This window comes from Streptomyces sp. NPDC102451 (assembly GCF_044765485.1).
Taxonomy (GTDB): Bacteria; Actinomycetota; Actinomycetes; order Streptomycetales; family Streptomycetaceae; genus Streptomyces.
In genome coordinates this window covers 110628-166926 of record NZ_JBIWKD010000015.1, presented here as the reverse complement: position 1 = coordinate 166926, position 56299 = coordinate 110628, and the positions used below count along the sequence as shown (strand labels likewise).

Genomic DNA, 56299 nt, shown 5'->3' with positions numbered 1-56299 from the left:
CCGGCCCGGCGGGAGGCGCGGTGGTCACGAAGGGTCTCCGGAATGGTGCTCGGCGGACAGCGGTCTCGGCTGTCGGCGGCACGGCAGGCGGCCGCCGACGGGATTCAGCCGCTACAGAGGCCGTCGTCGACGCACCAGGCCGAGTGCGCGAAGAGCGCGAGGCACAGGGGCAGGGCCGATACAGACATGCGTACGAATATACGGACGGCTCTCCTCCGGATGCATGGCCGTCTCGCCATGCGGAAGGCCGGGACCACCGTCGCCCGGGGCAGCCCGCTCGCGGCCTGCCGTGACGCTCGCACCGCATGGACGCGGGAGCGCGGAGCGCCCGGGAGGCCCGCCACTGGAGGTGCGCGGTTCCCTTGCGCGGACAGCGGGCCTCCCGGCCGCACAGTGCCTCTGCCCCGCACGGGGCGAGGTCCGCTCCCCCATGACCGCTTTTTCACACAAGGGGCACACAAAAGGCGCGACGCGCGTACGGCGTTGTCCTCGTGGCCCGATCGGACCAATCCGCGGCGCGTACAGGTCCGAATTCCTCGGGGAAGTCCGGCGGGGAGGCCTCGCCGGTGCGGGGCCGGCAGGCCCGTACAGAGGGAGAGACGCACATGGGCACAGGCGGCGCGACAGTGAGCGACGTACGCGACGCACCGGAGGCCGGAGCTGTCGCACCGCACGCCCGGCCGGTGTTCGTCGACACCACCGGGAGGCGCAGCCGAACGTGGCGCCGCGCGGGGGCCGTTACGGCGCTGTGCTGCGTCTGCTATGCCACGACGGTGGCTGCCGCGCTGGTCGGAGGCGATTCCAGCGCGCCCTTTCTGCAACTGCCCAGGGCGATGGGGCTGGAGCGCGGGACGGGAGAGCCGTCGGCTCCCGCCCAGGACGAGGACCGTTCGGCCTCGGCCACCGGAACCGAACCTGTGCTCGACATACCCGGCCCGTTGACACTCGGTCCGTTGACGCCCGGTCCGGCACAACCGTCGGCTGCCGCCCGGGCCCCCGTTCCGCTGCCCGTCGAGTTGTCCCCCGGCCTCACGCACCCGCCCACCGCCTCTCCCTCCGCGTCCCGGACCACCGGTCCCGCCCCCGAGCCGACCACGCAGAACGGCGAAGAAGGTGCAGACGGCGGGGAATCGGCGCCCGGGCCCGTGACCGAGCCCTCCGCACCCGTCGAGGAACCGGAACCGGAGGCCAAGGAAACCACCGCGCCCGGCGGGCCGCTCGGCGACCTGCTGGGAGGAGTGCTCGGAGGTCTTCTGGGAGGGGCCTGACGGCCTGGGCCGTGCACAGGGGACAGGCCCGAACAGGTCGAGGTGTAGGTCAAAATCGGTGGAACGGCCGGAGCGTGTGTCCGTACCGACGCAGCACTACGACGCCCCGGGCAACCAGATGATCGACATCGAGCAGCCCGTCGTCCGGCGCATCCTGGACGGCCTGCCCGTCGGCACGGCGCTGGACGCGGCCTGCGGCACCGGCCGTCACACCGCCTATCTGCGGGAACTCGGCCACGAGGTGATCGGTGTCGATGCCTCGCCTGACATGCTCGCCCAGGCCCGCAAGCGCCTGCCGGATGTCGACTTCCACGAGGCCGACCTGCACCGGCTGCCGCTTCCCGACCGCTCGGTCGACACCGTGGTCTGCGCGCTCGCCCTGACGCACGTGCCCGATCTGGTCCCCGTATTGGCGGAGTTCGCGCGTGTCCTGCGCCCCGGCGGGAGCCTCGTGGTCTCGGACGCACACCTGCTGGCGTCCTACCTCCGGCCGGCCCTGGCCCGCCGTCCCGGACCGGACGGCCGCCCGTCCCTCCTTGCCGAGTACCACCGCCCGCTCAGCGCCTACCTCGCCGCAGCCCTTCCCCTGGGCTTCCAGGTCCGGCAGTGCGAGGAACCCCGCCGCCCGCCCCGCTCCCTCGCTCCCGACACCGCCCCGGACCCGCTACCGGCCGATATGTCCTGGGAGTTATTGCACTGGTGCCCGGAAGCGTCGGCCGCGGCCCTGGACGATTCCCCGGTCGCGGTCATCTGGCACTTCCAGCTCGACGGCGTACGGAACGGCTGAGCGACCGGAGCAGGTCAGCCGGGACAGCGCCCGGCCTCCGCCGGGTCAGGGCTGAGGGTGGCCGGGCGGCGCCGCCTCCTCGGCGTCGGGGACGGCCAGCAGATGCTCGGCGCCGCCTTCGAGCTGCCGGGCCAGGTCGGCCGAGCGCGGGAGCATCGTCTCCTCATAGCCGCGCACCGCGTCGCCGACGGTGGACGCGCCGACGAGTGCGAGCGCCAGTTCGCAGGCGTCGAGCATGGCGAGGTTGACGCCGACGCCGAGCGGCGGCATGAGGTGCGCGGCGTCCCCAAGGAGCGTCACGCCGGGCGTGCGCTCCCAGGTGTGCGGAACCGGCAGGGCGAACAGCGGGCGGTCGACATAGGGGCCGTCGTTGTCGGTGATCATGCGGAGCATCTGCGGTGACCAGCCCGCGTAGGCCTCCAGCAAAAGTGCGCGGATGTCTTCGGTGTCCCCGGGGCGGAGCCCGTTCGCCGCGATCCAGTCCACCGGGACGCGCTGCATGAGGTAGACGCGCATGTGGCCGCCGCTGTTGCGCTGCGCGAAGAGGCCCTGCTCGCCGTCGGCGGCATGGGCGCTGCCCTTTCCGACCAGTGCGGAGAGCTCGGGGTGCGCGGTCTCCATGTCGTCGAACCATGCCTCCAGGAAGCTGACCCCGGTGTACTGCGGTGCCGCTGCCGACACCGCCGCACGGACCCGGGAGAAGGCTCCGTCCGCACCGATCACGAGGTCCGTCTCCACGGCCGTCCCGTCGGTGAACGTCAGGGTGCGCGGCCCGTCGGCCGGTCCGCTCACCGATGCGAGAGCGCGTCCCCAGCGGACGGTCCCCGGCGCGAGTGAGCCCACCAGGAGATCGCGGAGCTGTCCGCGGTCGATCTCGGGGGCGGCCGTCTCGCCCTCGCCCGGCAGGTGGTGGGCGAGGACGCGCCCCGCCGGGTCCAAGCTGCGCATCTCCTGCCCGTCGAACCGGGCGAGCGAGAAGAACTCCTCCAGCAGGCCCGCCTCGCGGAGCGCGAGCTGGCCGTCCTCCTCGTGGAGGTCGAGGGAGCCTCCCTGGTTCCGGGAGCCGGAATCCGTATCCCGGTCGTACACCGTCACCGCGATGCCGTGCCGCTGGAGGATGCGGGCGCAGGTGAGGCCTCCGGGGCCGGCTCCGATGATGCTGATCCGCGCGTTCGGCGGCGTCGGAGAGTTCATGGTGGATCCCTTCGTCGGTGGGGTCCCGGGCGCCGGGGCACGGCGATGACCGGGTGCCGCGACCAGGACGGGCGGCAACCCCTGCGGAACCACCAAAGCAGAAACGAGTCAATAAGTGCAACCGTTCAAGTTTCTGCTTCATTCCAGTCATGGGGTACGGTGACGTCATGCCCGAATCCCCGACCGTCGGCCGCCGTGAGCGCAAGAAGGCCGCGACGAGACAGGCCATCGCCGACGCCGCCCTGGAGCTCTTCCTCGAACACGGTTTCGAACGCGTGAGCGTCCGCGATGTCGCCGAGAGAGCCGACGTATCGACGACCACCCTCTTCGCGCACTTCCCGAGCAAGGAGGCGCTGGTCTTCGACCGTGACGCGGACGTGGAGGCAGAGCTCGGCGCCGCCGTGCGGGACCGGCCCGAGGGCCGAGGTGTGATCGAGGCGCTCCGCGCCCACGCGCTGGCGTCCTGGGTGCCGCTGGCCGCCGATCCCCGCCGGGACCGGTTCACGGCGCTGGTGAACGGGACGCCCGCACTGCGTGAGTACGGGGAACGCATGTGGATGCGGCACGCGGGCGCGCTCAGCTCCGCGATCGCGGAGGAGCTCGGCCGGGACCAGGACGACCTCGCGTGCGCGGCGCTCGCACGGTTCGTCCTGGAGGTCCCGACCCTGGCCAAGGGCCGGCACGATCCCCGCGCGACGGTGGAGACGGTGTTCGACCTGCTGGTCCACGGCTGGGAGTCACAGCTCGGTCCCGAGGGGGACTGACCCCTCGCACGGAACGGGCCCCGGCAGTCATGACTGCCGGGGCCCGTTCCGTGTGCCCGGCCCCGTACGGGACCGCGGCGGGGGGTGTCTTCGGACGGGAGACCTCAGATGGTCGCGGCGTCGATCACGAACCTGTACCGCACATCGCTGCTCAGCACACGCTCGTACGCCTCGTTGATCTCGGACGCGCCGATCAGCTCGATCTCCGCGCCGAATCCGTGCTCGGCACAGAAGTCCAGCATCTCCTGGGTCTCCTGGATACCGCCGATACCGGAGCCCGAGAGCGACTTCCGGCCACCGATCAGCGAGAAGAGGTTGACGGATATGGGCTCCTCCGGGGCGCCGACGTTCACCAGCGCACCGTCCGTCCTGAGGAGCGAGAGGTACGCACCGAAGTCCAGCGGCGCGGACACGGTGGACAGGATGATGTCGAAGGTGCCGCGCAGTTCCTCGAAGGTCTTCGGGTCGCTGGTGGCGTAGTAGTGGTCGGCGCCGAGCTTCAGCCCGTCGTCCTGCTTGCGCAGGGACTGCGAGAGGACGGTCACCTCCGCACCGAGCGCGTGCGCGATCTTGACGCCCATGTGCCCGAGCCCGCCCATGCCGAGGACGGCGACCTTCTTGCCGGGGCCCGCGTTCCAGTGCTTCAGCGGTGAGTACGTGGTGATGCCGGCGCAGAGCAGCGGCGCCGCCTCGTCCAGCGACAGGCCGTCGGGGATGCGGAGGGTGTAGTTCTCGTCCACGACGATGTGCGTGGAGTAGCCGCCGTAGGTGGGGTCGCCGTTCTTGTCCAGGGCGTTGTACGTGCCGATGTTGCCCTTGGCGCAGTACTGCTCCAGGCCGGCCTTGCAGTTGTCGCACTCACGGCAGGAGTCCACCATGCAGCCGACTCCCACGCGGTCACCCACGGCGAACCTGGTGACACCGGAGCCGGTTTCGGTGACGATGCCGGCGATCTCGTGACCGGGCACCATCGGGAAGATGCCCTCACCCCAGCCGTCGCGGGCCTGGTGGATGTCCGAGTGGCAGATGCCGGCGAACTTGATGTCGATCAGGACGTCGAACTCCCCGACCGCGCGTCGCTCGACGGTGGTGCGCTCGAGCGGAGCCTTTGCGGAAGGGGCGGCGTACGCAGCGACAGTGGTCATGCGGAATTCTCCTAAGGAGTGGATCTGCGCCCGGCAGCTTTCGGTCCGGGCACGCCGACCAGCCTCCCCCATCCCACCGTGTTCACCCAGGCCACGGCTCTGCCTACGTCCAGTGGTCCTACTACTGACGGGGTCAGGATGGTGTGCGTACGACCATGGATACTGGAACCCATGGAGGAGCAGCCCGTACCCGAGCGGCGGCCCGCCGGTGACCCAGGTCCCGGTGGTGGCGCGGGGCACGCCCTCGACCGCCGTGCCGAGCTCAGCGAGTTCCTGCGCAGCCGGCGTGCCCGGCTCAAGCCGGAGGATGTGGGTCTGCCCGACTTCGGTCGGCACCGCCGGGTCCCGGGGCTGCGCCGCGAGGAGCTGGCCCAGCTGGCCGGAGTGTCCGTGGCGTACTACACACGTCTCGAACAGGGCAACGGTCAGAACGTCTCCGGAGAGGTGCTGGGCGCGATCGCGTCCGCGCTGCGGCTGACCAACGCCGAGCAGGCGCACCTCACCCACCTCGCGAGGCCGAAGCAGCACAGGAGGAAGCCGTCGGCGCGGCAGCAGCGGGTGCGCGGGACCCTCGGTCAGCTGCTCGACACGATGGACGGCGTTCCCGCCTACGTCATCGGCCGGCGTTCGGAGATCCTGGCCTGGAACCGGATGGCCGCGGCGGTCTTCGGTGACTGGTCGTTGCTGCCGCCCCAGGAGCGGAACTGGGCGCGGCTGACGTTCCTGAAGCCGGAGTACCGCGAGCTGTTCGTGGAGTGGGACCAGAAGGCGTCGGACATCGTGAGCTACCTGCGGATGGACGCGGGCTGCCACCCCGACGACCCTCGTCTCTCCGCGCTCGTCGGTGAGCTGTCGGTGAAGAGCGAGGAGTTCAGGCGGCTGTGGGCCAGGCACGACGTCAAGGAGAAGAGCCATGGCGTCAAGCGGCTGCACCATCCGCTGGTGGGTGAGCTGACCCTCCGCTTCGAGACGTTCGCTCTGCCCGACGACGCGGAACAGTCGGTGATCGCATACCACCCGGAGCCGGGCTCGGCCTCCGCCGACGCGCTGCGCCTGCTCGCGAGCTGGGGCGCGGACGCCACGCGGGCCGGCACCTCCGTTCCGGAAAGCCCGTAGAGCCAGACCTTTCCCCGAGGTCGATCATCGGCCGTGTACCGCCCGGGACCAGCCTGTACGCTGCGGGGATGCAGTCGTCCGCCTCTTCCTCCTCCGCGTGGTCCGGCCAACCCGCGGCCCCCGAACGGCGTGGGCTCCTGACGGAACGGATCGCGCGGGAACTCGAGCACGACATCCGGTCCGGCGCCATCTCCGTCGGGACCAAGCTCCCTTCGGAGCGTGAGCTCGCGGCCCAGTTCGGCGCCAGCAGGAACGTCGTACGCGAGGTGCTGCGGCGGCTGGAGGCGCAGCACCTGATCGAGGTCGCACCGGGGCGCGGTTCCTTCGTGCGTGAGCAGAGTTCGGGGCAGGCCAGGGGGTACGACGCGTTGTACCGGGCCGGCCGCCCCACCGTCCGGCAGCTGATCGAAGCCCGGCTTCCGCTCGAGGTCGAGACGGTGCGGCTGGCGACCGAGCGCGCGACGGACGAGGACATCGAGGCGTTGAGGTCCGCCCGGGACGCGCTCGAATCGGCGAGCGACGTGGTCGTCAAGGCCAGGGCGGACATGGCCTTTCACGACGCGGTCGCCGAGGCGAGCAAGAACCCGGTTCTGAGGATCATGCTCTCGTCGATCAGCGGGATGATGTTCGAGATGATGCTCCGCTCCAACTCCGACCCGTCGATCGGCGAGCCCGGGGTTCCGCACCACCCCGAGATCTTCGAGGCGATCGAGGCCCGTGACGTGGACCTGGCCGGTGAACGGATGCGGGAGCACCTGATGCTCGGTCTGCGCACGTACGGGAAGGATCTGGACATCCAGGTCGACGTCATGGCGCGTAACCACATCGAGGCCCTGTTGGACGGAACCGGGAACCGGTACGGCGCGGTCCGGTAAGGACCACTGCCCGCACGCACGGTGAATCCGGCCCGTGAAAGGGCTGTTCGGGACGCCTCTCCCCTGCTAACGTCCGTCTCTGGTCGAACTGGTCCTACCAGTTGGGCCAGACGAACGGACGCTCCCCGCAGGCGGCACGCCCCAGGGTGAGCAGGACGCACGACAGCGCAGAGAGACGAGGACGACGATGTCCACGAGCAGCCAGCTCCTCAGCCGGCGCTCCTTCGGCAGGCTGGCGGCGGGAGTCGCGGGAGCCGCCGGGTTGGGGGCGCTCGGCGCGTGTACGACCGGGGGCGGACGGCCCTCCGGCGACACCCCGTTGCGGATCATGGCGATCAACCATGTGTGGTCCCAGGCGATCCGGCGCCGTACAAAGGAGTTCGAGGAGCGCATCGGGCGGCGGGTCTCCATGACCCTGCTCACCGCGGACCAACTGGCGAGCAGCTACAACGTGAAGCTCAACGCCTCGGGCACCGACGTGGACGTCATGATGGTCCGCGCGCTCCAGGAGCAGCTGCTCTTCGCCCACAACGGCTGGCTGGCCGACCTGAGCGACCGCGTCGCCCAGGACGAGGACTTCGCCTGGCAGGACTTCCAGAAGGCCCCGCGCGAGGCCTCCGTGACGGCGGGCCAGGTGCTGAGCGTCCCCGTGGTGACCGAGCGTCCGGCGCTGTACTACCGCAAGGACCTCACGGAGGACCTCGGCGGACCGCCGGGCACCCTGGAGGAGCTGATGGCGGCCGCCCAGGAGCTCACCGACAAGAAGAAGGGCTTCTACGGGTTCGTCGGCCGGGGCCAGCGCAGCGGCGCCGTGTCCCAGTGGTCGAGCTTCCTGTACTCCCACGGCGGGGACTTCGTCGTGCGGGGCAGGTCCGGCATCGGCACTCCGGAGGCGCTCGCCGCGTACGAGTACTACGGCGGGCTCCTGGCGAGGACGGGCCCGCCCGGGGCCACCAACATGAGCCTGGAACAGGCCATGCCGATCTTCGCGCAGGGCAAGGCCGCCTTCTACATCGACGCCGACGCGATCTACAGCAGCTTCCTCGACCCGAAGGTGTCGACCGTCCGCGAGACCGTGGGCTTCGCGCCCTTCCCCGCCGGACCGGCGGGCGCCCGGCCGCACAACATCCCGTCCTGGAGCCTCGGCATCAGCAGGTTCTCCCTGCTGCGTGACGACGCCTGGGAGTTCATCAAGTGGGCCGCGGGTGCGGAGATGACCGCCGCCCTCCAGAAGGACGGCATCCCCGGCGCCCGTAGCTCGGTGTGGTCCGACCCGAAGTCCCTGGCCTCCTTCCCGCCCGATCTCGCCGAGGCCATGCGGCTCAACGCGGAGCGGGGCCTGGGCTACGACCGGCCCCGGGTCCTGCAGGTCGGCCGGGCCCGGGACATCGTCGGGCGGCCCCTGGTCGCGGGCATCCTCGGCAACGACGTACGGCCGGTGGCTCGTGACGCCGACGCGGAGTTCGCCGATTTCCTCGTCCGCGACAACCGCCACAAGGAGTCCTGATGTCCACCACCGAGGTCTCCCCCGCCCGCGCGGCAGCCGCGCCGGGCACGGGACCGGCCCCCGCGCGCCGTCCCCGCACCTTCGAACAGGCCAACCGGCGGCTGAAGTGGACGATGCTCGCCCCGGCGCTGCTGTTCGTGGGCCTGATGATCGTCTTTCCGCTGGTGTACACCGTCAACCTCAGCCTGACCGACGCCTTCGGCGCGGTGAACGCGGACAAGGCCCATGTCGGACTGCAGAACTTCGCCGACGCCCTCGTCGACACCCGCAGGTTCTGGCCCGCCGCCCGGCGCACGCTGGTCTTCACGGTCGGGGCGGTGGTCCTGGAGACGGTGCTCGGGCTCGCCCTCGCGATGCTGATGCGCAAGCCGTTCCGGGGCATGCGGTGGGTGCGTACGGTCCTGATCATCCCGTTGCTGACCACTCCGGTGGCGATCGGCATCCTCTGGCTGCTGATCCTCGACCCCACCAACGGCATAGCCAACCACCTGCTCGCCGGAGTCGGCCTGCCCCGGCAGGAGTTCCTCGGCTCGGTCAGCCAGTCGCTGCCGACCCTGATGCTCATCGACGTATGGCAGTGGACGCCCATGATGACGCTGCTGCTGCTCGCCGGGCTGACCACGCTGCCCGAGGAGCCCGAGGAGGCGGCCCGGGTCGACGGGGCGAACGGCTGGCAGCGGTTCCGGCACATCGTGCTCCCCATGCTCGGACCGACGCTCGCCACCGCCCTGGTGCTGCGCGCCGTGGACGCCCTCAAGACCTTCGACATCCTGTACGCCACCAAGGGTGCGGGCGGCGGCTCGGACTTCGAGGTCGAGACCCTGAACGTCTACGCCTACGGGCTGACCTTCGACTACCAGGAGTACGGCCTGGCCGCCGCCGTCCTGGTCCTGTTCACGCTCTTCATCATCGGCGTCGTGGTGCTGCTGCGCCGCCGGGGCGGAAGGAAGACCACATGAGTGCCACCGTCGCCCCTGTCCCCGTACCCGCGCACCTGCGCCGGCGCGCCGTCCGGTCGTGGCTGCGCGGTATCGCCATCGCGGTCGTGACGCTCGTCTTCGCGCTGCCCCTGGTGTGGATGTTCGCCGCCGCCTTCAAGACCAACGTCCAGGTGACCGACCCGTCCGTGGGGCTGTGGTTCAGCCCCACCCTCGAGAACTTCCGCAGCATCGTCGAGGCCGGGCAGATCGTGCGGTCCATGGGCAACTCCCTGCTGGTCGGGGTGGTCTCGACCGTGCTCTCCGCCGTCATCGCGGTGCCCGCGGCCTGGGCGGTCGGACGGTTCAACATGCACCGCACGGGATCGCTGATCCTGGTCGCGCGCATCGTGCCGGCGATCTCCCTGCTCGTCCCCTGGTACTACCTGTTCGCGCAGATGGGCCTCGTCGGCTCGTACACCGTGCTGATCCTCAGCCAGATGTTCGTCTCGGTCCCGCTCATCATGTGGATCATGATCAGCTTCTTCGCCGGCCTGCCGGTCGAACTGGAGGAGGCCGCGCGCACCGACGGGCTGAGCGCCTTCGGAGCCTTCTGGCGCATCGCCCTGCCCCTGGCGGCCCCCGGGACGGCGACCGCGTCGCTGCTCGCCTTCGTCTTCAGCTGGAACAACTTCATGTTCGCGCTGATCTTCGCCGACGACCGGACCCAGACGGTGCCGGTGACCCTCTTCAACTTCATCTCGTACGCGAGCACCGACTGGGGCGGCCTGATGGCCGCGGCGACGCTCATCACCGTCCCCGTCGTCCTCGCCGCCGTCCTCGGACAGAAGTACCTGGTGGCCGGTCTGACCTCCGGCGCCACCAAGGGCTGAACGACCCTCACCACCGCATTCGGAAGAAAGTACCCCCATGAAAATTGTCGACGCGAAGGTCCTCGTCACCAGCCCCGGCCGGAACTTCGTCACCCTCAAGCTGACGACCGACGAGGGACTCACCGGCCTCGGTGACGCCACGCTCAACGGCCGGGAGCTGGCCGTGGTCAGCTACCTCCAGGACCATGTGGCGCCCCTCCTCATCGGTCTCGACCCGCACCGCGTCGAGGACACCTGGCAGTCGCTGTACCGGGGTGCCTACTGGCGGCGCGGGCCGGTGACGATGGCCGCGATCGCCGCCGTCGACGTCGCGCTGTGGGACATCAAGGCGAAGGCCGCGGACCTGCCGCTCTACCAGCTCCTGGGCGGCGCGAGCCGGGACCGGGTGGGCACCTACGGCCACGCCAACGGCCGGGACATCCCCGAGCTCCTCGACTCGGTCCGCGCCCGCCTCGCCGAGGGCTACCCGGCCGTCCGCGTACAGTCCGGCATCCCCGGGCTGAAGGCGGTCTACGGTGTGTCGAGCACGGACGCGAGCGGCTCCCCGGTGCTGCACCAGCAGGCCCGGCCGCTGGTGGAGGACTGGGACACCGACGCCTATCTGCGTCACATGCCGGACGTACTGGAGGCCGTGCGCGCCGAGTTCGGCCCCGAGCTGCCCCTCCTGCACGACGCGCACCACCGCCTCACGCCCGTGCAGGCCGCCCGTCTGGGCAAGGACCTGGAGCCGTACCGCCTCTTCTGGCTGGAGGACTGCACGCCCGCCGAGAACCAGGAGGCGCTGCGGCTGGTCCGCCGCCACACGACCACACCGCTGGCCATCGGTGAGGTCTTCAACACGGTGTACGACTACCAGGCGCTGATCACCGAGCAGTTGATCGACTACGTACGCTCGGCCGTCACGCACTTCGGAGGCGTCACGCCGCTGCGCAAGCTCTTCGACTTCGCCGCCCAGTACCAGATCAAGAGCGCGATCCACGGGCCGGAGGACATCTCCCCGGTCGGCATGGCGGCCGCCGTGCACCTCGACCTCGCCGTGCACAACTTCGGCATCCAGGAGTATTCGGGCCACACCGCGCTCACCGAGGAGGTGTTCACCCACGCCTACACCTTCGAGAACGGTCATCTGCACCCGGGTGAGGCACCGGGCATCGGGGTCGAGCTGAACGAGGAACTGGCGGCCGCGCACCCCTACGAGGCGGCGTACCTCCCGGTCAACCGGCTGCAGGACGGGACGGTCCACGACTGGTGAGCCCATGTGCAGGGCTGTTCCCGGGCGCCGGGAACAGCCCTGCACATCGCCGTGTCAGCCCGGCAGCTCCGTCGAGGTCGGCCGGCGCGACGCCGCCGTCGCGCCGTCGGGGCCGGTCAGCGGGCGCAGCCGGTAGGTGTAGGAGTAGTCCCGGTCGGCGAACAGCTTGTACTCGTCGTGCGTGGGCGCACCCCAGCTGTCGTCACCGCCCACCCCCATCTGCCGGTGGTTCAGCCGCAGTACGACCTCGTCGCGGGGTGTGAGCTGGTAGTCGTGCCGGATGCCGGCCGACAGGTCCTCCGGGGTGAAGTGCGAGGCGTTGAACTCGATCAGCGGCTCACCGGAGGCGAGCAGCCCCCTGCCGCCGGCGTCCGTCAGCGCCACCCACCGCACGTCCGTCCTGTTGCCGTTCTCCTGCGGGCGGAGGTATGGGGTCCGCTTCGCCGGAACGGTGTGGGAGTGGAGTCCCACGTCGGTGCCGTTGTTCCGGTCCCAGTAGTTCTCGTCCGGACCGCGGCCGTAGTAGTGCACATGGTCCAGCCGGCCGGGCAGCAGGAGCATGGAACCGACCTCCGGGATGTAGGGGAGCCCCGCCGCACCCGGGTGCAGGGTGTGGTCGACCTTGATCTCGCCGTTGCCGAAGACCGTGTACACGGTGGTGTACGTGGACTCCGTCGCGGTGGGCAGGGTGCCGCTGACGGTGATCTCGACGGCCCGGTCGCCCAGCCCGCGCACCTCGACCCCCGTCACCTTCCGGTCGCTGCCCGCGTCGCGCCAGGTGGCGTTGCGGGCCGGCTGGCCGGTGCCGATGTCGTTGTCGGTCGGGGCGCGCCAGAAGTTCGGAGCGGGCCCGGAGACGATCAACTGGACGCCGCCGGCCTCGTACGAGGTGATGACGCCGCTGCTCTTCTCGACGGTGACGGAGAAGTCCTCGCCGGTCACCTTCACGGAGCCGTCGCCGTCCTGGTGGCTCAACGCCCGTACGGAATCCAGCGGCTGGGGTGTCACGGCCGGGCTGTGGGCGTCGACCGCCAGCTGGTGCCTGGCCACCTCGAATCCGGCCTTCGCCCACTTGGTGGGCTCCTTGGTGGTGAACGAAAGCTGGAGGAAGTACTCCGTGCCGGGTGCCGGGTCGGCGGGCAGGGTGAGGGGCACGGTGACGGTCTTGCGGGCCAGGGGGGCGATGTCCAGTTGGGCACGGGTGAGCTTTCCTCGCCGCACCACCTTGCCGTCGGCCACCAGTTCCCAACCACCGTTGAATTCCCGCAGGTTGGTGAACAGGTATTCGTTGGTGACGGTGATCCGCCCGGAGGCCGCGTCGGCGGCGTCGGCCGTCACGTCGATCGCCTGGTGGATCCGCTTGATCTCCGTGGACTTGCCGGTGAGGGCACGGTCGGCGGTGACGACGCCGTCGCCGGAGAAGTTGCCGTCGTTGGGGTTGTCGCCCCAGTCTCCGCCGTAGGCGAGGAACGTCCGCTCCGAGGGCTTGCGTTCCTCGAAGGCGACGGTGGCGGCGTCGAACCAGAAGCGCACGCCGTCGTCGCCGGGGCCCCGGGAGCCGGAGGCGAGCTCGGCCGCGGTCAGGGCGCGGGCGTAGACGCGCGCCCGCCGGATGGTGCCGCTGAACTCCCGGGTCGGGTCCTCCCCGTCGGTGGCGAGCGCGAGCGGCGCGGTGGTGCTGCCGGGCGGCTCGGGGGCGGCCTTGGTCGCCTTGGCCTCACCGTCGACGTAGAGGGTCACGGTGGCGGCATCGGCGTCGAAGACTCCCGCGACGTGGTGCTCGGTGCCGGTCCAGTCCTCCGGCAGCTTCCAGCTCGCGGTGGTCCACCGGCCGCCGGCATGGATGAAGAACTCCAGCGTGCCGTCGGTCTGTTTCAGCGCGTACTGGGTGTCGCCCTTGGCCAGGAACGGCTGGTGGCCGCCGCTCACCTTCTGCGTGATCCAGGCCTCCAGGGTCAGCGAGCCGGTGAGGTCGAGCCCTGTGTCACGGGCGAAGACGGTACCGCCGTACACGCCCTTGTCCCGGTCGAAGGTGCCGCTGGGGGCGAGGATCTCCCCGCTCACCGACCCCGGGCCGACTTCCGTGAACAGCTTGCGCGTCGGCGTGGGCCAGACGAGGGCCTGGTCGGCGAAGTCCCATATCCAGCCGCCCTGCAGGACGTCGTAGCGGCGGATGAGGTCCCAGTACTTCTTGAAGTTGCCGTTCGAGTTGCCCATCGCGTGGGAGTACTCGATCAGGACGAACGGCCGGGTGTCGGCGGTGTCCTTCGCGCGCTCCTCGACCTGGGCGGGCCTGGTGTACATCTCGGAGCGGATGTCGCTGATCCCGGGGCGGTCGTCGCCCTCGTACTGGATGACCCGGGTGGTGTCGTAGGAACGGATCCAGTCGTGCATGGCGACGAAGGCGGAACCTGTGCCCGCCTCGTTGCCGAGCGACCAGATGACGGCGGACGCGTGGTTCTTGTCGCGGTGCACCATGTTCCTGGCGCGGGCCACACACGCCTCGGTCCAGTCGGCGTGGTTGCCCGGGTACTCGTCGCGGATGCCGTGGGTCTCCAGATTGGTCTCGCCCACCAGGTACAGCCCGTACTCGTCGGCCAGTTCCAGCCACAGCGGGTTGTTCGGGTAGTGGGAGGTGCGGACGGTGTTCATGTTGAGCCGCTTGACGGTCTCGATGTCCTTGACCATGTCGGCGCGGGTCAGCGCCATGCCGCGCTCGGGATGCATCTCATGCCGGTTCGTGCCGCGCAGGGAGACCGGCATGCCGTTGATGCGCATCAGCCCGTCCTCGATCGCGAACGTGCGGAAGCCCACCCGGTGCGACAGCGTCTCGGTCACCCGGCCCGCGGGGTCACGCAGCCTCAGGACGGCGGTGTAGAGGTACGGGTGCTCGGCGGACCAGAGCTCAGGCTTGGTGACGGCCTTTTCGGCCCGTACGGTCGCGTCCTTCCCTGCGGGTACGGAGCCGGGATCAGCCGGCTGCCGCAGCGGGCGGGACCAGACCGGGTGCCCGTCGGCGTCGTAGAGCTGGGTCTCGACGGTGTACGCCCCCTTGCCGGGGGCCTCGCCGTACGCGCGCACGGAGGCGGTGACGGACAGCGCGGCCGAGGTGTGGTCGTCGCCGAGCGGGGTTTCGAGCCTGAAGTCCCGCAGGTGGACGGCGGGGGTGGAGAAGAGGTGGACCGAGCGGAAGATCCCGCTCAGCCGGATCATGTCCTGGTCCTCCATCCAGTCGCCGTCGGAGAACCGGTAGACCTCCACCGCGATCTGGTTACGGCCCTGCACGAGGTGCGGGGTGATGTCGTACTCGGCGGAGGTGTAGGAGTCCTCGCGGTAGCCCACCGGCTTGCCGTTGATCCAGACGTAGTGGGCCGACTTCACCCCCTCGAAGTGGAGGAACACCTGCCGCCCCGCCCACCCGCCCGGGACCGTGAAGGTGCGGCGGTACTGGCCGACCGGGTTGTAGCGGGTCGGGGCGAACGGCGGCTGCGCCTCCTCGCCCAGGCCGTTGGCGCCCGCCCAGGGATACGTGATGTTGGAGTAGATCGGGAAGTCGTAGCCGTGCAGCTGCCAGCACGACGGTACGGGGATGGTGTCCCAGGAGCGGTCGTCGAGGTCGGTCCGGTGGAAGTCGGGGTCGCGGTCGTCGGGGCGGTCGGCGTAGGCGAACTTCCACGTCCCGTCGAGGTCGAGGCGCCACGGGGAGCGTGTCCGGTCACAGACCAGGGCCTGGTCGACGTCCTCGTAGGGCATGAGTGTGGTGTGGGGCGGCTGCGAACCGACGTCGAAGACCGCGATGTTGTTGCTCCACTCCGGGTGGCCGTTGGCCGGCGGTTCCCAGGTGGCGGGGGCGGCGTCCGCGCGTGCGACCGCGCCTGCGGGCAGGGCGGCCGGGAGGCCGGAGAGGGCGAGCGCGCCGAAGCCGGCGGCTCCGCCCTCCAGGAGCCGGCGGCGGCTGACGCTCCGCGACGGATGGGCCTGCGGGTGGGGGGAAGACGAGTGCTCCATGGCAGTGGACCCCTAGGAATGGCCGTACCGCTGTGCGTCGGTGGGGCGTACAGCAGGCAGGCGTGTCGAGTTCCGTTCGATATTTCGTCTGGCGTCCGAAATCCTGCCGCGACGGTAGTGACGGGTGGTGAGGGGTGTCAACGGTCGTGCACGGAGAGTGTGTTCCTCCGTCCCGGCGGCCGTGCGGGCGATCCGATCCCTCGTCCGTGAGGCGGGTGCCGGAGCGGTTGCGGGGTACGCGAGCCGAGACATCGGCGACAGACCGAGGAAAGGCGAAGGCACACCGATGAAGGAAGAGTCCCGGACCAACATAGGCACTCCCGACCCCTCCGCCCCGGAGGAACTGCAGGAGCAGGTCGAGCGCACCCGCGACGCGCTCGGGCAGACCGTCGAAGCCCTGGCGGCCGAGGCCGACGTCAAGACGCGGGCGAAGGAGAAGGCGGCTGCCGCCGGGGAACAGGCCTCGGAGAAGGCGGCCCTGGCGGCCGACCAGCTCCGGGGGAAGGCCGAGCAGGCCACGCAGCTCGTCAGGGACAAGACACCCGATCCGCTGCTGGAAAGGGCCGGCCGGGCCGCGTCGTTCGCGCGCGCCAACCGCAGTCCGCTCCTCGTGGGCGGTGCGCTCGTCGCCGCTTTCCTGCTGGTACGCCGTGGCCGGGGACGCCGATGAAGGTATCCAGGATCGCGTACAAGCCGGTCGGGCTGGCCCTCGGCATGGCGAGCGGCATGATCGCGGGTGCCGCCTTCAAGCAGGCGTGGAAGGTTATCGAGGGGGAAGGCGACGCCCCCGACGCCATGGACGAGAACCGCTCCTGGCGGCAGATCCTGCTCGCCGCCGCCCTCCAGGGCGCCGTCTTCTCCGTGGTCAAGGCCGCGGTCGACCGATCGGGTGCCGTGGCCACTCGTCGTCTGACGGGCACCTGGCCGGGCTGACCGCCCCGGTGCCGGTCCCGCTCCCCGGCGGTCCGGCGCCGCCCGCCCGTGTGCCCTACCTTCTTGTGAAGACCGCACATCGAGACCGCACACCGGGACCGCACCACGAGGAGTCACGTCACGTGACCAGTCGCGTCACCTTCATCTCACCGGCGATGAGTTCGTCGCTCCGCGGGGCCCGCTTCGACGACGGCGCCTCGATCGACGCCGACGGGGAGGCACGGGCCCACGCCGCGGCCGGATCCCTGCCCGCAGCGGCGCGGGTCGTCATCTCGCCGAGTGTGCGCTGCCGGGAGACGGCGACCGCGCTCGGACTCCGCGGAGCGGAGGCGGCCGAGCTGCCGGGGCTGGACGTGGGGCGGTGGCGGGGCCTGAGCCTCGCCGAGGTCGGCGCCGAGGAGCCGGAGGCGGTGGCTCGCTGGCTCGCCGATCCCGCGTGCGCGCCCCACGGTGGTGAGTCGGCCGAGGAGTTGCTCGCGCGGGTGGCGCAATGGCTGGACGCGTCGCTGGAGACCGAGGGCCGCACACTCGCCGTCGTCGAGCCGGAAGTCGTACGCGCTGCTGTGACGTACGTGCTGGGCGCGCCCCCAGCGGCTTTCTGGCGGCTCGACGTGCCACCGCTGACGGCGACGACGATCAGTGGGCGCAGCGGCCGGTGGAACCTGGGCCTGGGGCGTCCGCTGGGACCGGCCGAGGCGGTCGCGGAGAGCTGAGTGGAGGCGCCTCAGCAGACCGTTGGACCAGGGCGCTTGATACGGGAGCCGCGCTCCGGTGGCTCAGGGCTCCGCGTCCCGGTGGCGGCGTACGAGCGCGGCTATCGCGCAGCGCAGGCAGTCGGTGCCGGTGCCGGTGGACGCGTCGTCCGCCGTCGTCCCGGCGGTGGTGCGCGGTGCCATGCAGGGGCTGCGCCCCTCGCCTCCCCGCCCGCAGCCCTCGTCCGGGACCGCGGCCAGAGTTTCGAGTTCCTGCAGGAGCTGCTCGGCCTGCTTCACCTGCCGGCCGAGTACGCGCACCCGGGCGCTCTGGCCGCCGATCTGGCGTCGGCTGGCGAGGAGTCGCTCGTACTCCTGCAGGGTGAGGGCGACCGCTTCGCGGCCTCCGAGAGTGATACGGCGCGGCTGGGGCCGTCTGGTCACCCGGGCTCTCCGCTTCTCGCCGCTGTCGGCCCGGTTCTGCGGTCAGGCCGGTGCGGCAGGTCCATGGTCCGAGTCGTCACTGCCTGAAGAAGGTGAGAGGGCCCCCGGATGGTTCCGTGGGCCCTCTCGTCATGTCAAGTCACTGCGGGGTCATGTCACTGCGGGGCGGCTACGGCTGTGCCCGCGGGCACCGTGGCGGGCTTCGGGCGCAGCAGCCGCTCGGCCAGTTCGCCGAAGAGGAGGCCGAAGCCTCCCCACAGCACCGCCTGCATGGCGAGTGCGGACAGACGGAACCGCCACAGCAACGTGGCCGGGAAGTCGCCCGGCACCTCGTTGACCGTGGGCAGGAACGCGTACGCCAGCCCGGTCACCACGGCGAAGCCGAGTACGGCGACGACGGTGGCGTACCAGGTGCCCAGCTTCGGCGCGAGCCGCTTGCCCGCGATCACCGCGGCGACCGCGAGGAGCACGCTCAGGACCATCATCAGGAAGTACAGGGTGGTCCGCTCGCCGATGGTGTCGGGGTCGCCGACGGCGGGCGGATTGGCCGGGTACTTCAGGAACGGTACGACGTAGACGGCGAGCAGAGCGGTCCCCGACAGCAGCAGCGCCGTGGCCCGCGGGCCGAACCGGCCCACACGGCCGAGCGCGAAGCAGTAGGCGAGGGCCGCGATCCCGCCGAACGCCACCCCGTAGATCAGGATCCCGGTGGCCAGACCGGCGGTGGACTGCAGGCTGCGGGAGACGAGTTCGACCTCGTGCTCATGGCTGTGGGCGTGGGCCTCTTCGAGGCCGATGGCACTGTCGACGTACGGTTCGCCGAGGAAGTAGGCGACGATCAGGGCGAGCACGCCGGCGCCGAGGCCGGCGAGCATGCCCCGCACGAGCAGGTTTCTTACCGTTGCGGAGTTCATGGGTGTGCTGTGTCCCTCGTCAGTGGCAGGGGAAGCCGAGGAGGTGGCGGGCATCGTGCACCCACTCGTGGACGTTCTCGCCCGAGACGACGGCTGTGGCACCCTGCTCGGCGCCGACGAAGTACAGCAGGACCAGCATGAGGATGCCGAAGAAGGCGGCCCAAGGGGCTATGTCCTTGAGCGGCAGCTTTGCGGGAATGACGGGGGCGGTGGCTGTCGGCTGAGCGACATGCTGGGCCATGGCAGGCCTCCTCTGGGAGTTCGCGTCCCAACTCGGTGGTGCACAGGACGACGGGCTCCGGGTCTGACTCGCGGTGCCGCCCCCTCGGGGCTGCACCGTCCACAGTGGCGCGACCGTGCCGGATTCTCACCGGCTTCCGTGATGCCGTCGTCGGTATCGCAGTGACGGTACCGTGTGCCGCGCCCGTGGCCAATACCGCACCCCCTTCCGGTCGCCGGGCGAGGCCAGGACAGTGCCCTACCGCTCGGCGCCCGGATGGTTTCCGGCCACGGGGTACGGGATGAAGGTGCTGCTGTTCTCGTCGATCGCCAGCCTGCGGTCCAGGGGCGGCACGGCCCGCTGGGGGCAGTCGGTGCGTTCGCAGAGGCGGCAGCCCATGCCGATGGGTACGGCCGACGAGACGTTGCCGAGGTCCAGGCCGTCGGAGTAGACGAGGCGGGAGGCGTGCCGGATCTCGCAGCCGAGTCCGATGGCGAAGGTCTTGCCCGGTTCTCCCCAGCCACCGCGGTGCCGGGTCACCGCCCGGGCGGTCCACAGACAGCGCTGCCCGTCCGGCATGGCGGCGACCTGGACGTGGATGCGGCCGGGCGCGGCGAATGCCTCGTAGACGTTCCACAGCGGGCAGGTGCCGCCGGCCCGGGAGAAGTGGAAGGCGGTGGCGGACTGGCGTTTGGACATGTTGCCCGCGCGGTCGACGCGGACGAAGGAGAAGGGCACCCCGCGCAGCCGGGGCCGCTGGAGGGTGCTGAGCCGGTGGCAGACCGTCTCGTAGCCGAGGCCGAAGTGGTCGGTCAGCCGCTCGATGTCGTAGCGGTACTCCTCCGCGGCCGCGTGGAAGCGCCGGTACGGCAGGATCAGGGCGGCGGCGAAGTAGTTGGCGATGCCGATCCGGGCCAGCGGCCAGGCGGCCGAGTCCGGTGCGAAGTCCTCCGTGGCGAGGGCCGAGAGCTCGTCGGCGTATTCGAGCAGGGCGAGCTGGGTGGCCATGCGGAACGCCTGCTGGCCGGGGCGCAGGCGGCCGGACAGGTGGAGTACACGGGCCTTCGGGTCGTAGTGGTGGAGCAGCCGGTCGGAGTCGGCGGTCAGGCGCACACCGTGGCGCTCGGCGAGGCGGGCGGAGAGGGCGCGCACGACCTCACCCGGCCGTATGCCGATCGCGGAGGCCAGCTGCTCGGCCGCGAGGTCGGTGTCGTGCAGATAGTTCTGGCGCCGGTAGAAGAACTCCCGGATCTCCTCGTGTGCGGAGCGCGCCGCCGTTCCCGCCCCCCTGCCCTCGGCCGATTCGGAGAGCTGCTCGGTGAGGTGCTGGTTCCGCCGGCCCAGGTCGACCAGGAGCGCTGCCACGGCAGGGGTGCGGGAAGCCAGGTCCGCGAGGTCGGATGCGGACACCCGGCCCGCGGCGACCTCCCCGGTGAGGGCGTCGCGCAGGTCTGCTACGAGCCGGCTGGTGTCCCGTTCGGAGAAGAAGCCCGGGTCGACGCCGAACTCCTCGGTCAGCCGCAGCAGGACGGGCACGGTCAGCGGGCGCGAGTCGTGTTCCATCTGGTTCAGATAGCTCGGTGAGATGGCCAGCGCCCGGGCCAGGTCGGCCTGGCTCATGCCCCGCTCCTCCCGCAGCCGGCGCAGCCGCGTTCCCGCGTACGTCTTGCTCACCGTGGCTTCCTCTCCCCGTCGGCGACCGCCCGGACGCCGTCCGCGCTGCTCGCGATCGTAGCCGGGCAGAGGGAATTCTCCGTATTGGCAACCTTGGCAAACGGGCGACGGAAGATGCGCAGAAGTTAGCAGATTTCCCCGCTTGTTGGCACTGCGTGCCGATGCCACAGTCGTACTGCGGCCCGCCGGACTTCGCCGGACAGGGTGGAACCGGGGCACGATTCACTGCCCTGACGTCGGAGATCCCGGCACCTTCCGTCCGGCAGGGCAACATTGCTTGGTTTGCCGACTCCAGAGCTGGCGGGCCGCATCCCCAGATCAGAACGGCACCCAGTGCCACATGTTCGCATTGTTTACGAGCCACCGGGAGACGGTCATGGCGCAGGCAGGGACGACGAAGGAAACCGCTCAGGAACTGGCCCGGCGGTGGGCGACCGACCCCCGGTGGCAGGGGATCGAACGCACCTACACGGCCGAGGACGTGGTCAGGCTCTCCGGCAGTGTCCGGGAGGAGCACACCCTCGCCCGGCGGGGTGCCGAGCGGCTGTGGCGGCAGCTCCACGAGCGGGACTACGTCCACGCGCTCGGCGCGCTCACCGGCGGCCAGGCCGTGCAGCAGGTGAAGGCCGGGCTGCAGGCGATCTACCTGTCCGGGTGGCAGGTGGCCGCCGACGCCAACCAGGCCGGGCACACCTACCCCGACCAGTCGCTCTACCCGGTCAACTCGGTTCCGCAGGTGGTCCGCCGGATCAACAACGCGCTGCTGCGCGCCGACCAGATCGCGACCGCCGAGGGCGGCCAGGACGCCACCGACTGGCTGGCGCCGATCGTCGCCGACGCCGAGGCCGGCTTCGGTGGACCGCTGAACGCCTTCGAGCTCACCAAGGCGATGATCGCGGCGGGCGCCGCGGGCATCCACTACGAGGACCAGCTCGCCTCCGAGAAGAAGTGCGGCCACCTCGGCGGCAAGGTCCTCGTCCCCACCGCCCAGCACATCCGTACGCTCAACGCGGCCCGCCTCGCGGCCGACATCGCTGATGTCCCCACCCTGATCGTGGCGCGGACCGACGCCCTCGCCGCGAACCTGCTGACCAGTGACATCGACGAGCGCGACGCACGGTTCGCGACGGGCGAGCGCACGGCCGAGGGCTTCTACCGGGTCCAGAACGGCATGGCGCCCGTCATCGCCCGCGGCCTCGCCTACGCCCCGTACGCGGACCTCATCTGGGTGGAGACCGGAACCCCGGACCTCGCCCAGGCGCGGGAGTTCGCCGAGGCGATCCACGCGGAGCACCCGGACCAGATGCTCGCCTACAACTGCTCGCCGTCGTTCAACTGGAAGGCCGCGCTGGACGACGACCAGATCGCCAAGTTCCAGCGCGAGCTGGGCGCCATGGGCTACCGCTTCCAGTTCATCACCCTGGCCGGCTTCCACTCCCTCAACCACGGCATGTTCGACCTGGCCCGCGGCTACGCCGAGCACGGCATGACCGCCTATGTCGACCTCCAGGAGCGCGAGTTCGCCGCGCAGGAGCACGGGTTCACCGCGGTGAAGCACCAGCGCGAGGTCGGCACCGGCTACTTCGACCAGATCTCCACCGCCGTCAACCCTGCCTCCTCCACCACCGCGCTGACCGGCTCCACCGAGGAACAGCAGTTCCACTGAGCCACCCCGGCGGCCCGGGACCCCGCTCCCGCCGTCCCCCGTGTCCGGGCCGGGCGCCGGACGACCGTCCCCGCCCGGCGCCCGACCGTTCCCGTTGAGGAGACCCGCATGACCCTCTCCGCTCCGACCGCCCCCGCCCAGGTCCTCGGCACGCCTGGGGACCGGCACGACGAGATCCTCACCCCCGGCGCACTGGAGTTCGTCGCCCGCCTCGTGAGCGCTTTCGGGGAACGCCGCCTGCGCGTCCTCAGGGAGCGCGCACGGGTGGCCGCCCAGCTGACAGCGGGGTCCCGTTTCGACTTCTCCCTCACCGGCGCCCGTATCCGCGCGGACGACTCCTGGCAGGTGGCTCCTCCGGCACCCGGGCTGACCGACCGGCGGGTGGAGATCACCGGCCCGCCGGACCGCAGGACGGCGGTCGAAGCCCTCAACTCGGGCGCCCAGGTGTGGATGGCGGACTTCGAGGACGCCACCTCGCCCACCTGGGACAACATCATCGGCGGCCAGCTGACCCTGCTCGACGCCGTCGAGCGCAGGATCGACTTCACCACGCCGGAGGGCAAGCGGTACCGGCTCGACGCACAGGCCGCGACCATCATGGTGCGCCCACGCGGCTGGCACCTGCTCGAGGAACACCTGTACGTCGACGGCCTCCCCGCCCCGGCGGCCCTGGTGGACTTCGGCCTCTACTTCTTCCACTGTGCCCGGCGCCAGATCGACGCCGGTCACGGACCGTACTTCTACCTGCCGAAGCTCGAGAACCGCGACGAAGCACGTCTCTGGAACGACGTCTTCGTGCTGGCCCAGGAGCTCCTCGGCATCCCACGCGGCACGGTCCGGGCCACGGTCCTGATCGAGACCGTGACCGCGGCCGTCGCGATGGAGGAGATCCTCCACGAACTGCGCGAACACAGTGCGGGGCTCAACGCGGGCCGCTGGGACTACCTCTTCAGTCTCATCAAGACGTTCGGACACCGCACCGACTTCCTGCTGCCCGACCGGGCACAGGTCACCATGACCGCCCCCTTCATGCGCGCCTACACCGACCTCCTGGTGCGCACCTGCCACAGGCGCGGCGCCCACGCCATCGGCAGCATGGCCGCCCAGGTGCCCGCCGAGGACGCGGAGGCCCGCCGGACCGTCCTCGCCACCGTACGGCTCGACAAGGAGCGTGAGGCCGAGGACGGGTTCGACGGATCCTGGGTCGCCCACCCAGGCCTGGTGCCCTTCTGCCGTGAGGCCTTCGGCGGGGTGCTCGGCATCCGGCCCCACCAGATCGAACGTACGCGTGACGATGTCGACGTGCCCGCGGCGCAGTTGCTGGCGGTGCGCCGGACCAGCGCTCACCCCACACCGGACGGCCTGCGCACCAACGTCTCCGTGGCCGTGCGCTACTTCGCCGCATGGCTGCGCGGGCAGGGAGCCGTCGCACTGGACGGGCTGGTGGAGGACGCCTCGACGGCCGAGATCGCCCGTGTCCAGATCTGGCAGTGGCTGCGCCACCGGGTGGTCGACCGCGCGACCGTGCTGGAGCTGCTCGACGACGAGCTCACGGCCCTGGGCGCGGAGTACCCGTGGGCCCCCGTCGAGGACGTCCGCGCCCTCTTCGAACGCAATGCCCTGGCCCGGCACCTGCCCGCCTTCTTCACCACGGACGCCTACGCCCGCCACCTCGTGCACCGCCCGGAGGGACAGTCATGACCACGGACATCCGACGGGTCGGCGTGGTGGGAGGCGGGCAGATGGGCGCCGGTATCGCCGAGGTGTGCGCCCGCGCGGGCCTCGACACCGTCATCTGCGAGACCGACGCCCTCGCCGCCCGGGCCGCACGCGAACGCGTGGCCGGCTCCCTCGAAAGGGCCGTACAGCGAGGCAAGCTGGACCGCCTCTCCGCCGAGGACGCACTCGCCCGGATGATCTTCACCGGCAGCCTCGACGAGCTGGCCGACCGTCAGCTCGTCATCGAGGCCGTGGTCGAGAACACCCAGGCGAAGACGGAGGTCTTCGCCGCCCTCGACAAGATCGTCGAGGACCCCCGGGCCGTCCTCGCCACCAACACCTCCTCCATCCCCGTCATGCGGCTGGGCATGGTCACCCACCGCGCCGACCGTGTGGTGGGACTGCACTTCTTCAACCCCGTACCCGTCCTGCCGCTCGTGGAGGTCGTCTCCTCCCTGCACACCTCCGCGGAGACGCTCACCGCGGTGACCGGGTTCGCCGAACACGCTCTGGGCAAGACGGTCGTACGCTCCCAGGACCGGGCGGGCTTCGTCGTCAACGCGCTGCTCATCCCCTATCTCCTCTCGGCGGTCCGCATGGCGGAGTCCGGATTCGCCACCGCCGCCGATGTGGACGCGGGCATGGAACTGGGCTGCGCGCATCCGATGGGCCCGTTGAAGCTGGCCGATCTCATCGGCCTGGACACGGTCGCGTCCATCGCCGCGTCCCTCTACGACGAGTTCAAGGAACCCCTGTACGCCCCACCGCCCCTGCTGCAGCGCATGGTCGAGGCGGGGCTGCTCGGCCGGAAGAGCGGTCGCGGGTTCCACGTCTACGACCGGGGCTGAGGGGCTCCGGATCCGCCGCCGGGCCGAGGGGCCCGCGGTGCTGTGGAGGAGGGCGTGCGGCGGACGGTGGTCCCCCGCACGCCCCTTCGCGCATGATCCACCGTACGAGCCGGCGCCGCGGGGCCGGACGGGGTGAAGCGGACCGGTGCACGGAAGCGGGCGCGGCGGGCCGCGCGGCGGAAGGTGGTGAGCACGGCCGGGCCCGCCAGGGTGATGCAGACGAAGTTGGTGACGGCCCGCCCGGTGTCCCAGCCGAGGGAGGTGGCGAGGTCGAAGGCGAGGTAGCGGTGCCACTGCTCCGTGAACGGCAGCCCCGGCAGGTAGGCGATGGAGCTGTTGGGGTCGAGGGAGAACGGCCAGAAGGACAGGTTCAGCAGGAACCCGAAGAGGTAGCCGGACACCGACCCGTAGACGGCGAGCATCAGCACCTCACGGCGTCCGGTGGCGCGGGGCAGGAATCCGGCGAGCATGCCCACGAAGGCGCAGCCGAACATCTGGTACGGCATCCAGGGCCCGACTCCGCCGGTGATGAGCGCGGAGGTGAAGAGTGAGGTGCAGCCGAGGGTGAACCCGAAGCCGGGTCCGTAGACGCGCCCCGCGAGGACCAGGACGAAGAAGACGGTCTCGATGCCCGCTGTTCCGGCGCCCAGGGGGCGGAGGGCCGCGTTGACGGCGGAGAGCACGCCGAGCATGGCCAGTGCTTTGGAGTTGATGCCTCCTTCGGCGATCTCGGAGAGGACGACGCAGAGCACGAGGACGAGGAGGACGCCGAAGATGAGGGGCGGGGCGTAGTTCGAACCGAACTTCCCCGGGGCGACGAGGAAGGGCCAGAAGAACGCGACCACGCCGAGGAAGGCCGCCAGGGCGATGACCAGCGAGACCCGGGGGGTGAGCCGGATGGCGGTGGTGGCTCTACTCATGTCCGCTCCCCGTCCTCGGGTGATCCCAGGGCCGACGTCACCTGGTCGACGGTCAGGAAGGGCAGCGGCGCGAGTACCTTGGCGATCTGCGGGGCGAACACCGGTGAGGCGACGATGACTTCGGTCGTGGGCCCGTCCGCGACGATGTCGCCCTCGGCCATGACGACGACCCGGTCGGCCGTGCGGGCCACGAACTCCACGTCGTGCGTGGAGATGACGACCGTGCGGCCCTCCGCGGCGAGGGCGGCGACGATCCGGGTCAACTCCGCCTTGGCCCGGTAGTCCAGCCCGCGCGTCGGTTCGTCGAGAAGCAGCACCTGGGGGGTCGCGGCGAGCTGGATCGCGAGGACGAGGGCCAGCTTCTGCCCCTCGGACAGGTCCCTGGGGTGGGTGGCGTCGGCGATGCCCGGGGCCAGCCGGTCGAGGATCTCCCGCGCCCCGGGACGGGTGCTGCCGTCGGCGGACTCGCGGTCGGCCTGGCCGAGTTCCTGCTTGACGCTCTCCAGATAGAGCAGGTCGGCGGGTGTCTGTGGTACGAGCCCGACGAGCCGCCGCGCGTGGGCCGCGGACAGCGCGTGCGGGTCGCGCGCGGTCCCGTCCCCGGTGACGCGTACGGTTCCGGCCCGGCGCGGGCCTGAACCCTGCAGCGCCCACAGCAGGGAGGACTTCCCGGAGCCGTTGCGCCCCATCAGTGCCGTGATCTCACCGCTGCGCAGATCGAGGTCGGCCTCCCGGACGGCGGGGACACCGTGGTAGCTGACGGTGACGCCGCGCGCGGTCAGCAGGGTGGCGCGCCCGGCCGCCGGGTCCGGGCGTACGGGGGTGGGGCGGACGCCGGTCAGCCGGGTGCGCAGCGGCGCGGCGGCGCGGCGGGCGTCGCGGATGGACAGCGGCAGCGGGTGCCAGTCGGCGGCGCGGGCGAGTTCCACGACGGGCGGGGCGATGGACGACGTGCGCAGGATGTCCGCGGGGGCTCCGTGGACGGCGCGGCCGTCGCCGGGCAGGTGGATGACCCGGTCCGCGTACTGGACGACGCGTTCGAGTCGGTGCTCGGCCATGAGGACGGTGACGCCCAGGTCGTGCACGAGGCGGGTGACGGCCGCGAGTACCTCGTCTGCGGCGGTCGGGTCGAGGGCGGAGGTGGGTTCGTCGAGGACGAGGACGCGGGGGTGCGCGGTGAGGACCGAGCCGATCGCCACGCGCTGCTGCTGGCCGCCGGAGAGTTCGTGCAGGGCGCGGTGGCGGAGGTCGGCGAGGCCCAGCAGGTCGAGGGTCTCCTCGACCCTTTTGCGCATGACCGCCGGTGCGATGGCCAACTGCTCCATGGCGTAGGCGAGTTCTTCCTCCACGGTGTCCGTGACGAATCCGTCGAGGGGGTCCTGGCCGACCACACCGACCACATCGGCGAGTTCCCGGGGAGGGTGGTGGGCGGTGTCCCGGCCGTCGACGGTGACGCAGCCGTGGAGTGTGCCGCCGGTGAAGTGCGGCACGAGCCCGTTGACGGCGCCCAGGAGGGTCGACTTCCCGACACCGGTGTGACCGATGACGAGGCAGAGCTCGCCCTCCTCGACGGTGAGGTCGACCTCGCGCAGGGCAGGGCCGGCCGTGTCGTCGTACTGGACGGTGACCTGGTCGAAAGTGATCACGTGGCTTCGGCTTTCTCGGCGCGCCGGCGGGGAACGGCCGGGTGGGGCGGGGCCTTCGGTGGCGGTGCGGTCGGTGGCGGTGCGGTCGGTGGCGGTGCGAGGAACCCGGCGGTCCCGGCGAGGAGGATCGCGAAGGTCGGCACCAGCGGCAGGGTGGGCCAGCTGAGGGGGTAGATGGAGGGGTTGAGCTCGGCCGCGTCGTAGCCCATGTTGCTGAAGAGCAGCACGGCGGAGAGCACTCCGGCTCCGGCCACGGCCCATTCGGGCAGCAGCCACGGGTCGGGCCGGTAGGTGGTGCGCGAGACCCGGCGCCCGCCGAGCCGCAGGCCGGCCACGCACAGTGCGGCTCCCACCGCCATGGCCGGGAACCCGAGGAAGGCGGGTGTGGTCGCGTCGAGGAGCCCGTACGCCCCGGCGCACAGACCGCACATACCGAGGAGCATGAGCGCACCGGTGACGCGCCGGGAGCCGCGGGTCGCGGTGCCGGCCCGTCCGAAGCCCCGGGAGTCCATGCCGGCGGCGAGGCGCAGGGAGCGTTCGAGGGCGTCCTCCAGGACGGGGACGACGATGCCGCGCAAGGCCTTGAGCCCCTTGTTGCGCCCTGCCCTGAGTCTGCGGGCGCGGGCGACGCGCTGGACGCTCTGCACGAGTTGGGGGGCGACGCTGATCGCGACGGTGACGGCGACGCCGAGTTCGTGCAGGGCGCCGGGCAGGACGCGCAGGGCCCGTTTGGGGTTGGCGAGGGTGTTGGCGGCGCCGATGCAGCACAGCATGCAGGCGAGCCGCAGGCCGTCGGTGGCGGCCGAGAGCAGGGCCTCCAGGGAGACGGGACCGCCGAGTTGGATGCCCGCGTACCAGTCGGGGGTCGGGACGTGCGGGAGCGAGAAGAGGAAGTGGTCGTGCGGGGTGATGCCGGTGGCGAAGACGGCCCGGAACAGGACGCGGATCGCGACCACGGTGAGGGCGAGGTACAGGTAGTACTTGAAGCCACGCGCCCAGGGCGCCTCGGTGCGGCGTGCGGTGACGACGTACCCGAGCACCGCGAGCACGAGGAACAGCAGCAGCGGGTTGTTGGTGCGGCTGACGGCGGTGGCGAGAGCGAGGGCCCAGATCCACCAGGCGACCGGATGGAGTGTCCTGGGCAGACGGCGGCCGCCGGTGTCCGGCGCGTGGCCGGACACCGGTGCGGCCGCCGCGGGCGGGTCCTGCGTCACCCGGGTCACTCCGTGCGGCGCCGGGCCGCGTACACGGCCGCCCCGCCGATGAGCACGATCAGTGAGCCGCCCGCCACCACCGGCAGGACGGATCCGGCGTCCACCTTCACGTCGGCCGCCGGTGCCGCGTCGACCACATCGGTCCCGGTGTCCGACGCGGTGGGCGACGGACTGGGGGTGGCGGTCGGGGAAGGGCTCGGCGACGCCGACTCCGAAGCACCGGGCGACGGGCTCCTGGACGGCTTCGCCTCCGCGGAGGCGGATTTCGGGGGTGAGGTCTTCTTCGGCTCGGGCGCCTTGAGGCCGGTGTCGGTGCCCGGTGGCAGCGCGGGGGCGCGTTCGGTGGACGCCGGCTTGCCCACGTCGCCCCGCGCCTCGGTGTTGTGCGCGCGCAGCTGGTCGGGGGTGAGCGTGGGCCGGCCCTTGGTCCCGCCGATGTCGGTGCCGCCGAAGATCCACAGGTCGACGCTGCCCGGCTTCGGCTTGTAGGGCATGGCGCCGAGCTGGCTGTACTCCCAGGAGTCGGCGCCCGGATCCGCGTGCCAGTACGACCAGTACGCGGAGGCCGGCGGCGTCAGGACACAGTCGTCCTGCTGGGGGGTCGGGTACTGCTTGCCGCTCTGCTGCCCGCTGTAGCCGATACGGCAGATGAAGGCCGAGCCGTCGTGTCCGGTGCCGGTGGTGCGCCAGCCGCCCTGGTTGAGGAGCTCGTACCCGGTCGTGGGTGTGGTGCCGCAGGAGCGGTAGACCGGGCCGCCCCAGTGGCTGAAGTCGACGGCGAGCACGACTCCGGACGTGGTGGTGCACCGTCCCATGGGCTGCGGATCTGCCGCCGCCGAGGGCACGTTGGCGGTGAGCGCCGCAGTGGACAGCAGGAGGGCGGCCACCGCCTGTACGGTCCTGCGCCAAGCGGGCGTTCTCATATCCGCCCCTCGGTGGCTGCCCGGCGGCGGCCCCCGACGACGACGCGCCATCCGGCCCCGACGAGCAGAGCCGCGAAGCCGATGAGCGCGGCGATCTGCACACCGGTCGAGGCGAGCGCTCCCCCGCCGGAGCCACCGCTGCCGGTGTCGACGATGCCGCCCGTGCCTCCCGTCGAGTCGTCGGGGGTGATGATCGTCGGGGTGGAGGCACCGGTGCTGGGCGTGGGCTGCGGTGCGGTGCCGGTCAGGCTCCGCTCAAGCGTGCCGAACGAGATGCCGGTCGCCCCGCCCACCGCCTGTGTGGAGGCACGCAGGTCCGATCCGCGCTGTCCTTCCTCGGCGACGTTGAACCCGCCGTCGGTGTTCTGCTGGCCCGCGAGGAACGTGAGCGCCTCGGCGATCTCCGGGCCGTACCGCTCCGCGTCCAGTGAGAGTCCCTGCACCGCGAGGGCGGCGGAGTTGACCGAGTTGCCGGCCGCGCCGGGGAAGCCGCCGTCGGGCAGCTGCTTGCCCGCGATCCAGCTCAGGGCCTTGTCGACGGCCTTGTCCGCCTTCTCTCCGCCGGCCAGGTCCAGGGCCATGGCCGCGACAGCGGTGGAGTCGACGTCGGAGTCACCCGTGGCGGGGATCAGGCTGGGCCAGGCCCCGCTTCCGTGCTGAAGGCTTTCGAGGTAGGCGATCGGCTCCTGCGCGGCCGTCCTCCCGTCGGCCCTCAGCTGGGCCATGACCGCCAGGGACTGGGAGAAGACGGACGGGGCGTAGGTGTAGGCGCCCTTCGCGGCGCAGCTGCGGTCGGGGGCCTGGCTCGGCCCGGCGCACACGGCTTTCGCCAGGGCGGCGACGAGGTCCTGGCCGCCGAAGGAGCGCGGGTCGCGGCCGACGGCCTCGGCGAGCAGGGCGGCCTTGCCGAGGGAGCCTCCGAGCGCGTACGCGGTCCCGGTCCCGGTCCAGTCCCGCAGGGTCCTGCCCTCGCCGTCCTTGCCTCCCTTGTCGAGGAAGTCGACGATGCCGCGCAGCTTGTCGTTGTTCAGGCCGGTGGCCGCGAGCGCGTAGGCACCGTCGATGGTGAGCCCGAAGTCCGCGCGCGACGAACCGGTCCCGACGGCGTAGTACTGCCCCTGCCGGAGGTTGGCGGCGCCGGTGAGGTAGGCGACGCCCTTCTTCAGGTCGGGGCCCTCACGGGCGGGGCGGGTCGGGCCGGTGGTGGGGGGCTGCGTGGTGGGCGGCCCGGTGGTCGGCGGGTCGGTCGGCTCGGGCGCCTTCGTCGTCAGCCGTACGAGGTCGGTTCCGGCGCCGGCGAGGACGGCGGGCGAGGTCGCGTACAGAGCCGGGTCGGCGGCACCTTCCTCGAACCCGAAGCCGCCGCCGTCCAGTTGCTCACGGGAGAGCCAGGACACGGCGGCGCCGGCCTGCACGGTGTCGCCGAGAGCGCTGAGCGCCTGCGCGGCGTACGCGGTGGCGTGGATGCTGCCGGTGGTGGAGCCGGTGTACCCGAGGAAGGCCCCGTTCCCGCTCTGCGCCTTCTTCAGGTACGTACGGGCCTTGGCCACGGCGGTGTCCTGGCCGCCCGCCTCACGCAGGGCCAGGGCCACGAGTCCGGTGGTGGCGGGGTCGCCGTCACAGTTCTCGCCGGGGCGGATCAGGATGCTGGTGATCCCGCCGTCGTCGCACTGCAGCTGGGTCAGCCTCTCGACGGTCGCCGCCGGGGGTGCGGCGCCGGCCCGGAGCAGGGCGAGCACGGCGAGTGCCTGGCCGTCGCCGTAGGAGGCGTGACGGAAGTCGCCCGGGGCGGTGCAGCCGGGGGTGGTGGGGCCTGTGGTGCAGACGTTGTCCGCGAGACCGGCGATCAGGTCGTGGCCGCCGAAGTCGCGTGGATCGGCCTCCGTGGCCTCGGCGATCAGGGCGAGGCGGGCGGCTGCGGTCGCGTCGGGTGCCTGGTCCTCGCCCGACGCGTAGGCGTAGTCGCCGGTGTGGGCGGCGAGGAAGGCGGTGACCTTGTCGAGGGTGGCGCTCCCTCCCTCCGCGGCGGCCAGTGCGTAGGCCGCCTCGGTGGTCAGCAGGTAGTTGGGGGTGTCGGCGCCGTCGTCGACGACGCGTTCGCCGTCCTTGAGCGCGCTGCCGACCCAGTCCGCGGCGGCGGCCAGGTCGATCGTCCCCGGCGCGACGGTGGGTGTGTTCCCGGGATCGGGGGTCCCGGTGCCGCCCTGGGCACGCACCTCGTCGGGGGTGAAGGTCGGCTTGCCCGTCGTGCCCCCGATGTCGGTGCCGCCGAACACCCAGGCGTCGACGTCACCGTCCTTCGGCTTGCGGTCCATGGCGCCGTACTGGCTGTACGTCCACTTGTTCTGGCCCGGCGCGGCGAGCCAGTAGGACCAGTAGGCCGTGGCCGGCGGGGTGAGGACGCAGGACTCCTCGTCCGTGGTCGGGTACTGCGTGCCGGAGCCGAGACCGATGCGGCAGATGAAGGCGGGGCCGTCGTGCTGGGTGCCCTCGGTGGTGAACCCCGCCTCGTGGAGGAGCTCGTAACCGGTCGTCGGCGTCGTGTCGCAGCCACGCTCGACCTCGCCGCCGAAGGGGCCGAAGTCGACGGCGACGATCGCGCCCTCGGTGGCCGTGCAGTCCCCGAGGGGGTCGGCGGCGGCCGGGGTGACGGTGATGAGTGTCACGCACATGGCAAGCGAAAGGAATGCCACTGCCATCAGGGACAGGATCGCTCTCGTCCCCGTCCGCCGGTCTCTTCGCTGTGCGGTCCCCACCGCGGCCCCCTCGTCCTGTCTCCGTGGGGACGCGAACGTGGCTGAGGGGCCCTCACCCAGGGCTGACCGATGGGTGGAGCTATCGACCACGCCGTAGTCCGCGACGGCGTTTCTCGCTGCAGATCAGGCCCCAGGTAATCCGGCTCGCCCGGCGGATGCCGGGCCTACGGTTGCGGGTCAGCGCCGGATTTCGACCGGCTTCCCCTGGAACTCAGTGCTTATCAGCCGGATTTGAGCACGCTGCCGAGCGCCGCGTCAAGGCCGTGTCCCCCAGCGCTGAGGGCCGGTGGCAGGACCGGACCGCCTGGGGTAGCGTCCTGGGCTGCCACATGGGGGAACCCGGTGAGAGCCCGGGGCTGACGCGCAGCGGTGTGGGACGGCTAAGGCCCGTCCCGAGCCCGAATGCCCATGGCGGCGGTTGCACCACAGGAAGCCGGTCCACGCGTTCGGGCGGCGGCCCTGCTCGCTGCCGCCTCTCCCGAGGTGGGAGGCGGGCCTGGTCGACGCGCCCCTCATCCCAGGAGCAGGCCATGTCCCGTCCTTCGATCTCACCTCGTCTCGCCTTCACGGCGGCCCTCTCCGTCGGGGCGCTCTGCATGAGCGTCCTGCCGGCCTCGGCCACGGCCACGCCGGCCCAGATCGCCACGTCGAAGACCAACGGCGTGGCCTACCTCAAGTCCCTTCAGGCGGCGGACGGTTCGTACGCCGGGGCGGGGCTCTCCAACGAGTGGGCCTTCAGCGCGCTCGCCTCCGCCGGCACCGCCGCCGTCGACGTCTCGCCGGGCGGCGACACCACGAAGAACGCGAGATCCGTCTACCGCACCCTGCTCGCCACGGCGGGCTGGCCGTCCGCGACGCCGGTGGTCACCGACTACGAACGCGCCGCACTCAACGCCTACGCGGCGGGCATCGACCCGGCCCGGGTCTCCGCCTCCCGCAATCTGATCAGTGACATCTACGGCTACTGGCAGACGGCCGAGCCCGGCTACTTCGGTCCCTCGGCGAACTTCAACGGAACCGTCTTCGCCGCGCTCGCCCTGGGCGGCGCGAGGACCCAGGCCGGAGGGCAGCGCATACCCCAGTCCCTGCGCGACGCGCTGATCACCCGGATCCGGGCCAACCAGCACGACGACGGCGGCTGGAACTACGCGAAGGCGGAGGGCGATCCGGGCGGGCTCGGCTCCACGAGCGACATCGACATGACCGGCGCCGCGATGGCCGCGCTGTGCGTCTCCGGGGTCCCGGACACCGACACCGGCATCAGCCGGGCCAAGGCATTCCTCAAGAGCAAACTGGTGTCGACGAGCGGCGCGTTCAACGCGATGTTCGGCGTCAACACCGACTCCAACGGCTGGGCGGTGTCGGGGCTCAATGCCTGCGGCATCAACCCGCAGACCGGTGACTTCCTCACCTCGGCGGGCAAGACTCCCGTCGACTTCCTCATCGCCCAGCAGTTCAACCCCGGCGGCGGCTTCAAGTACCTGCCCAGCGACACCGGCCCGTCCGCCTACGCGTCCATCGACGGCCTGCGCGCGGTCGCCGGAGGCGGATTCACCGCCGCTCCCCCGGCCCCCTCGACCTCCGGCGCACCCCGGTGGGTGGCGCAGGGCACCTTCACCTCCGGCACGGCCACCGAACTGGCCCTGACCGTGGACAGCGGTGCGGGCGGTCTCAAGGTGTGCTCGGTCGCCTTCACCCCCACCGGGACGACGACCACGCTCGGCGCGGTCCTCGACGCGGCCACGAGCGCGGCCACCCCGTCCGGCTGCGTGAGCGGCGTGACCCCGTCCTCGGGAACGGGCACGATCACCGCACTCAACGGCAAGGCCAACAGCGGGTCGAGCACCTGGAAGGTCGGTGTCGACGGTTCGGCCTTCGCCGGGGCCACACGCGGGAAGGTGATCAACGCGGGTGACACCGTCGCCCTGCGCTGGGGTGCCTGACCCCCTGGAGTGAACGGCGTCCTCCACTGCGGGATCCGACGGAGCCCGGGGTGCGGCTACACGTGCGCCCCGTCCTGTTCTCCGCCGGGTCCCGCAGCCTCGGCTCCCTGCCGGGACCGGGTTCGCGTGCCCCAGCGTTCGAGCGAAGGACCGAGGGCACCCACAGCGGCGAAGAACACGCCGAGGAGCAGCCAGCCGGCCGTGCCCAGTCCCAGCACCACGGTGGTGAGGATGGCGGGGGCGAGCGCCTGGCCCGCGCTGAAGCCGAGCCCGAGAAGCCCCTGGTACTGGCCTTGGGCGTGGTCCGGTGCCAGACCGAAGCCGAGGGCGAAGCCGGCCGAGGACTCCCAGATCTCCCCGAGGCTGTGCACGAAGATCGCCGCGACCACGAGGCCGGCGGCCGCCCACACGGGAGCGTACGCACTCAGGGCCATCATCGGGCAGCTGAGGAGGAAGAGCAGTCCTGCCGTGCGGAATCCCCGGCCGCCGTCGCGAAGGGTTTCGATGCGGGATCCGATTCTGGTCTGCAGCAGGACGCAGACCCCGGCATTGATCGCGGACACCGCGGCCACGGTCCAGCGCGGTGCGTCCGTGTGCTCCGAGATCCAGATCGGCAGAAGCAGGGACACCACCGGGTACTGGAGCCCCATCGCGCCGTAGAGGGCTGTGAACGTCACGAACGGACGGTCGGTGAGAGCGATCCAGCGGCGCTGCATCGGCGGTGGCGCCAATGCCCTGTAGTCGGGGAGCAGGAACAGGAGGAGGGCGCACAGTGCGAAGCTGGCCGCGTTGCCGAGAATCAGCACGATGTAGGCGGTACGCGTATGCGCCGCGACAGCGAACCCGGCACCCACGGTTCCCAGGACGACGCCCAGGTTGACGTACGTACGGAGCTTCGCCCTGAACAGCGCCGGGCGGTCCGTGCCGACCCGGACCACGAGGGCTCCCCAGGCGGCGCCGCCGGCGGCTGCGGCAAGCTGGTCGACGGTGGCGATGACCGTGAGGGCGGCCCAGCTCTCGACGAGCACGAGAGCGGACATCGACACTGCTTGAACCGTCAGAGCGAGCATCATGACCGTGCGCGGCCCACGCCGGTCGGCCAGGTGACCGCCCGGGATCCCCGCGAGCAGGCCGATCAGGCCGGCGACGGTGAGGGCGGCGCCCACCTGCACCGCCGGCAGATCCACGACCAACGTGAAGTAGAGGGCCGACGCCGTGTTGAAGAGCCCGTTGCCGACCCGGTTCACGAAGCTGGCCAGGATCAGCACGCGCTCCGGCCTGTTGCCTCCCACCATGCGAGCCGCCCGCCCGGATGATCTCCCCTTGATCATGGGCGCAGGCTAGCAGCGGCCCCCGCGGGGGACACGTCCGTGCCGGGCGTGCTCAGCGGGCGGACGCGGTGGGCGCGCTCTTCCTACGTGCACGGTAGGCCGCCGCCTTGATCTTGTTGCCGCACGAGTCCATGCCGCACCACTGCCGGCGCATGCCGCGGGAGCGGTCGATGTAGACGCGGGTGCACTCCGGGTTGCCGCACTCCTTCATCAAGGGCACATCCGGCCCGCTGAGCAGCTCGACGGCGAGCCGGGCGACGGTCGACAGGGCATGCTCCGGAGTCGCCACGGTCCGGCGCCCGGTCCGGGTGAGCTGCGGCACGGCGGCGGGCTTGCGCGCGGCGTCGTTCACCACCGCGAGCGCATCCTCACCGAACTCCTGCCCGAGACGGCGCGCCGTGACCAGCTCGTAGACGGCCTCACGCACGGCCTTCGCCTGCTCCACGTCACCGTCCGCACCAGGGGTGATCGCATCGACGACGCCGGATTCCTCGTACCAGGCACCCAGCCGTTCCGGCGTCACGAACATCTCGAAGCGCACCGAACGGCGCGCCCGGAGAGTGGCGGCGAAATCGAGGGCAGGGTTCCCGCAGACGAAGACATGATCGAGGTTCACATCACCATCCTGACAGGTGACGCCTGGAGGCCACAAGGAGCGTCACCCGTCACCGCCGCACACCGGCTCCCGACCACGTGGGGCGGTGCGGCTAGAGGCCCAGGTCGAGGGCCAGGCAGGAGAAGCGGTTCCACGAACCCTCCGGGTCGTACACGGCGCCCGCCCCGGCGTCCGGAGCGACCGCCTTCTCCTCGATCAGACGGTCGTGGGAGATGCGGTCGGGCAGCTTCCCGAAACGGGCATGCCGCTCCGCCGCCGCGATGTGGTCGGCCGAGGCCTGTTCGTTCCTCACGGTCGGTCTCCGCTCATCCGGTGGCGGACTGCGCCACAACGACTCGGTCCACCCAGAGTGCCCTTTCCTTCGTCACCGGTCAAGACGGTGACGCATGCTCGCCAACCCCTCCCCAATGGGCGTAAAAGGGACAGACGACTTCCACTCACTCCAATGCATCACCACCTTGACCGGTGACGCAAAGCTGTGCCAGGGTCACCGGGCGGCGCACGACGGGGGCGTCATCACTCGACGGAGGAAGGTCACTCGGATGATCAACAGGCGCGTGTTCGGCAAGGCCGCCGGCATGGGTACGGGTGCGGTCGCCATGTCACTGGCCGGTCTGCGGAACGCCTCGGCGGCGGAGGCAACAGCCGGTGCGTCACCCGGGCCCGCGGCTCCGCCCGTGCCGCCCCCCGCCACATCGTTCACCGGCCTGAAGCAGGTGCGGGCGGGAGTGCTGGACGTCGGTTACGCCGAGGCCGGCCCGCAGCACGGCCCCGTGGTCATCTGCCTGCACGGCTGGCCCTACGACATCCACAGCTACGTCGATGTCGTGCCGATCCTGGCCGCTCAGGGCTTCCGGGTGATCGTCCCGTACCTCCGTGGTCACGGCACGACGCGGTTCCTGTCCTCCCGGACGGTCCGCAACGCCCAGCAGTCGGCGATCGCCCTCGACATCATCGCCCTGATGGACGTCCTCAGGATCGAGAAGGCCGTCCTCGCCGGCTTCGACTGGGGAACCCGCACCGCCGACATCATCGCCGCTCTGTGGCCCCGGCGCGTCACGGCTCTGGTCTCGGTGAGCGGGTACCTCATCACCGACGTCGAGGCGCAGAAGACACCGATCTCGCCGGCGGCCGAGCACAACTGGTGGTACCAGTACTACTTCTCCACCGAGCGGGGCCGCACCGCCATGGAGACACCGGACGACCGCGACGCCCTGTGCCGCCTGGTCTGGGACACCGTCTCACCGACCTGGAACTTCGACGACGCCACCTTCGAACGCACCGCCGCCGCCTTCACCAACCCCGACTACGCCTCCATCGTCATCCACAACTACCGTTGGCGCCTCGGCCTCGCCGACGGCGAACGCCGCTACGACCGTTACGAGCGGAAGCTCGCCGCCCGCCCCCGCATCGCCACCCCGACGATCACGCTCGACGCGGAGCGCGACCCCTTCACGGCTCCCGGCGACGGCTCCTCCTACCGGGACTTCTTCACCGGTCCCTACGAGCACCGCACGCTCACGGGGATCGGCCACAACGTGCCCCAGGAGGCGCCGGCCGCGTTCGCCCGGGCTGTGGTCGACGCCGCCGGGGTCACGCAGGCGGGGTGACGATGGTCGGTGGGTGTTCGGGATCCGGGATCCGGTTGCTCCAGCCGCCGGGGACCGCTCGGCCCTGCTGGTCGCGGAACCGGACGGGCGCCGTACCCACGCGACGGGTGAAGAGCCGGGAGAAGTAGGCGGGGTCGTCGTAGCCGACGCGGCGGGCGACGGCGGACACGGGGAGCTCGGTACCGGCGAGGAGTTCCTTGGCGCGGCCGAGGCGGATGCCGAGGAGGTAGTCCTTGGGGCTGCATCCGGCGACACGGCGTACGGCGGCGCGCAGTTCGGCGGGCGTCATCCCGTGGCGGGAGGCGTGTTCGGCGACGGACAGTGGCTGGAAGGCGTCGCGGGCCAGGGCGTTGAGCACGGGGTCGCCGTCGGCTCCGACATCGGCCCGGGAGCGGCGCAGGGCGACCAGCAGTTCGTGCACGGCGGCGCCGGTCTCGACCTCGAGGAGCGGGTTGCCCAGGCGGGCGGCGCGGGCGATGCGGCTCACGGCGGCGCGGGCCGGCGCGGTGTCCGCGAGGGGGACGACCGGCCGGTCGGGCTCGATGTAGCCGAGTTCGGTGTACGGGGCGGTCGCCGGGCCGGTGAAGTCGACGAAGCTCTCGTCCCATCCGGTGGCGGGGTCGGGACCGTAGTGGTGCGGGATGCCCGGCACGAGCCAGATCAGGGCGGGGGCGGTCACGGGGGTGCGCCTGCCGTCGGTGCCGCGGTACCAGCCGCTGCCCGCGCTGATGACGACGGCGACATGGTGGTCGAGCGTGCGGGGCCCCACCGTGGGCAGCGTGCCGTGCTGGAGGCCGACCCCGAGGCAGACCAGGCCCAGCTTGTGGTGCGTGGGGCTCGGCGTGAAATAGCGCATCCAGGTGTGATACATCCGCTTCCGTTTCCTCCCCGCCCGGCCGTCGGCGTTCCGTTGTGTCCAAACAGCGCTGATCTTTGTCCATGGACCGCTTCGCCGCCAGGGGGTGAGGTGGGGTGGTGGTGGAACGAGAGGCGGGAACCGTGGCTGATTTCGCGGTGGGCGAGCGGGATTTTGAGCTGGACGGGCGGCCCGTACGGCTGCTGTCGGGCGCCCTGCACTATTTCCGGGTGCACGAGGGCCAGTGGGGACACCGGCTGGCGATGCTGCGTGCCATGGGGCTGAACTGTGTGGAGACGTACGTCCCGTGGAACCTGCACGAGCCGGAGCAGGGGCGCCACCGCGACGTGGAGGCACTGGGGCGGTTCCTGGACGCGGCGGGGACCGCGGGGCTGTGGGCGATCGTACGGCCGGGCCCGTACATCTGCGCGGAATGGGAGAACGGCGGTCTGCCGCACTGGCTGACGGGGGCGCTGGGCACCCGGGTCCGGACCCGCGACGCGGAGTACCTCGGCCAGGTGGAGCAGTGGTTCCGGCGGCTGCTGCCGCAGGTGGTGGGGCGGCAGATCGACCGGGGCGGCCCGGTGGTCATGGTGCAGATCGAGAACGAGTACGGCAGTTACGGCTCCGACCAGGTGTATCTGGGCCGGCTCGGTGAGCTGCTGCGTGAGCTCGGTGTGACGGTGCCGCTGTTCACGTCCGACGGGCCGGAGGACCACATGCTGACGGGTGGTTCGGTACCGGGCGTGCTGGCCACGGCGAACTTCGGCTCGGGGGCCCGGGAGGGCTTCGAGACGCTGCGCCGGCACCGCCCGGACGGGCCCCTGATGTGCATGGAGTTCTGGTGCGGGTGGTTCGGGCACTGGGGCGCGGAGCCGGTGGTGCGGGATCCCTCCGACGCGGCCTCGGCGTTGGAGGAGATCCTCCGGTGCGGCGCGTCCGTCAACATCTACATGGCGCACGGGGGTACGAACTTCGGCGGCTGGTCGGGGGCGAACCGTGCCGGGGCCCTGCACGGCGGGGAGCTCCAGCCGGTGGTGACGTCGTACGACTACGACGCACCCATCGACGAGTACGGCCGCCCGACGGAGAAGTTCTGGCTGTTCCGGGACGTCCTGTCCGCCTACCGGGAGGACGGTGACCCGCTACCCGACGTACCGGAACCGCCTGCCGTTCTGGCGGCTCCCGTGCACGCGGAGCTCGTCGAGTGGGCGCCGCTGGGTGACGTCATGGACACCCTCGGCGGTCCGGAGGCCGAGTGGGCGATGCCGCCGACGTTCGAGGAGCTGGGCGTGGACCGGGGGCTGGTCCGCTACCGGGTGGAGGTGCCGGGGCCGCGTCAGCCGTATCCGCTGGGGGTGACCGGGCTGCGGGACCGGGCGGTGGTGTACGTCGACGGCGTGCGGGCGGGGGTGCTGGGCGGCGGCCCGGCCGAGGCCGGTTCGTACACGGCGCTGGAGGAGCCCCTCGCGGGGCCGGCCGCGGTGGAGCTGTGGGTGGAGTCGCTGGGCCGGGTCAACTACGGGCCGCGCCTCGCCGAGCCGAAGGGGATCACGGGCGGCATCCTGCACGAGCGGCAGTATCTGCACGGTGTACGGGCACGAGGGCTGGCCCTGGACGCGTTCGAGGGCGAGGACCCCCTCGGGAAGGTGCCGTTCCGTTCCCCGGAGGCGGGCGCCGCGGGCCTGTTCCGGGGCACGTTCGACGTGCGCGGGGCGGGTGACGCCGGGATCGCGCTGCCGGGCTGGGAGCGCGGCTTCGTGTGGGTGAACGGCTTCTGCCTGGGCCGTTACTGGGGCGTGGGCCCCCAGAAGTCCCTGTACGTTCCCGGCCCCCTGCTCCGCGAGGGCGCGAACGAGGTGTGGGTCCTGGAACTGGAGCGCTCCGGCGCACATCTGCTGACGCTCAGCTGAGTGGCACGTGGAGGGCCGGTCCTCGTCAGGACCGGCCCTCCGTGTCGTCACCGCTCACACGCGGCTGCGCTCAGCTGTCCGTCACACCTCGCGCACCTCGAAGGAGTCGAGGACGAACTCCGCCGTGCCGTCGTCCCCGGTCTTGCGCAGGCCGACCCAGGTCTCGCCCTCGGGCGGCGCGGTGAACTCGTAGGTCAGTACGGCCGGAGAGGTGGCGACGGGCAGGTCCCGGCGTTCGAGTTCGCGGGAGGCCGGTGCGTCGACACCGGTGATCCAGGCGTACTGGCCGGCCTTCTCGTTCTCGTACCGGAAGGTGACCCGGTAGCGCTTGCCCGGTTCGAAGCGGACGGTGTGCTGCACGGTGCGGTGGACGAGGCCGTCGTTCTCACCACGCGACTTGAGCGACTGGGTCCCGTCGACGACGTCGTCGATGGTCTTGCCGTTCCAGCCGCGCTGGGTGAACGGGGCGTGCCGCTGGGCGATGTGGGTGCGCGGGTCCGTCGAGCCGCCCGCGTCGCCCTTGACGAAGGCTCCCCAGCCCTGGGGCACGTGCTGGAAGTCCTCGAAGGCCACGGTTCCGGCCCTGGTGGTGCGCCGCGCGGCCACGATCCGCACGTTGTCGAAGCGGACCCTGGCGCTCCCCGCCCCGGCCCTCAGCGTGAGGTCCACGGGGCCTCCGCCGGCCGGCACGGTGAAGTACGTGAACATGCGCTGGAAGCGGGTGTCGTGCTTGCGGTCGGCCGCGACGAGGTTGACCGCGGTCGAGGAGTCCGTCCAGTTCTCGGCGGTGGTTCCGTCGGCGGTGCGCACGGTGAGCGCGGCCCGTCGCCTCTCCCCCGCCTCGGCTCCCACCTCCACCTGCACGGACGCGGCGTAGGTGCCCGGTGCGAGGCGGGCGAGCCGCCGGCCGACGGACGCCGCCGCACCGGCGCCGATGACCAGTTCGTAGTCGCCGAGGGCGCTCAGCTCCACCGACGCCGGACCGCTGACGTTCCAGCCGTCCAGGGAGCCGGAGTTGAAGCCCGGGTCGTGCAGCGGTGTGGCCTGCCCCCACTTCGGGTCCTGGTTCGCGGGCATCCGGGTGCGGTGGACGACGTACGGCTGCTGCGCCTCGGCCTCGATCGTCACCCGGCCGGAGCGGACGGGCACCTCACGGAGGCCGGCCCGTCCCTGGTCGGTGAGCCGGTAGACGGCGACCTTCGACCGGCCGGCCCAGCCGCGCGGCAGCTGCCAGGTGGTGCTGCCGCCCGCCGGGTTGTAGTGGTAGAGCCGGTCGGGGTCGGTGGCCTCGCGCGGCTCCCAGGGCAGCAGGTAGCGTCCCGCCTCGTACACCACCCGGCCGTCCGTGATGATGCGGCGGGTACCTTCGGTGTCGTCCACGGACGTCTTCGTCGGGCCGAAGAACGTGATCTCGTGGGCGCCCCAGGTTCTGACGGGGTACGCCTGGAGGTACTTGGCGGGCAGGCTGTCGGTCCAGATCTGCTCGTAGAAGGTGTTCCAGTCGGTCTTGTTGACCCAGCCCTCGAAGTTGCCGGTGCGCGGGATGCCCAGGAGCGTCGGCCACTTGTCGGCGAAGACGTCCTTCTGGTGGTTGCGGATGAAGCGGATCAGCCGGGAGTTGATGCCCCGGGACGTGTCGGCGCCGTAGTCGGTCTCGGTGGCCCAGTGGGACCACAGGGAGGAGCGTTCGAGGCCGTGGCCCCACTCGGTGGTGACCTGCCACCCTTGGTCCCGCAGGGCACGCTGGAGCCGGTCGGAGGTCCATCCCGACTCGCGGAACACGTCGATGTAGAGCATGTTCAGGGCGGGGTCGGTCTCGTCCCTGAGGTCCTGGAAGCGCTTGATGATGTCGCCGGACACGAGGTCGCGCCGCTGGTCGATGCGGTAGCTCTGGTCGAGCCAGTCCCACTGTTCGTTGTTCTTGTCGACGAGTGTCTCGGAGAACGCGTTCGCGACGGGGTACGACTCGGTGGCGTTCACATGAACGCCGAAGTCGCTCCCCCACCGGCGGCCCTCGCGTACGAGGGTGTTGAGGTCCTTCAGGCCGCCCGCGCGCTCGTTGTGGTTGCCCGCGTAGTCGGGGTGGGCGGAGTCGTGGCCCTCCGACTGGTAGCCCTTGAGGAGCGTGTACTGGCGCAGGCCGTCCGTCGCCAGGGAGATCCGCTTGACGTTGTCGAGTGTCGCGAGGAACGGATTGGTGGCCTGGCTGGCGAAGTTGAACGGGATGTGCGGGACGACGCGCAGGTGCTGCTCGTCGGCGCCCAGCGGGTCGGCCATGATGTCGCGGAAGGCGATGGCGGCGTCCTGCCAGTCCACCACCCCGTCGCCGTTGCGGTCACCGGTGATGATGACGGTGGCGTACGGGAGTGGCTCGGTGGCGTCCACGGGCGCGGTCGCGGCACGGTGCGTCCACTGCCCGCAGGTGAGCTGCGCCTTGACGTAGCCGTCCTTCTTGACGCTCTGCCGCCACAGCCGTCCGTTCTCCCAGGTGGCGCCGGGGACGCTGTCGGGCTTGTCGTACGTCGTGTTGGTCTCGACGGCGCCGCCGAGCCGGTCGTGCGCGAGGACGGCGTACGCGCAGCCCACCGGTGCGGCGTCGGGCGCGGTGCCGGGGGTGAGCTCCACCAGCGTGTCACCACTGGTGGCCTTGTCGAGCTGGATCCGGGCGGCGAGGAGGGCGGCGCCCGGCTGGTCGCTGCGTACCGACAGGAAGGCCAGCGACGGGATCTGGAGCGTGCCGACACGCAGGGCCGGTGTGTCGGTGATCCTGGTGACCCGCCAGTCGACCCGGCGCCCGGTGACCCGGATCTCGACCCTGATCTCGGTGCCGCCGTCGAAGGTGAGGGTGTACGAGGCACTGTCGCGGCCGGAGCGCGAGGTCACCCGTGGGGTACGGGCGGTGCCGTCGATCAGGACCGAGGTGACCGGGTCCTCCTGGCCGTGGAGGACGGCGCCGCCGGCGCGGTCGGTGTACGAGACGATGCGCGGGAAGTCCGGGTCGACGCGCACCTCCAGTTCGCGGGAGCGCAGCACGGTCTCCCGCTGCGCCGCGAACGCGGCACCGGGGCCCGCGAGGGCCAGTCCCGCCCCCGCCAGCGCGGTGGCGGCCACCACGGTCCTGCGGCTCGGTCCGGGATCTTGTGCGTGCATGCTCGCTCTCCTGACGCTGGACGGCATCCGTGCACGCCAAGATCGCGGCTCGGGGGTGAACGCGCCCATGGACAAAGGAGGAGCGGGTCTTGGACTAACGCGTCGGGCCCGTCACACGGCCGGGTCGTCGGCCGGTGCGGCCGGTGAAGACGTCGTGTGCGGACGCAGCACCATGAGCGGGCCTTCCGGGGCCGCCACCATGGCGAAGGGGAACCGGTCGACCTCGAGGCAGAGCGCGACGTCATCGGGGTGGACTCCTTGACGCACCCCCTCCGCGAGTTCCGCCGCGGCGCGCGATTCGGCAGCACGGCGGACGAACTCCGCGGCGTCCGTCACCCCTCCGGTGGCCCTCCGGGCGATGTACTGAGCACACGCCAGATCCTCGTCGGCCTGCCCGTCCTCGCCGGTGACCACGAACGTGACCCCGTCGCTCCCGCGCGTCCGCAGGAGCCGGGCCGTCGCCTCCGCCACCACGAAGCCGGCGCACAGGACGAGCGAGGCATCCTTGACCGCGAGGGCCCCGACCGTCCCTGCCGTGGTCTTCTGCACGACGGTCCGTCCGCCGAGAGCGGCGGACCGCAGCATTCCCGGCGAGTTGACCAGGTCGAACCCGGGCGCGGCCGGGCCGTCCTTGAGCGCCGCCCAGTCCGGGTGGCGCTCCTTGAGCGCCAGGGCCTCGTCCAGCGACCCAGCAAGAACGATCTTCTCCGCTCCCTGGGCGAAGGCCCAGGCAGCCACGGTGAAGGCACGCATGACGTCGACCACGACCGCCACGGACGGTGCTTCGGTCAGATCGGCGATGCCGAGGAATCGTGTGTCCATTCCGGTCATGATCGCGCATGCCCGGCCGGGGGCACAGGCCGGCGGCGGTGGCACCCTCCCTGCCGTCGTGGGAGCGTGCACCACCGCCACGCCGACCGGGTGCGGGCCGGCCGGACTACCGCGAGCGGCTGGAGAAGCGGCGGGCTTCCTTCAGCGCGGTCCTGACGGGTGACACCACTGCCGGACAGATGCGCTACGCATCCGCGAACGCCACGCTGCGCGCCGCGGCCGCGCTGACCGCCGTCCTGCTCCTGTGCGCCGCCCTCGTGCTGCGCCTCGGCGACTACCGGTACCCCGCCGTCAACGGCTTCGGCGAGACCGCCGCCGACGTCGACGCCGTGACGACGTCCTCTCCGCCGTCGTGAGACAGCCGGCCCTCACATCACCACCTCGTTCCTCCCGGGCACGGCCATCAGAAGGTGATTGGCCAGGACTGGTTTCTGGAAACCACTGGGATGCACCTCCGCCACAATCGCATGGTTCTCGTGGACCATCCGGTTTGATCAGCCGGTGTCCAAGGCGGCCCCAGGATGCGACGGGTGGCGGGCGGATCCGCCTGTGGAAATGAGCGTCAGGGTCCCCCTCGTACGCGGTACGGTGCGCCGATGCCCACAATCAAGAAGTTCCAAGTCACCTTTGACTGCGCAGAACCCGAGCGCCTCGCTCGCTTCTGGTGCGACGTGTTGGGGTACGTCACACCGCCGCCACCGGAGGGGTTCACCTCCTGGGACGATTTCAACCGAACCCTGCCTCCTGAGGAGCAGGGATCGTGGTTTGCCTGCAGTGATCCCTCAGGCGTGGGCCCGCGCCTGTACTTCCAGCGTGTCCCCGAAGGCAAAATCGTCAAAAATCGGGTGCATCTCGATGTCCGGGTCGGCACCGGGCTCGTGGGGGACCAGCGCCTCGCCACGCTCGAAGCCGAGTGCGCACGACTGGTGGCGCTCGGCGCGACCCATGTGCAAACACTGTATGCCGATGAGGAAAACGAGTCGTGCATCCCGATGCTGGACATCGAGGGCAACGAGTTCTGTGTCGACTGAGCACTCTCCGAGCCGGGGAGGTGGGGCGTGGCGAGGGGACAGCCCGGGGCGCGGCCGGCTTGGCCGGCGCCGCCCCGCGACAGGTTCCGTGATCCCATATTCTGGACGATGCATAACCGGTCCGTGAGATGCGTGAGATCGTTACGGCGCCCGCACCGGGTCGCGCGGCCTTGCCACGAGGGAGACCTGCGCCGCCGTGCGGGACCGTCGGCTCTCCACGTCGACGGCCGCACTCCGCCCTCGTGGGAAAGTCCCAGAGATGTACGCTCCCACTACCGGACCTGCCCAGACCCCGTCGCATTCCCCGGCCGAGGCCGCGCCCGTCAACTCGCGGTCCCGCGTCCTGATCGCCAGCCTCATCGGCACGACGATCGAGTTCTACGACTTCTACGTCTATGCGACCGCCGCGGTCCTGGTCTTCCCGAAACTCTTCTTCCCGAGCAGCGACGCGACCACAGCCCTGCTCTCCTCCTTCGCGGTCTTCGGCGCGGCGATGGTCGCCCGCCCGATCGGCGCGATCGTCTTCGGCCACCTCGGCGACCGCCTCGGCCGCAAGGGCACCCTGGTGGCCTCGCTGCTCACGATGGGCATCGCCACCTTCCTGATCGGCGTTCTGCCGACGTACGCGCAAGCCGGCTGGGTCGCCACGGCACTGCTGGTGCTGATGCGGCTCGCACAGGGCTTCGCGCTCGGCGGCGAGTGGAGCGGCGCGGCCCTGGTCGCCACCGAGAACGCACCCGCCGGAAAGCGCGCCCTGTGGGGCACGTTCCCGCAGCTGGGCGCCCCGCTCGGGTTCATCATCGGCAACGGCCTCTTCCTGGTCATCGGCGCGCTGCTGCCCTCCGCGGCGGGCGCCGACCCCTCGCAGCCCTCCGACGCCTTCCAGAGCTGGGGCTGGCGGATCCCGTTCCTGTTCTCGGCTGTCATGGTCGCGATCGGTCTGTGGGTACGCATGCGCCTGGTCGAGTCGCAGGTCTTCGCGAAGACGCAGGAGACCGGCAAGGTCCGCAAGCTGCCGCTGGCCACCGTTTTCCGCCACCACTGGAAGCAGTTGGTCCTCGGCAGCTTCGCGATGCTGGCGACGTACGTCCTCTTCTATCTGATGACGACGTTCTCGCTCAGCTACGGCCGCACCGCCGAGGACGCGGACGTCCCGGGCCTCGGCTACAGCTACACCGCGTTCGTCCTGATGATGATCTTCGGTGTGCTGTTCTTCGCCGCGTTCACCCTGATCTCCGGCCCGCTCGCGGACAAGTACGGCCGCCGCAAGACCCTCGCCTGGGTCACCGTCGGCATCATCGTCTTCGGCCTGGTCTGGGTGCCGCTGATCAACCTGGGCACGCTCGGCGTGGTTCTCTGGCTGGTCCTCGGCTTCACCCTGATGGGCACGACGTTCGGACCGATGGGCGCGATGCTCCCGGAACTCTTCCCGACCAGCGTCCGCTACACCGGCTCCGGCATCGCCTACAACGTCAGTTCCATCCTCGGCGCGGCCGTCGCCCCATTCGTCGCGGTCGCCCTCTGGGAGGCCGGCGACGGTTCCCCGTGGCTGGTCGGCGTCTACCTCTCGGTGATGGCCGTCCTCACCCTGACCGCCCTCCTCATCGGCAAGGAGACGAAGGACGTCGCCCTGGACGAGGGCGAGGTCCTGGCAACCCCCGCCAGGACCGAGGCCCCGTCCGCCTGACGCGGACTGGTGCCGCGGCAGGCAACGTATTCCGTAAGGGAACGGCGTCCGGTGCGTGCTGACGGCGTGTCGGCCGGAGACCCTCGTACTCGACGTACTCGGGCCTTCGGCCGGTGCGGCGAAGGTGCGGTGAAGCTCGAGGAGACCTGCCCTGCCGCTGATGCCAAGGCCCCGGAAGCGGCGGGCGGGAAGATGCCGAACCTGGTTGGGAAGTCCGTCAGGGCAGCCCGCGGCGCCCTGGACTCGGGTACCTCGATCACGACAACCGATGCAGCGGAGGGCCGAATGGTTCTCATGGAGAGCAACTGGCAGGTGTGCACCCAGTCGCCGTCCCCGGGTGCGGCGTTGAACGGTCAGGCAACAGGGCCCTTCCAGCAGACGAGGACCCGCCGGGCGCCAAGTCACGGGCCGACCCGGTGCTGCCGGGCGCCCGGCAGCGGTGGTCGCAGGTCCCGACGAACGAAAAAGCTCCGTCATCAAGGTACTGACTTCTTGCTAAGCGTTCCACAATTCGGCGAGCAGCGCCTTCACCAGGGGGTTCGCGCTCGTGGGATGCGCGCAGAAGCGATCCTTGAGGGTCGCAGCCAGGGCCTTCGCCTCCGTGCGGATCGATGCGGGGTCGTAGCGGCCGTACTTGTAGATCCACATGAGGTAGAGCGCGGCACGTGTGAAGCCGCTGCCGGGGTCGAACTGCGCGTCCATACCGTTCGGAGTCCCGGCGGCGCCTGTCCAGGCGGTGCATGAGGTGTGCCCGGGATCGCCTGGCTCGCTGTGGCGGGCCTCGTGAATGAACAGGTACAGCGAGTGGATGTACGGGGTCGCCACGGTCGGTTGCGCCGGGTTGTTCGACCACAGCGTGAACGTGCGGTCGAGGTTCATCACGCCGCCGCCTGCCGAGTTGCCCGTGGTATCCAGCGAGACGCGGACGGTGTGGGTGTTCAGCCGCACCTGTTCGTAGGCGCTCTGGGCCGTTCCGAAGGGAAGGGGCTGGAGGAACCGCTGATGCCGGAGCGCGTCGAGCTTGCAGACGACAGCGGTCCGCGACGGGTTCGGGGAGGTCTGGGCGAACGGATAGCCGGGGTACGAAGCCCACTGCCGGGTCGGATCACCCGCAGCGCCGTCCACCCAGACGAACGTGAAGTCGCCGAGCACGCGGTCGATCTCCGCCTGCGCCGGTGCCGCCCGGTACAGCTCCCACAGATCGGCGAATACACGGACGCCTACGCTCCGCTTCAGGCGCTCCTTGGAAGCGGTGATCACATGCGTTCCGGGTGACAACGTGACGGTCGGCGCCCCCGTGCCGAGCAGGCCGTCACGGTCCGACTCCCAGGTGATGCCGTCGCTGTTCCAGGACGGCCCGGTAGTACTGAGGATGCCGGCGTCGAGCACGGTGTTCTCGCCGCTGACGAAACGCTCTCCTTCCAGCGGACTCTTGATGTTCACGGACCCGCCGAACCACGGGGACATGCTGATCCCGGCGTGGTTGAACCGGAATCCGAGGCCCATCCGGTCGACGACGCTGCCGTTGAGCGCGAGTGTCCACAGCCGGGAGAAGCCGTCGGCCTGGTTTGCCACGAAGTAGAAGCGGTCTTCTGACGGCGAGTGGCACAGACCGCCGAACACGCGCAGTCCCGCACCGAAGAGCTTGGTCACAATTCCGCTCAGCTTGATCGAGTAGAACCAGGTGAAGTCGTCGTGCGTGACCAGGGCGTAGAACGTGTCGGTTGCCTGTACGTAGGCCAGACCGTTGACCACCCCGAGGGCGACCGAGAAGAGTTCGGAGGTCCCGCCGCCCATGGTGACCTGATGGAACCTGGCGATTCCGTCGGAGCCGTTCGCGACCGCGTAGAAGCAGTTGTCCGGGCCGCGGTAGGCGATTCCGCCGTTCAGCTTCGCGCCTACCGGAGCCACGGTCTGCAGTGTTCCTCCTGTGCTCAGGCTGCACAGGAGCGGACCGGCTCCATTGGCCGGTGCCACGGTGTAGTAGAGCTGCGTCGACGGGTTGTAGGTCAGCCCGGCGAGTTCCTTCGTCGTCCCGATGGACTGCTGGTTCACGGCGCCCTGGACATCAATGGTGGTCCAGGTGGGATCGGTGCCCGGATGCCTGGAACCGATCGCGTAAAGGTCAATCATGCGAGCCGCCACGGATTGTCGATGCTGAGATTTTCGCCGCTTGTAAGATCATGTCCCGCCCAGGACGAGGCTGACATGGATGGCGACAACGGACATGTGAGGCACGCGCACCGCTCGGGGGAGCACTCGTTCGGCCCCGCGCTGCCGGCGTACTGCCAAGAACACCACCGAACCACCTGCCCGTCGGGCTGCCCCGTCGTTTCCGCGCGGAGAGTCAGGGGAGCAGCCCCGCGATCGTGGAAGCGAGGAGAGCGAGCAGCGAAAGGGCGGCGCCGAAGGCCATACCTCCCTGGAGGAGGGCTGAGGAGATCGGTGCCCCGGACCGGCTGGCGAGCAGCGCTGCCATGACAGCGCTCAGTACCGCGATCAACAGCACAAGTGCAACGGTGACCACGATCAGTACGACAACGGCTTCGAGCGGCACCTTGGCATCTCCTCGCAGGAACATCATGCGGACGGGGCGAGATTGGCTGATCAGCCGTACACCGGGGTTCGAGCGAACAACAATGAACAATGCCGAACCGCTCGGCCCATGGGTCCCCGACCGGTGGTCACGCGGCCGCCCAGGCCGCAGGGAGGGTGCATGCCGACCAGCGACGACGCCTCGGACCGTGCGGCGGCCCTGGCCGCGTTGCGCGAGAAACTGCGCGACACCCTTGGCAGCCAGGGGTACACGCGGAAGGACATCGTCTCGCGCAGCGTCGCCGCGGGGATGCCTTTGGCACCCACCACGATCAGCCAGGCCCTGAACGACGGTCACCGGGCACCGAGCCTGCGAACCGTGACGGCCATCGCGCGGGCCGCGGGCGCGAACCCGGAGACCTGCGAGCAGCTCCGAAATTTCTGGCACAGAGCCACGCGACCACCCGTGGTCGACGCTGCCGGCGCGTCTGCGGCCTCATCCGTCGGTCCGGGCAGCGTCCAGGTCGCGGGGCCGGCTCTGCTCGAAGTGCAGCAGGCCCCGTTCCTCACGAACGACTCGGACGACGCCGCTGAGAGCACAGCGCGCGTCGTCCGGAGCAGTTTCAGAAAGGAGGCCTCCCTCACTCCCTACCTCGCTCGTCCGCACGATCGGGAGCTGGAGCGACTGCTTGTCCCTGCACTGGACGGGGCTGAGTCCTGCTTCGTCGTGCTCACAGGTGACTCGTCCACGGGCAAGACCCGGGCACTGTTCGAAGCGCTCCTCCGGCTGGCCCCCGACCGCCCTCTGTGGCGGCCCACGCACGCTGCCGCGCTGGGGGATCTGCTCGGTGACGGTCGTGTCGTACCAGGTGAAGTGCTCTGGCTCAACGAGGCGCAGCGCTTCCTCTACGGTGATCGCTCCGAGGAGTCCGCCGCCGCCCTGCGCGAGCTCCTGATCACCCGGACCGGTATCACCGTCGTCGGCACCCTGTGGACGTTCCCGTACTGGGAGGAACTGATCCGCCCTTCGGTGTCGGGGGACGCTCGCAGCCACGTCCGCGCGCTCCTCGACGCCCCGGTCACCCACCGGATCGCGGTCCCGGCGGAGTTGACTTCGGCCGAGGGCTCGGAATGGAAGAGCCTTGCCGCGTCCAGCGGGGACCGTCGCATGGGGCAGGCCGGAAGGGCTGGAGCGGCCGATGGACGGGTGGTTCAGCACCTCAGTGGTGGGCCCCAGCTCCTCGACGCGTACAGCATGGGACCCGGCTCCCACTTCACCCATGCCGAACACGCCCTCGTCACCGCCGCGATCGCGGCACGGCAGGCCGGCCACTACGCGCCGCTGCCGGAAGAGCTGCTGGCGCATGTCGCCAACGCAGCCCTCCCGCCGCGTCTCAGGCCTGCGGCACCGGGCTGGGCTCACGACTCATTGACCGCCCTCGCCACGGGTGTGCGGGCCGACGGTCGCCGCACCGACATCAGGAATACCCTCACCGCGCTGGTTGCCCTGCGCGACACCGCCGGGGGCACGGCGACGTACGAACCGGCCGACTACCTGCAGCAGAACGTCGTCGCTTCCGAAGGAGCCTCCGTCCCGGTCCCGGCGTTGTGGGACGCCATGACCGCGTTCACCAACGACCCTTCTTTGCTGATGCACTTGTCGCTCAAGGCGGGGAGGTTGGACTTCACCAAGCAGGCGGTGGTGTTGTTGCGCCGAGCAACGATGGCGGGCTACCCCGTGAGTTGGATCGGCCTCCTGCTGGCTACGCCGAAGGAAACGCACAGGCGAAAGGAGATGGCGCTCTGGATGGCAGACCATGCCCGGTGGGAGTCGGGCTGGGACATGCGCGTCCGACTGCGCGAACTCGCGCGTGAGGGAGCTGACGCAGGCCTCCGTATCGCGGCAAGAGCTGTGGCGAAAGTTGACCTCTCCGACGCAAACGAGGTCAGCCGGCTGCTTCTGGCTCTGCGCGATCTCGGACACGAAAGACTGCTCATGGACCTCGATCCGGTGGCGCTCGTACGACTGCCGGACGAGCACGGCGCGTCCGCCTTACTCGGCCAACTGCTCGAAGCCGGCTACACAGGGCATGCGGCGCTTCTGACCGAAAGAATCCTCGCCGGCGGCGCACCTCTTGAGAAGCCGGAAGCAATGCGGGTGCTCGTCGCGGCGCTTCGCGTCTGTGCGCCCCTCCACGAGGGCAGGGAAGCCCTGGCCTCTGCGGCTGCGACGCACGCCGACCTGTCCCAGGACTTCCGGTCGCTTCTGGGCCTGGTGGAAGAACTCATGGCGGACCATGTCGAAGCAGCGCATCTGCTCGCCCTCCGGGTTGCCGACGCCGTTGATCCGGAGGACACCGAATTCGTGGCCTCTGCCCTGTACGAGCTGCAGTGCCTCGGGGTGACCGCTGCGTGCCGTCGGCTCGCTGAGCAAACCGTACCCAGAGCCGTTCTGGAAGATCCGGAAGCCGTCGGCTGGCTGCTGGAGGAGCTGAAGAACTGCGGCTTCGACGACCTCCTCGGCGCGCTGCTAGCCCGTGACCCCTTGGCGCAGCTCGCCATCGGCTCCGTCAAGAAGGTGGTGCTGCTCGTATGGGGCTTGCGCATCATCGGCAGGGAGGACTTGGCCCGGCGTCTCCTCTTGAGCAGCCTGCCGGACATCGAAATCGACGACGTCGAGTACACCTCCGCGTACCTCGACGAGCTCGCGCAGGTCGGCGATCCTCAGACCGTGAGGCGGTTCGCGCTGAATGCCGTCGACGAAGCCCCTCTCGCCCGTGGCGCGGGGGTGGTCATCCTCGCGCGATCGCTGCGGCAGCATGGGCTGTCGGATGCGCTGGACCAGCTGGCCCGCCGCGCGATCGCAACTGCGCATCCCCGTTCAGACGTTCTGGTCGGTCTCCCCAAGACGCTCCGCAGCCAACACCTGGACGCACCTGCCGAGGCCTTGATCGATCGAGCTGGCGCACACCCGGAACTCACGGGCGCGGTGCCGCACACAGAGCTCTCGGCACGTCCACGAGCGGCGGAGGAAGCTGAGGCCGCCGAGAGTCCGGAAACCGCGGTGTCGCTCGTGGCCAGGCCCCCGGATCCGGAGAGGCCTCGCGGCGAACCACGATGGGGAGCACCGTTCGGGCTGGAGACCGACGGCAGCCCGGCTCGCGCCTGGAGCTGGAAAGATCTGGACGACCTGGAGGCACACATGGCGAGAAGGATGAGCGGACCCGAGCGAAGCACTGCGGACCTGCTCCAGAGTTGAGCGGGCAGATGTCCTGCCGCGTCCTGAGCCGGCAGCAGGACATCTGCCGAACTGCCTCCACCCCGGTGCAGCTTCAACGGTGGCTCCTTAACCCCTGTAGGCCTCCAGCAGCCGCAGCCACACCTCGCTGATCGTCGGGTAGGCGGGCACCGCGTGCCAGAGCCGCTCGATCGGTACCTCGCCGGCGACGGCGACCGTCGCCGAGTGCAGGAGTTCGCCGATGCCGGGGCCGACGAAGGTGACTCCGAGCAGGATCTCGCGGTCCAGGTCGACGACCATCCTGGCCCGGCCCTTGTACCCCTGCGCGTACAGGCCGGACCCGGCGACCGAGGCCAGGTCGTAGTCCACGGCGCGGACCCGGTGGCCCGCCGCTTCCGCCTCGGCGAGCGTGAGCCCGACCGAGGCCGCCTCCGGGTCCGTGAACACGACCTGGGGGACGGCCGCGTGGTCGGCGGTGGCCGCGTGCGCGCCCCAGCGGTCGGTCTCCAGCAGCGGGGTTTCCTGCGCGCGGGCCGCGATCGCCGCTCCCGCGATGCGGGCCTGGTACTTGCCCTGGTGGGTGAGGAGCGCGCGGTGGTTGACGTCGCCGACCGCGTACAGCCAGTCGCTGCCCTCCACCAGGCAGCTGTCGTCGACGGAGAGCCAGGAGCCGGGCTTAAGGCCCACGGTGTCGAGGCCGAGGTCGTCGGTGCGTGGGGCCCGGCCGGTGGCGAAGAGGATCTCGTCGGTCTCCAGGCTTTCCCCGTTGTCGAGTTCGACGGTGACCGGCCCGTCGTGGCCCGCCCTCCGGACGCCGGTGGCCGAGACCCCGGTCAGGATCCGCGCGCCGGCCTCGGTCAGCGCCTCGGCGACCAGTTCACCCGCGAAGGGCTCCATCTTGGGGAGCAGGCGGCTGCCTCGGATCAGCATCGTCACCTCGGCGCCGAGCCCCTGCCAGACGGTGGCCATCTCCACGCCGACCACTCCCCCGCCCACGACGACGAGCCGGCCCGGGACCTCCTTGGCACTGGTCGCCTCGCGGCTGGTCCACGGCCGTACGTCCTCGATACCGGGCAGAGCGGGGACCACGGCCCGGCTCCCGGTACAGACGGCGACGGCATGGAGCGCGGTGAGGTGCTGCTCGGATCCGTCGGCGGCCGTGACGGAGACCTGCCGTACGCCCGTCAGCCGGCCCATGCCGCGGTAGATGTCAGCGCCGATGCTCTCCAGCCAGCCGACCTGGCCGTCGTCCTTCCAGTGGGAGGTCTCCTCGTCGCGGTGGGCGAGGACCGCGTCCGCGTCGAGCGGCCCCTGCACCGAGCCGCTCAGCCCGGGAACACGACGCGCGTCGGCCCGTGCGACGACCGGGCGCAGCAGTGCCTTGCTGGGCATGCACGCCCAGTACGAACACTCACCGCCGATGAGTTCGGACTCGATCACCGCGGTGCTCAGCCCGGCGGCCCTGGCACGGTCCGCCACGTTCTCGCCCACGGGGCCGGCCCCGATGACCACGACGTCGTACTCGCGGTTCCGCACACCCTCATCATCAGTCATGGGAACAGTGTCCTCGTGGGTGTGCGGACCGGCCACATGGGCAGGCGGAATAGCGCAAGTGACGTCACCGTTGTGCCGGACAGGTCCGAACGGTCCCAGGAAGAGGTAACAGAGTATGAGCACCGTAGAGCTCACCAAGGAAAACTTCGATCAGGTCGTGAGCGACAACGAATTCCTGCTGATCGACTTCTGGGCTTCCTGGTGCGGTCCGTGCCGGCAGTTCGCCCCGGTCTACGACTCGGCCTCCGAGCGCCACCCCGACCTGGTCTTCGCCAAGGTCGACACGGAGGCGCAGCAGGAGCTGGCGGCCGCCTTCGAGATCCGGTCCATCCCGACGCTGATGATCGTCCGTGACAACGTGGCGGTCTTCTCGCAGCCGGGGGCGCTCCCCGAGGCGGCGCTCGAGGATGTCATCGGCCAGGCGCGCAACCTGGACATGGACGAGGTGCGCAAGTCCGTCGAGGAGCAGAAGCAGGCCCAGCAGGGCCAGGCACAGCAGGAGCCTCAGTAGTCCCTGCGGATGTGCGGCAGACGTGATGAGGGCCCGGCCAGGACGGCCGGGCCCTCGTCATGGGGCGGTCCGGTTCAGCCGTCCGTGCCGGCTCCGGCCTCCTCCGTCCCGGCGCTCTCCGTACCCGGCTGCCCGGGCTCCGTACCTGCCTGCCCGGCGCTCTCCGTAGCCGCCTGTCCGGACTCGGCCGGCTCCGCCTCGGATTCCTCCGTACCTCGGATGCGGTCGGCGATCCTGGCCGTGAGGCCGTAGTCCAGCTCCGCGCCGTCCACCAGCAGGGCTTCCACGGTGTGCGAGGCGGGGTCGATGTCCGCCTCCATGCCGTTCCCGGCGTAGCGCGGATAGCCCGACTCCCCCGTGTCCCCGGTGGCCGCCACGACCGCGGAGCGGATGGCGGTGCCGGGCGGGGGCGCCCCGGTGACGGGCTCCTCCGGTTCCGGGAAGAGCAGGATCTCGTAGCTCTGCGGATGGCTCATGCCGTCGACGCTAGACATCCGCGGCCACCCGCGCATGTCGCAACGCCGCCGGGCCGGCCGGTCGACCGGGATTCGATGGTCAACGCTGCGGCCCGCAGTACAGGGCGCACGTAACGGGTCGTGATCCATCACGCCCCCCGAACTTCCCCGAAGCCTACTTTCGAGGACTGCATCGGCTGAATCGGGAATCTTGCCAACTGGTTCTTCCGGGGCTCGCACGATTTCTCCGAGGGCCATGCCTAAGACTGATCCTGTGAAAACTCCCGGGTGCTTGGTCACGCTGCGTCGCCCCGATCGCGTTCGTCGGCGGCAGCCGGTTCTTGAGGAAGGCAGCCGGGGCCGTTGACAGAGATGCCGCCGAGCTTGCCGGTCAGCCCGGGAGGCGTACGCCTTGTCCCCGGCGACCGCGCCCGGCCTGGTACGACGCCCATGGATGGCCCATGCCCGAAGGGGATGATCCGGTTCACTCTGGCCACGGGGCCGCTCACGACCACCGTACTTCCTTTGCCGGCGGCAAGATTTTCGACATTCGTGGAAAATCGATGCAAGTACTCTTCGCGCTCGACCAGCAAGAGCAACCCCCTGACGACGCAGAACCCCAATGCGGGTTCCTGGACGAAGACCATCAGAGGAGAGCGGCCTCAAGCGCGCGTCAATACTCCTGGCGCTTCCCGCCATGCGCCGGAATTCAGTCGCGCCCGGAACCTCCGTCAGGAATCGAC

General features: G+C 70.7%; 47 protein-coding genes and 3 riboswitches (1 of these 50 running past the window's edge). Of the genes, 23 read left to right on the top strand and 24 right to left on the bottom strand.

Annotation, left to right across the window (positions count from 1 at the left end):
- Positions 1 to 28, bottom strand: partial view of a YeeE/YedE family protein gene (locus tag ACIRD8_RS28430; protein WP_403997472.1) — the 5' end (the start) only. It extends 1265 nt beyond the left edge of the window; the window shows 28 of its 1293 coding nt (coding positions 1-28); its start codon is at positions 26 to 28; its stop codon lies off the left edge, out of view.
- A 577-nt stretch (positions 29 to 605) separates the two neighbouring features.
- On the opposite strand from ACIRD8_RS28430, the gene ACIRD8_RS28425 reads away from it, so the two are divergent.
- Both ACIRD8_RS28425 and ACIRD8_RS28420 read left to right on the top strand, forming a co-directional pair.
- A complete protein-coding gene (locus ACIRD8_RS28425) occupies positions 606 to 1268 on the top strand; it encodes a hypothetical protein (protein WP_403997469.1) in 663 nt (220 codons plus the stop codon).
- A 76-nt stretch (positions 1269 to 1344) separates the two neighbouring features.
- Entirely contained in the window at positions 1345 to 2055 is a 711-nt protein-coding gene (locus ACIRD8_RS28420; RefSeq protein ID WP_403997466.1) for a class I SAM-dependent methyltransferase, read from the top strand.
- Positions 2056 to 2100: 45 nt separating this feature from the next.
- Here ACIRD8_RS28420 and ACIRD8_RS28415 read toward each other — a convergent pair whose 3' ends face one another.
- Positions 2101 to 3249, bottom strand: a complete 1149-nt coding sequence (locus ACIRD8_RS28415; RefSeq protein ID WP_403997463.1) for an FAD-dependent oxidoreductase — start codon at positions 3247 to 3249, stop codon at positions 2101 to 2103.
- A gap of 167 nt (positions 3250 to 3416) precedes the next feature.
- Between ACIRD8_RS28415 and ACIRD8_RS28410 the strand changes: the two genes are divergently transcribed.
- Positions 3417 to 4013 carry a TetR/AcrR family transcriptional regulator gene (locus ACIRD8_RS28410; RefSeq protein ID WP_403997460.1) on the top strand — a complete coding sequence of 199 codons (597 nt, stop codon included), beginning with the start codon at positions 3417 to 3419 and terminating at the stop codon, positions 4011 to 4013.
- Positions 4014 to 4117: 104 nt separating this feature from the next.
- Here the strand turns inward: ACIRD8_RS28410 and ACIRD8_RS28405 are convergent, their stop codons facing one another.
- On the bottom strand, positions 4118 to 5158 hold the full coding sequence (locus ACIRD8_RS28405) for an NAD(P)-dependent alcohol dehydrogenase (protein WP_403997457.1): 1041 nt from the start codon (positions 5156 to 5158) through the stop codon (positions 4118 to 4120).
- Positions 5159 to 5329: 171 nt separating this feature from the next.
- On the opposite strand from ACIRD8_RS28405, the gene ACIRD8_RS28400 reads away from it, so the two are divergent.
- From ACIRD8_RS28400 to manD, 6 genes are all read left to right on the top strand, one after another.
- Entirely contained in the window at positions 5330 to 6274 is a 945-nt protein-coding gene (locus ACIRD8_RS28400; RefSeq protein ID WP_403997454.1) for a helix-turn-helix domain-containing protein, read from the top strand.
- Between the two features lie 68 nt (positions 6275 to 6342).
- Entirely contained in the window at positions 6343 to 7149 is an 807-nt protein-coding gene (locus ACIRD8_RS28395; RefSeq protein WP_403997451.1) for a FadR/GntR family transcriptional regulator, read from the top strand.
- Between the two features lie 187 nt (positions 7150 to 7336).
- Positions 7337 to 8656: an ABC transporter substrate-binding protein gene (locus tag ACIRD8_RS28390; RefSeq protein WP_403997448.1), complete on the top strand. Its 1320-nt coding sequence runs from the start codon at positions 7337 to 7339 to the stop codon at positions 8654 to 8656.
- On the top strand, positions 8656 to 9615 hold the full coding sequence (locus ACIRD8_RS28385; RefSeq protein ID WP_403997445.1) for a carbohydrate ABC transporter permease: 960 nt from the start codon (positions 8656 to 8658) through the stop codon (positions 9613 to 9615). The genes ACIRD8_RS28390 and ACIRD8_RS28385 overlap by 1 nt, the downstream gene beginning before the upstream one ends.
- Positions 9612 to 10466: a carbohydrate ABC transporter permease gene (locus ACIRD8_RS28380; RefSeq protein WP_403997442.1), complete on the top strand. Its 855-nt coding sequence runs from the start codon at positions 9612 to 9614 to the stop codon at positions 10464 to 10466. Before ACIRD8_RS28385 ends, ACIRD8_RS28380 begins: the two co-directional genes overlap by 4 nt.
- Positions 10467 to 10503: 37 nt before the next feature.
- Positions 10504 to 11718 carry a D-mannonate dehydratase ManD gene (manD, locus tag ACIRD8_RS28375; protein WP_403997439.1) on the top strand — a complete coding sequence of 405 codons (1215 nt, stop codon included), beginning with the start codon at positions 10504 to 10506 and terminating at the stop codon, positions 11716 to 11718.
- A 54-nt stretch (positions 11719 to 11772) separates the two neighbouring features.
- On the opposite strand, the gene ACIRD8_RS28370 is transcribed toward manD, so the two are convergent.
- Positions 11773 to 15726 (bottom strand): glycoside hydrolase family 2 TIM barrel-domain containing protein, encoded by a 3954-nt coding sequence (locus ACIRD8_RS28370; protein WP_403997436.1) that lies wholly within the window; start codon positions 15724 to 15726, stop codon positions 11773 to 11775.
- A 286-nt stretch (positions 15727 to 16012) separates the two neighbouring features.
- On the opposite strand from ACIRD8_RS28370, the gene ACIRD8_RS28365 reads away from it, so the two are divergent.
- The 3 genes from ACIRD8_RS28365 (at position 16013) to ACIRD8_RS28355 (ending at position 17372) form a co-directional block, all read left to right on the top strand.
- A complete protein-coding gene (locus ACIRD8_RS28365) occupies positions 16013 to 16396 on the top strand; it encodes a DUF3618 domain-containing protein (RefSeq protein WP_403997433.1) in 384 nt (127 codons plus the stop codon).
- Positions 16393 to 16659 (top strand): DUF4235 domain-containing protein, encoded by a 267-nt coding sequence (locus tag ACIRD8_RS28360; protein ID WP_403997430.1) that lies wholly within the window; start codon positions 16393 to 16395, stop codon positions 16657 to 16659. The genes ACIRD8_RS28365 and ACIRD8_RS28360 overlap by 4 nt, the downstream gene beginning before the upstream one ends.
- A gap of 122 nt (positions 16660 to 16781) precedes the next feature.
- Positions 16782 to 17372, top strand: coding sequence for a histidine phosphatase family protein (locus ACIRD8_RS28355; RefSeq protein WP_403997427.1), 591 nt, complete (start codon positions 16782 to 16784; stop codon positions 17370 to 17372).
- A 63-nt stretch (positions 17373 to 17435) separates the two neighbouring features.
- On the opposite strand, the gene ACIRD8_RS28350 is transcribed toward ACIRD8_RS28355, so the two are convergent.
- The 4 genes from ACIRD8_RS28350 to ACIRD8_RS28335 form a co-directional block, all read right to left on the bottom strand.
- On the bottom strand, positions 17436 to 17795 hold the full coding sequence (locus ACIRD8_RS28350; protein ID WP_403997424.1) for a hypothetical protein: 360 nt from the start codon (positions 17793 to 17795) through the stop codon (positions 17436 to 17438).
- Positions 17796 to 17950: 155 nt separating this feature from the next.
- Positions 17951 to 18709: a CbtA family protein gene (locus ACIRD8_RS28345; protein ID WP_403997422.1), complete on the bottom strand. Its 759-nt coding sequence runs from the start codon at positions 18707 to 18709 to the stop codon at positions 17951 to 17953.
- 19 nt (positions 18710 to 18728) lie between these two features.
- Positions 18729 to 18950: a CbtB-domain containing protein gene (locus tag ACIRD8_RS28340; RefSeq protein ID WP_403997421.1), complete on the bottom strand. Its 222-nt coding sequence runs from the start codon at positions 18948 to 18950 to the stop codon at positions 18729 to 18731.
- A gap of 61 nt (positions 18951 to 19011) precedes the next feature.
- Positions 19012 to 19088, bottom strand: a riboswitch (cobalamin riboswitch).
- Positions 19089 to 19187: 99 nt separating this feature from the next.
- Complete coding sequence (locus tag ACIRD8_RS28335; RefSeq protein ID WP_403997419.1) at positions 19188 to 20603, bottom strand: short-chain fatty acyl-CoA regulator family protein; 1416 nt, start codon at positions 20601 to 20603, stop codon at positions 19188 to 19190.
- A 376-nt stretch (positions 20604 to 20979) separates the two neighbouring features.
- Between ACIRD8_RS28335 and aceA the strand changes: the two genes are divergently transcribed.
- The 3 genes from aceA to ACIRD8_RS28320 all read left to right on the top strand — a co-directional run bounded on the left by aceA (position 20980) and on the right by ACIRD8_RS28320 (position 24836).
- Positions 20980 to 22269 (top strand): isocitrate lyase, encoded by a 1290-nt coding sequence (aceA, locus tag ACIRD8_RS28330; RefSeq protein ID WP_403997599.1) that lies wholly within the window; start codon positions 20980 to 20982, stop codon positions 22267 to 22269.
- Between the two features lie 108 nt (positions 22270 to 22377).
- Positions 22378 to 23970: a malate synthase A gene (aceB, locus tag ACIRD8_RS28325; protein ID WP_403997416.1), complete on the top strand. Its 1593-nt coding sequence runs from the start codon at positions 22378 to 22380 to the stop codon at positions 23968 to 23970.
- Positions 23967 to 24836 carry a 3-hydroxybutyryl-CoA dehydrogenase gene (locus ACIRD8_RS28320; protein ID WP_403997413.1) on the top strand — a complete coding sequence of 290 codons (870 nt, stop codon included), beginning with the start codon at positions 23967 to 23969 and terminating at the stop codon, positions 24834 to 24836. The genes aceB and ACIRD8_RS28320 overlap by 4 nt, the downstream gene beginning before the upstream one ends.
- Here the strand turns inward: ACIRD8_RS28320 and ACIRD8_RS28315 are convergent.
- From ACIRD8_RS28315 to ACIRD8_RS28295, 5 genes are read right to left on the bottom strand one after another with little or no spacing between them, the layout of a single operon-like run.
- Positions 24821 to 25756, bottom strand: coding sequence for an ECF transporter S component (locus ACIRD8_RS28315; RefSeq protein ID WP_403997410.1), 936 nt, complete (start codon positions 25754 to 25756; stop codon positions 24821 to 24823). The genes ACIRD8_RS28320 and ACIRD8_RS28315 overlap by 16 nt on opposite strands.
- Positions 25753 to 27402: an ABC transporter ATP-binding protein gene (locus ACIRD8_RS28310; protein ID WP_403997407.1), complete on the bottom strand. Its 1650-nt coding sequence runs from the start codon at positions 27400 to 27402 to the stop codon at positions 25753 to 25755. Before ACIRD8_RS28310 ends, ACIRD8_RS28315 begins: the two co-directional genes overlap by 4 nt.
- Positions 27399 to 28616 (bottom strand): energy-coupling factor transporter transmembrane component T, encoded by a 1218-nt coding sequence (locus ACIRD8_RS28305; protein ID WP_403997404.1) that lies wholly within the window; start codon positions 28614 to 28616, stop codon positions 27399 to 27401. The genes ACIRD8_RS28310 and ACIRD8_RS28305 overlap by 4 nt, the downstream gene beginning before the upstream one ends.
- Positions 28617 to 28621: 5 nt before the next feature.
- Positions 28622 to 29539 (bottom strand): hypothetical protein, encoded by a 918-nt coding sequence (locus ACIRD8_RS28300; protein WP_403997401.1) that lies wholly within the window; start codon positions 29537 to 29539, stop codon positions 28622 to 28624.
- Entirely contained in the window at positions 29536 to 32238 is a 2703-nt protein-coding gene (locus tag ACIRD8_RS28295) for a prenyltransferase/squalene oxidase repeat-containing protein (RefSeq protein ID WP_403997398.1), read from the bottom strand. Before ACIRD8_RS28295 ends, ACIRD8_RS28300 begins: the two co-directional genes overlap by 4 nt.
- 190 nt (positions 32239 to 32428) lie before the next feature.
- Positions 32429 to 32499: riboswitch (cobalamin riboswitch) on the bottom strand.
- 128 nt (positions 32500 to 32627) lie between these two features.
- Positions 32628 to 32703, top strand: a riboswitch (cobalamin riboswitch).
- Between the two features lie 122 nt (positions 32704 to 32825).
- Between ACIRD8_RS28295 and ACIRD8_RS28290 the strand changes: the two genes are divergently transcribed.
- Positions 32826 to 34238, top strand: coding sequence for a hypothetical protein (locus ACIRD8_RS28290; RefSeq protein ID WP_403997395.1), 1413 nt, complete (start codon positions 32826 to 32828; stop codon positions 34236 to 34238).
- Between the two features lie 56 nt (positions 34239 to 34294).
- Here ACIRD8_RS28290 and ACIRD8_RS28285 read toward each other — a convergent pair whose 3' ends face one another.
- The 3 genes from ACIRD8_RS28285 to ACIRD8_RS28275 all read right to left on the bottom strand — a co-directional run bounded on the left by ACIRD8_RS28285 (position 34295) and on the right by ACIRD8_RS28275 (position 36477).
- Entirely contained in the window at positions 34295 to 35569 is a 1275-nt protein-coding gene (locus ACIRD8_RS28285) for an MFS transporter (protein ID WP_403997392.1), read from the bottom strand.
- A gap of 52 nt (positions 35570 to 35621) precedes the next feature.
- Positions 35622 to 36185 (bottom strand): CGNR zinc finger domain-containing protein, encoded by a 564-nt coding sequence (locus ACIRD8_RS28280; RefSeq protein WP_403997389.1) that lies wholly within the window; start codon positions 36183 to 36185, stop codon positions 35622 to 35624.
- 91 nt (positions 36186 to 36276) lie between these two features.
- Positions 36277 to 36477, bottom strand: a complete 201-nt coding sequence (locus ACIRD8_RS28275; protein ID WP_403997386.1) for a hypothetical protein — start codon at positions 36475 to 36477, stop codon at positions 36277 to 36279.
- 250 nt (positions 36478 to 36727) lie between these two features.
- Here ACIRD8_RS28275 and ACIRD8_RS28270 point away from each other — a divergent pair, with 250 nt between their 5' ends.
- Positions 36728 to 37795: an alpha/beta fold hydrolase gene (locus ACIRD8_RS28270; RefSeq protein ID WP_403997383.1), complete on the top strand. Its 1068-nt coding sequence runs from the start codon at positions 36728 to 36730 to the stop codon at positions 37793 to 37795.
- On the opposite strand, the gene ACIRD8_RS28265 is transcribed toward ACIRD8_RS28270, so the two are convergent.
- A complete protein-coding gene (locus ACIRD8_RS28265; RefSeq protein ID WP_403997380.1) occupies positions 37779 to 38666 on the bottom strand; it encodes a helix-turn-helix domain-containing protein in 888 nt (295 codons plus the stop codon). The two genes, ACIRD8_RS28270 and ACIRD8_RS28265, sit on opposite strands and share 17 nt — an antisense overlap.
- Before the next feature lie 128 nt (positions 38667 to 38794).
- On the opposite strand from ACIRD8_RS28265, the gene ACIRD8_RS28260 reads away from it, so the two are divergent.
- Positions 38795 to 40564, top strand: a complete 1770-nt coding sequence (locus ACIRD8_RS28260) for a beta-galactosidase family protein (RefSeq protein ID WP_403997377.1) — start codon at positions 38795 to 38797, stop codon at positions 40562 to 40564.
- 81 nt (positions 40565 to 40645) lie between these two features.
- Here the strand turns inward: ACIRD8_RS28260 and ACIRD8_RS28255 are convergent, their stop codons facing one another.
- Both ACIRD8_RS28255 and ACIRD8_RS28250 read right to left on the bottom strand, forming a co-directional pair.
- On the bottom strand, positions 40646 to 43714 hold the full coding sequence (locus ACIRD8_RS28255; RefSeq protein WP_403997374.1) for an endo-alpha-N-acetylgalactosaminidase family protein: 3069 nt from the start codon (positions 43712 to 43714) through the stop codon (positions 40646 to 40648).
- A 111-nt stretch (positions 43715 to 43825) separates the two neighbouring features.
- Positions 43826 to 44536, bottom strand: coding sequence for a 2-phosphosulfolactate phosphatase (locus tag ACIRD8_RS28250; RefSeq protein ID WP_403997371.1), 711 nt, complete (start codon positions 44534 to 44536; stop codon positions 43826 to 43828).
- A gap of 47 nt (positions 44537 to 44583) precedes the next feature.
- Here ACIRD8_RS28250 and ACIRD8_RS28245 point away from each other — a divergent pair, with 47 nt between their 5' ends.
- The 3 genes from ACIRD8_RS28245 to ACIRD8_RS28235 all read left to right on the top strand — a co-directional run bounded on the left by ACIRD8_RS28245 (position 44584) and on the right by ACIRD8_RS28235 (position 47263).
- Positions 44584 to 44901, top strand: coding sequence for a hypothetical protein (locus ACIRD8_RS28245; protein ID WP_403997368.1), 318 nt, complete (start codon positions 44584 to 44586; stop codon positions 44899 to 44901).
- Between the two features lie 240 nt (positions 44902 to 45141).
- On the top strand, positions 45142 to 45576 hold the full coding sequence (locus tag ACIRD8_RS28240) for a VOC family protein (RefSeq protein ID WP_403997366.1): 435 nt from the start codon (positions 45142 to 45144) through the stop codon (positions 45574 to 45576).
- Positions 45577 to 45835: 259 nt separating this feature from the next.
- The gene (locus ACIRD8_RS28235; protein ID WP_403997363.1) at positions 45836 to 47263 is read left to right on the top strand and encodes an MFS transporter; all 1428 of its coding nucleotides are present in this window, start codon (positions 45836 to 45838) and stop codon (positions 47261 to 47263) included.
- 495 nt (positions 47264 to 47758) lie between these two features.
- On the opposite strand, the gene ACIRD8_RS28230 is transcribed toward ACIRD8_RS28235, so the two are convergent.
- Positions 47759 to 49396 (bottom strand): hypothetical protein, encoded by a 1638-nt coding sequence (locus tag ACIRD8_RS28230; protein WP_403997360.1) that lies wholly within the window; start codon positions 49394 to 49396, stop codon positions 47759 to 47761.
- 214 nt (positions 49397 to 49610) lie between these two features.
- Complete coding sequence (locus ACIRD8_RS28225; RefSeq protein WP_403997357.1) at positions 49611 to 49820, bottom strand: hypothetical protein; 210 nt, start codon at positions 49818 to 49820, stop codon at positions 49611 to 49613.
- 159 nt (positions 49821 to 49979) lie between these two features.
- On the opposite strand from ACIRD8_RS28225, the gene ACIRD8_RS28220 reads away from it, so the two are divergent.
- Complete coding sequence (locus ACIRD8_RS28220; RefSeq protein ID WP_403997355.1) at positions 49980 to 53057, top strand: hypothetical protein; 3078 nt, start codon at positions 49980 to 49982, stop codon at positions 53055 to 53057.
- Between the two features lie 87 nt (positions 53058 to 53144).
- Here the strand turns inward: ACIRD8_RS28220 and ACIRD8_RS28215 are convergent, their stop codons facing one another.
- Positions 53145 to 54590 (bottom strand): dihydrolipoyl dehydrogenase family protein, encoded by a 1446-nt coding sequence (locus ACIRD8_RS28215; protein WP_403997352.1) that lies wholly within the window; start codon positions 54588 to 54590, stop codon positions 53145 to 53147.
- Positions 54591 to 54705: 115 nt separating this feature from the next.
- Here ACIRD8_RS28215 and trxA point away from each other — a divergent pair, with 115 nt between their 5' ends.
- Positions 54706 to 55101, top strand: a complete 396-nt coding sequence (gene trxA / locus ACIRD8_RS28210) for a thioredoxin (protein WP_403997349.1) — start codon at positions 54706 to 54708, stop codon at positions 55099 to 55101.
- A gap of 74 nt (positions 55102 to 55175) precedes the next feature.
- Here the strand turns inward: trxA and ACIRD8_RS28205 are convergent, their stop codons facing one another.
- Positions 55176 to 55577 carry a hypothetical protein gene (locus tag ACIRD8_RS28205; RefSeq protein WP_403997346.1) on the bottom strand — a complete coding sequence of 134 codons (402 nt, stop codon included), beginning with the start codon at positions 55575 to 55577 and terminating at the stop codon, positions 55176 to 55178.
- 275 nt (positions 55578 to 55852) lie between these two features.
- Complete coding sequence (locus ACIRD8_RS28200; protein ID WP_403997344.1) at positions 55853 to 56203, bottom strand: hypothetical protein; 351 nt, start codon at positions 56201 to 56203, stop codon at positions 55853 to 55855.
- Between the last annotated feature and the right edge of the window lie 96 nt (positions 56204 to 56299).

What these genes read in the sequence shown, in the direction of transcription:
- ACIRD8_RS28205 (WP_403997346.1), bottom strand. Translation starts at nt 55,577, where the DNA reads ATGAGCCATCCGCAGAGCTACGAGATCCTGCTCTTCCCGGAACCGGAG.
- ACIRD8_RS28315 (WP_403997410.1), bottom strand. Translation starts at nt 25,756, where the DNA reads ATGAGTAGAGCCACCACCGCCATCCGGCTCACCCCCCGGGTCTCGCTG.
- ACIRD8_RS28395 (WP_403997451.1), top strand. Translation starts at nt 6,343, where the DNA reads ATGCAGTCGTCCGCCTCTTCCTCCTCCGCGTGGTCCGGCCAACCCGCG.
- ACIRD8_RS28255 (WP_403997374.1), bottom strand. Translation starts at nt 43,714, where the DNA reads ATGCACGCACAAGATCCCGGACCGAGCCGCAGGACCGTGGTGGCCGCC.
- ACIRD8_RS28265 (WP_403997380.1), bottom strand. Translation starts at nt 38,666, where the DNA reads ATGTATCACACCTGGATGCGCTATTTCACGCCGAGCCCCACGCACCAC.
- ACIRD8_RS28235 (WP_403997363.1), top strand. Translation starts at nt 45,836, where the DNA reads ATGTACGCTCCCACTACCGGACCTGCCCAGACCCCGTCGCATTCCCCG.
- ACIRD8_RS28320 (WP_403997413.1), top strand. Translation starts at nt 23,967, where the DNA reads ATGACCACGGACATCCGACGGGTCGGCGTGGTGGGAGGCGGGCAGATG.
- ACIRD8_RS28270 (WP_403997383.1), top strand. Translation starts at nt 36,728, where the DNA reads ATGATCAACAGGCGCGTGTTCGGCAAGGCCGCCGGCATGGGTACGGGT.
- ACIRD8_RS28380 (WP_403997442.1), top strand. Translation starts at nt 9,612, where the DNA reads ATGAGTGCCACCGTCGCCCCTGTCCCCGTACCCGCGCACCTGCGCCGG.
- ACIRD8_RS28360 (WP_403997430.1), top strand. Translation starts at nt 16,393, where the DNA reads ATGAAGGTATCCAGGATCGCGTACAAGCCGGTCGGGCTGGCCCTCGGC.
- ACIRD8_RS28340 (WP_403997421.1), bottom strand. Translation starts at nt 18,950, where the DNA reads ATGGCCCAGCATGTCGCTCAGCCGACAGCCACCGCCCCCGTCATTCCC.
- ACIRD8_RS28405 (WP_403997457.1), bottom strand. Translation starts at nt 5,158, where the DNA reads ATGACCACTGTCGCTGCGTACGCCGCCCCTTCCGCAAAGGCTCCGCTC.
- ACIRD8_RS28240 (WP_403997366.1), top strand. Translation starts at nt 45,142, where the DNA reads ATGCCCACAATCAAGAAGTTCCAAGTCACCTTTGACTGCGCAGAACCC.
- ACIRD8_RS28215 (WP_403997352.1), bottom strand. Translation starts at nt 54,590, where the DNA reads ATGACTGATGATGAGGGTGTGCGGAACCGCGAGTACGACGTCGTGGTC.
- trxA (WP_403997349.1), top strand. Translation starts at nt 54,706, where the DNA reads ATGAGCACCGTAGAGCTCACCAAGGAAAACTTCGATCAGGTCGTGAGC.
- ACIRD8_RS28200 (WP_403997344.1), bottom strand. Translation starts at nt 56,203, where the DNA reads ATGGTCTTCGTCCAGGAACCCGCATTGGGGTTCTGCGTCGTCAGGGGG.
- ACIRD8_RS28300 (WP_403997401.1), bottom strand. Translation starts at nt 29,539, where the DNA reads ATGAGAACGCCCGCTTGGCGCAGGACCGTACAGGCGGTGGCCGCCCTC.
- ACIRD8_RS28230 (WP_403997360.1), bottom strand. Translation starts at nt 49,396, where the DNA reads ATGATTGACCTTTACGCGATCGGTTCCAGGCATCCGGGCACCGATCCC.
- ACIRD8_RS28250 (WP_403997371.1), bottom strand. Translation starts at nt 44,536, where the DNA reads ATGGACACACGATTCCTCGGCATCGCCGATCTGACCGAAGCACCGTCC.
- ACIRD8_RS28385 (WP_403997445.1), top strand. Translation starts at nt 8,656, where the DNA reads ATGTCCACCACCGAGGTCTCCCCCGCCCGCGCGGCAGCCGCGCCGGGC.
- ACIRD8_RS28365 (WP_403997433.1), top strand. Translation starts at nt 16,013, where the DNA reads ATGAAGGAAGAGTCCCGGACCAACATAGGCACTCCCGACCCCTCCGCC.
- ACIRD8_RS28425 (WP_403997469.1), top strand. Translation starts at nt 606, where the DNA reads ATGGGCACAGGCGGCGCGACAGTGAGCGACGTACGCGACGCACCGGAG.
- ACIRD8_RS28285 (WP_403997392.1), bottom strand. Translation starts at nt 35,569, where the DNA reads ATGATCAAGGGGAGATCATCCGGGCGGGCGGCTCGCATGGTGGGAGGC.
- ACIRD8_RS28295 (WP_403997398.1), bottom strand. Translation starts at nt 32,238, where the DNA reads ATGGCAGTGGCATTCCTTTCGCTTGCCATGTGCGTGACACTCATCACC.
- ACIRD8_RS28410 (WP_403997460.1), top strand. Translation starts at nt 3,417, where the DNA reads ATGCCCGAATCCCCGACCGTCGGCCGCCGTGAGCGCAAGAAGGCCGCG.
- ACIRD8_RS28400 (WP_403997454.1), top strand. Translation starts at nt 5,330, where the DNA reads ATGGAGGAGCAGCCCGTACCCGAGCGGCGGCCCGCCGGTGACCCAGGT.
- ACIRD8_RS28390 (WP_403997448.1), top strand. Translation starts at nt 7,337, where the DNA reads ATGTCCACGAGCAGCCAGCTCCTCAGCCGGCGCTCCTTCGGCAGGCTG.
- aceB (WP_403997416.1), top strand. Translation starts at nt 22,378, where the DNA reads ATGACCCTCTCCGCTCCGACCGCCCCCGCCCAGGTCCTCGGCACGCCT.
- ACIRD8_RS28370 (WP_403997436.1), bottom strand. Translation starts at nt 15,726, where the DNA reads ATGGAGCACTCGTCTTCCCCCCACCCGCAGGCCCATCCGTCGCGGAGC.
- aceA (WP_403997599.1), top strand. Translation starts at nt 20,980, where the DNA reads ATGGCGCAGGCAGGGACGACGAAGGAAACCGCTCAGGAACTGGCCCGG.
- manD (WP_403997439.1), top strand. Translation starts at nt 10,504, where the DNA reads ATGAAAATTGTCGACGCGAAGGTCCTCGTCACCAGCCCCGGCCGGAAC.
- ACIRD8_RS28220 (WP_403997355.1), top strand. Translation starts at nt 49,980, where the DNA reads ATGCCGACCAGCGACGACGCCTCGGACCGTGCGGCGGCCCTGGCCGCG.
- ACIRD8_RS28415 (WP_403997463.1), bottom strand. Translation starts at nt 3,249, where the DNA reads ATGAACTCTCCGACGCCGCCGAACGCGCGGATCAGCATCATCGGAGCC.
- ACIRD8_RS28290 (WP_403997395.1), top strand. Translation starts at nt 32,826, where the DNA reads ATGTCCCGTCCTTCGATCTCACCTCGTCTCGCCTTCACGGCGGCCCTC.
- ACIRD8_RS28345 (WP_403997422.1), bottom strand. Translation starts at nt 18,709, where the DNA reads ATGAACTCCGCAACGGTAAGAAACCTGCTCGTGCGGGGCATGCTCGCC.